Genomic DNA, 51396 nt, shown 5'->3' with positions numbered 1-51396 from the left:
GTAGCCACGGTAGTGCAGGTCGTTGCCGGTACGGCCGACGGTGCACAGCGCGGTATTGCCGGCGGTCACGCCCGACAGCGCGACGGATTTCTTGGGCTTGGGAGTGACGAGCGGTTGCGCTTCGGACATCTGGGTCTCCTTGGTGTGATGCCTGGTGTTGCCTGTCTGTGGTCGTGCAAGCGGCCGGGAGGGGATATCCCCGGCCCGGCCGCGCCTGAGTCTGGTCGTTTACTTGCCCTTGCCTTGCGCGAACAGGGCGTCGAGCTTCTGCTCGAAGGCATGGTAGCCGATGCTCTCGTAGAGCTCCGAGCGGGTCTGCATGGTATCGACCACGTTCTTCTGCGTGCCGTCGCGGCGGATCGCCGCGTAGACGTTTTCCGCGGCCTTGTTCATGGCGCGGAAGGCCGACAGCGGGTACAGCACCATCGACACGCCGGCGCCGCCCAGTTCCTCGGTGGTGAACAGCGGCGTGGCGCCGAATTCGGTGATGTTGGCCAGCACCGGCACCTTCACCGCGTCGACGAACTTGCGGTACATGCCAAGGTCGGTCATGGCTTCCGGGAAGATCGCGTCGGCGCCGGCTTCCACGCACGCCACCGCGCGCTCGATCGCCTTGTCCAGGCCTTCCACGGCGAGCGCGTCGGTGCGGGCCATGATGACGAAGTTGTCGTCGGTGCGGGCGTCGACCGCGGCCTTGATGCGGTCGACCATTTCACCCTGGGTGACGATTTCCTTGTTGGGACGGTGGCCGCAGCGCTTGGCGCCGACCTGGTCCTCGATATGCATGGCCGCGGCGCCGAACTTGATCAGCGACTTGGTGGTGCGGGCCACGTTGAAGGCCGAGGCGCCGAAACCCGTGTCCACGTCGACCAGCAACGGCGTGTCGCACACGTCAGTGATGCGGCGGATGTCGGTCAGGACGTCGTCCAGGTTGGAAATGCCGAGGTCGGGCAGGCCCAGCGAACCGGCCGCGACACCGCCGCCGGACAGGTAGATGGCCCGGTAACCGGCACGCTTGGCCAGCAAGGCGTGGTTGGCATTGATGGCGCCGACCACCTGCAGCGGATGTTCGTCGGCAAGCGCCTGGCGGAAACGGGCGCCGGCGGAGCGCGCGAGGTCGGAAGCGGAGTAGGTCATGGCGTATGCGTTGGTGAACAGGACAAGCCGGATAGTGCAAGGGATGTGCCAGGCCTTGCGGAAGCGGCAGGGAAACCCCGGCATCCCTTGTCAGTATTGGGCTGGCGGGCAGGGTGGCGGGTTTCGTCGCGGCCTCCATGGCGGGATCTCCGCACATTTGAAATCCAAACCCCGTGTCTTGGAATTCAAAGTTGAAATCCCGCGCCGCGTAGCGGACAATGTGACAGCACTGTACGCCTGTTCCTCTCGCCTTTCATCCCACTTTCCTTCCGCACCGCATCATGGCTTCGCCCGTTTCCACGCAAGGCCGCCCGCGCATCTGGGCGATCGGCATCAGCCGCCTCGCGCGCGCCTTTGCCGACCTGATTCCGGCCTATGCCGACCGCGCCGAATTCCGCATCGTCGGCAAGGGTTTCGAGGCCGCCGCCAGCGCGGTGTCGCGCGAGGTGCGCGAGGGCCGGCTCGACGTGGTGGTCGCCGGCGGCTCCAACGGCGCCTACCTGCGCCAGCATGTCGACGTGCCGGTGGTGCTGGTCAAGGTCACGGGCTTCGACGTGATGAGCGCGCTGGCCACGGCGCGGCGGATCTCGCCGCGGGTGGCGCTGGTCACGCACGCGGCGACCTATGCCGAGGTCGATGAATTCGTGCGCGCGTTCTCGCTGTCGGTGCCGGCCTACACCTACCTGACCGAGGACGACGCCGTGGCGCGCGTGAAGGCGCTCAAGCAGGAGGGCATCCAGGTGGTGGTGGGCCCCGGCCTGGTGACCGACCTGGCCGATCGCTATGGCCTGACCGGTGTGTTCCTGTATTCCGGCAACTCGGTGCGCATGGCGCTGGAAGACGCGATCGAGGCCGCGCGCCTGCGCCGCATCGAGGCCACCCGGCGCGACTACGTCAACACCATCCTGGCGCACCTGAACGAGGGCGTGGCGGCGGTCGACGCGCAGGGGCGGATCCAGTCGTTCAACCCGGCGATGGAGCGCTTCCTGGGCACCTCGGCCGCCGCCGCGGTGGGGCGCAAGCTGCAGACGCTGGCGCCCAGCCTGGCGCTGGAAGGCGTGATGCAGACCGGCGACAAGGAGCTCGAGGCGATCCACAAGCTGGGTGACAAGATGGTGGTGGTCAACCGCATTCCGATCCTGGGCGAGGCCGGCACCACCGGCGCGGTGCTGACCATCCAGGACGCCAGCGCGATCCAGCGCGTCGACCGCAACCTGCGCTCGCGCAGCCGCGCGCGGCCGGCGGCGGTGCGCTACAGCCTCGACGACCTGGCCGGCACCTCGGCGGCGATGACGGCGCTGCGCGAGCTGGCGCGGCGCTACGCCGCGGTGGACTCGACCGTGCTGATCGGCGGCGAGAGCGGCACCGGCAAGGAGGTGCTGGCGCAAGGCATGCACGATGCCAGCCCGCGCCGCGCGTTCCCGTTCGTCGCGGTCAACTGCGCCGCCTTCCCCGAGGCGCTGCTGGAAAGCGAGCTGTTCGGCTACGAAGAGGGCGCCTTCACCGGTGCGCGCCGCGGCGGCAAGGCCGGCCTGTTCGAGTCGGCCCACAACGGCACGCTGTTTCTCGACGAGGTCGGCGACATGCCGCCGGCGCTGCAGACGCGCCTGCTGCGCGTGCTGCAGGAAAAGCAGGTGCTGCCCATCGGCGGGCTCGACGCGGTGCCGGTGAACGTGCGCGTGATCGCCGCCACCCATCGCGACCTGGCCGCGATGGTGCGCGACGGCAGCTTCCGTCAGGACCTGTATTACCGCCTCAACATCCTGCGCATCGCCATGCCGCCGCTGCGCGAGCGCGCCGAAGACCTGCCGGAGCTGGCCGAACTGCTGTACCGCCGCGCGCAGGACCGGCTGGGACTGGAACGCCCGCAGCGCCTGCCCGCGGCGGCGCGCGCGCGGCTGGCGCGCTACCGCTGGCCCGGCAATATCCGCGAGCTGGAAAACGTAACCGAACGCATCGCGGTGCTGGTCGCCGGCCGGCGCCTGGACGGCGAGGCCTTGCAGCGCGAACTGCAATCCGCGGCGCCCGAGCTGTTCGGCGATGCCGCGCTTGCCACTGTGCCCGGGGCCGAAGCCGCAGCGGCGGCGCCGGCCGCACGGGCGCGCCGCTCGCTCGCGCGCGTCAAGCAATCCAGCGAAGTCGACCATATCCGGCGCGTGCTGGAGGAGTGCGGCGGCGACCGGACCGCCGCCTGCCATATCCTCGGCATCAGCCCCACCACGCTGTGGCGGCGGCTGAAGGCGGCCTAGCGCTGACGTTAGCGTGGACGTTACCCCGCGGGGCTGGCGCGGCGGAACGGAATCGGCTGCAGCCCCTTGCCCTGCAGCCACTGTTCATTGAACAGCCGCCCCATATACAGGTCGCCACGGTCGCACAGCAGCGTCACGATGGTGTGCCCCGGCCCCATCTCGCGCGCCAGCGCCACCGCGGCGCCGACGTTGATGCCGGATGACCCACCCACGAACAGTCCTTCCTCGCGCAGCAGCCGGTAGACCATGTCGACGCAGGTCTGGTCGTCGATGCGCACGGCGTCGTCGATCGGCGTGTCCTGCAGGTTGGCGGTGACGCGGCTGGAGCCGATGCCTTCGGTGATCGAGCTGCCTTCGGCCTTGACTTCGCGGTGCTTGACGAAGTGGTACAGGCCGCTGCCGTGCGGATCCGCCAGCACGATGCGCACGCCCGGCTTGTGTTCCTTGAGGCAGCGCGCGATGCCTGCCAGCGAGCCGCCGGTGCCGGTGGCGCAGGTGAAGGCGTCGATCTGGCCGGCGGTGGCCTGCCAGATCTCGGGGCCGGTGGTCTCGTAGTGGGCCTGGCGGTTGGCGAGGTTGTCGAACTGGTTGGCCCAGATCGCGTTGTCGGTCTCGTCGGCCAGCCGGCCGGCGATCTTCTGGTAATTGTCGGGATCGGCGTAGGGCTTGGCCGGCACCGCGCGCACCTCGGCGCCCAGCATGCGCAGCCGTTCCATCTTTTCCGGGGATTGGGTGTCGGGTATCACCACGATGCAGCGGTAGCCGCGTGCCGCGCACAGATGGGCCAGACCGATGCCGGTATTGCCCGCGGTGCCTTCGATCACCGTGCCGCCCGGCTTCAGCAGCCCGCGCCGCTCGGCGTCGCGGATGATGTAGAGCGCCGCGCGGTCCTTGACCGAGCCGCCGGGATTGAGAAATTCCGCCTTGCCGTAGATGTCGCAGCCGGTGTCTGCGCTCAGGCCGGCCAGCCGGATCAGCGGCGTGTGGCCGATGGTGCCGGCAAATCCATCCCTGACTTCCATGGTGCACTCCTGCCGCGACCGTCGCGGGCGTCACCTTGAGTGATAGATCGGTGCGGCGGCAATGACAAGCGGGCAGGGCGGGAAGTGACCGGGATGGCGCCTTGCGCCGGGGCTGGCGTCGAGCCGGCGGGCTCAGGCCGCGTTGAGCCAGCGGAAGCTGAAATCGCCCTCGACGAAGTCCGCGCGCGCGGCGTGGAAATCGCGCATGTACGGGCGGTTCAGGTGCGATTCGAGCGCGCGCTTGGAGTCCCAGACCATGTAGATGACGAACACCCGCGCGTCCTCGGCATCCTGCCCGACGTGGTAGTCCAGGCAGCCGGGCTCGGTCAGCCCGCGCGAGCGCAGCGCGGTGAGCTGGGAGACCAGCGCGTCGCGGCGGTGGGTCTTGGCACGGGCGATGCCGACTAGCGTGTACGTTCCGGACATGGTGAACGGGGGCGACTGGCTGGCGTCTGTGAGCACTGGGCCAGCCATTGTAGCGGCGGCCATGGCCGCCGCCGGCAATGCCCGACGGCGCCGTCCGGGCATTTTGGCGGCGCTTGACAAGGGTGCGCGGCGCCGTTCCTGCCGCCGTGACCGCTCAAGTTATGCCCGCCGCTGCCGATAGCCGGGGCGACAACAAGAAAACCATCATCCGAGGGGTTGGCGCATGCTGAGACGCATTGGGTCGGAGCAACTGCAGGTCGGGATGTTCGTCGCCAGGCTGGGCGGGCCCTGGATCAGTCACCCGTTCTGGCGCGCGCGCTTCCTGGTCGCCAGCGAGGAGCAGGTACGGCAGATCCGGTCGGCGGGCGTGCGCGAAGTCTGGATCGATATCCTGAAGGGCCGCAATCTGCCGACGCCGGAAGAGCAGGCCAGCGCAGCCCCGGCCATTGCCACGGCCCAGCCCGCGCCCGGCGCCGATGGCCCGGCTGACGCGGCGCCAGCCACCACGCTCGAGGCCGAGATCGTGCATGCGCGCGAACTGCTGCAGTCCGGCAAGGCCGTGATCGGCTCGATGTTTGCCGACGTGCGCATGGGGCGGGCGCTGGAGGTCAGCGGTGCGCTGCTGCTGGTCGACGCGGCTTCGCGCTCGCTGTCGCGCCATGGGCAGGCGCTGCTGGCGTTGGTGCGGCTCAAGGCGCGCGGCGACGACAACTACCTGCATGCCTTCGCGGTCTGCGCGCTGACGATCGCGGTCGGCCGCACCCTGCGCCTGCCCGACGACGAGGTGCGCGAGCTGGGCCTGGCCGGCCTGGTGCATGACATCGGCAAGCTGGCCGTGCCCGGCGCCGCCAGTCTCCGCGCCGGCGAGCGCACACCCGAGCAGGAGGAGGCCTACCGCCGCCATCCGTCGGCGGGCTATCGCATCCTCAACGACGCCCGGCTCTATTCCAATATCCCGCTCGATGTCTGCGTCCACCACCATGAGCGCGTCGACGGGCGCGGCTTTCCCTTCGGCCTGGTCGGGCGCGAACTGAGCGTGCACGCCCGGATCGGCGCGATCTGCGATACCTATGACGCGCTCACCGCCAGCCACCCCGGGCACCAGCCATGGTCGCCGGCCCGCGCCATGGAATACATGGCGGTGCGCGTCGACACGCTGTTCGACCGGCGCGTGTTCAAGGCCTTCTCGCGCACCGTCGGCATCTATCCGCTCGGTACCGTGCTGCGGCTGCGCTCCAACCGGCTGGCGGTGGTGTGCGCGCAGCATGACGCCGATCCGCTGCGGCCCAAGGTGATGGCGTTCTACTCGGTGTCGCAGTCGCGGCCGGTGCCGACCGAGCTGATCGACCTGCGCCATGGCGACGAGACCGTGGTGGCGTTCGAAAACGCGGCGGAGTGGGGCTTTACCGATGAGCAGTTGCTGGAGATGTATGCGCCGGCGGCATGAGCACGCCGCGACGTTGCGTCATCCCGCCAGCCATCTCCCTTCTCTGAGCCGCTCATGCAGGAAATCCCCCAGCGCCCGTACGCGCGCGCTGTGCCGCAGGTCGGGGTGGGTCAGCACCCACAGGTCGGTGTCCATGGCGGGATCGGGCGGCGCCAGCCGCACCAGCGCCGGATCGTCCCCCGCCAGCAGGCACAGCAGCATGCCCGCGCCCATGCCATGCCGGACCGCGTCCGCCATCGCCACCAGGCTGTCGGCGCTGACCGCGCGGCGCGGCTCCGGCACGTGCTCGCGTATCCAGCGCGCCTGCGCCAGGTGCGACAGCGCTTCGTCCGGCACCACCCAGTCATAGGCCGGCCAGTCCGCCAGCGCGGGGCTGTCCGCCGTGGCCAGCAGCCCGAGCTGCTGCAGGTAGCTGCGCGCCGCGTACGGCGCTGTCTGGAGCCGGCCGATGCGGCGGCCCACCAGGTACTCCGGCGGCGCATTGGCCGGGCGGATCGCCACGTCGGCCTCGCGCCGGCTCAGGCTGAGAAAGCTGTTGTTGACGACCAGCTGCAGCTGGATGCGCGGATGCAGCGCGCGAAATTCGGCAAACAGCGGCATCAGCAACGCGCCCAGCAGTGTGTCGGTGGTGGTCACGCGCAACGGCCCGCTCAGCTGGCGGTCGAGGCCGGACAGCTGGCGCTGCGCCGCATCGATCTGTTCGCCCACCCCGGCCAGCCGTTGCGCCAGCGCCTCGCCGGCCGGGGTCATGGCGTAGCCGGTGGCATGGCGCTCGAACAGCAGCGTGCCGAGGGTGTCTTCCAGCCGCGCCAGGCGGCGCAGCACCGTCGAGTGGTTGACGTGCAGGACGCGCGCGGCGCCGGCCAGCGAGCCGGATTGGCCGACGGCGAGGAAGTACTTCAGGTCGTCCCAGTCTGCGTCCTGCATGTTTGCATAATCCTTTTGCACGATTGGCCAGTTCCCGTGCGGATCCGCACAGCCTACAGTGGCTGGGCGTGGCCGGCAATGGTTGCCGGCGCGCGCCGGGCTCAGGGAGGAAAACATGGCGATGGCGTGGACGCTGCTGGTGCTGGCCGGGCTGATCGAGATCGTGATGGCGCTGGCGCTGAAACATACCGACGGCTGGACCCGCCTGGGCCCGACGGCGCTGGGCATCGGCGCCGCGCTGGCCAGCATCTACCTGCTCAGCGCGGCCCTGCGGCACCTGCCGGTGGGGACGGCCTACGCGATCTGGACCGGCATCGGCGCGATCGGCGTGACGCTGATCGGCATCCTGTTTCTGGGCGAGAGCGCGTCGCCGCTGCGGCTGGCGCTGATCGGGCTGATCTTCGTCGGCATCGGCGGGTTGAAGTTGCTGCCGGCCTAGCCCGCATCCGCATGGCATGCAGGGATGGCGGGCGCGTTCGGTACACTATCTGGCCTAGTCAAAGGCCGGAGTCGCCCCCGCCATGAATTTCGATGCCCTGCTGGAGCTGTTCCAGCAACGTATTCCCGCCCACCCGTGGGCGCAGATCGCGCTGTACCTGGTCGCGCTATGCCTGATCGCCGCGCTGGCGCAATGGCTGTTCGGCCATGTGATGTCGCGCATCGCCCACCGGCTGCTGAAGGTGTGGGGCAAGACCCCGTGGAGCACGGCGCTGACGCGCCATCGCGCCTACCGGCGTTTCGGCTACGCGGTGGGCTTTGCCGTGATCACCGTCGGCATTGGCGAAGTGCCGCACATGGGCCGCTATGCGCTGGCGATCGAGCGCCTCGCGCATGCCAGCCTGTGGGTGTGCTTCTTCCTGATGCTGGGCGGCGTGCTGGGCGCCTGGCAGGACGTGTACGCCAGCAGCCGCCGGGCACAGACGCGCTCGATCAAGGGCTATATCCAGGTGGGCCGGCTGGGGCTGGGGCTGGTGTGCGCCGTGCTGGTGCTGTCGATCCTGATCAACCGCTCGCCGCTGTGGATGCTGTCTGGCCTGGGGGCCTTGTCGGCGGTGCTGCTGCTGGTGTTCAAGGACACGCTGCTGTCGCTGGTCGCGAGCACGCAGCTGACTTCCAACGACATGCTGCGCATCGGCGACTGGATCGAAATGCCCCAGTGCAACGCCGACGGCTACGTCAAGGACATCGCGCTGCATACGGTCAAGGTGCAGAACTGGGACAACACCGTGACCACGGTGCCGACCTACAAGCTGTTCTCGGAAAGCTATCGCAACTACCGCCAGATGTTCGAGTCCGGCGCGCGCCGGATCAAGCGCACCTTGCGGCTCGATGCCGGCAGCGTGCGCTTCCTCGAAGACCGCGAGGTCCACGCGCTGATGCGCTTTCGCCTGCTGCACGACTACCTGGAAGAAAAGCAGCGCGAGGTCGACGAGGCCAACCGGCTGCTGATCGCCGCCGGCAACGACCCGGTCAACCGGCGCCGGCTGACCAATATCGGCACCTTCCGCGCCTATGGCATCGCCTACCTGAAGGCACACCCCGAGATCCACCACGACCTGCTGCTGAACGTGCGCATGATGGAGCCCGATTCGCAGGGCATCCCGGTCGAGATCTACTGCTTCACCGCGCTCACCGCGTGGATGGACTACGAGCGCATCCAGGGCGATGTGTTCGACCACCTGCTGGCGATCCTGCCGGAACTGGGGCTGCGGCTGTACCAGGCGCCGTCTGGCGCCGACCTGAACGGCGTGCGCATCGCGCCGGTGCTGGCCGCGGCGCAGGTGGCGGCCGCGCAGGCGGTCCAGCATGCCCCGGCCAACGGCGCCGCCGCGGGCAGCCATCCGATGTAGCGGGGGATGTAGCGGGGATGTAGCGGGATGCCGGGAGGCGCGGCTCAGCCGACCGCGCGCGGGCGCACGCGGCTGGCGGCTTCCTTGGCGCGCGTGCGCGCGGTGTCGACGTCGTCGGCATAGGCCAGCGCCACGCCCATGCGGCGGCGAGCGAAGCTCTCAGGCTTGCCGAACAGCCGCAGCTCGGTCTGCGGCACGCGCAAGGCCTGGTCGACGCCGTCGAAGACCACCCCCTGGGCTTCCACGCCGCCGTAGATCACGGCGCTGGCGCCGGGGCTGCGCAGCGTGGTGTCGACCGGCAGGCCGAGGATGGCGCGGGCATGCAGCTCGAACTCGTTCTGCCATTGCGTGGCCATGGTGACCATGCCGGTGTCGTGCGGGCGCGGGCTGACCTCGCTGAACCAGACCTGCTCGCCCTTGACGAACAGCTCGACGCCGAACAGGCCCATGCCGCCCAGGTCGGCGGTGACCGTCTGCGCGATGCGCTGCGCGCTTTCGAGCGCGGCCGGGTGCATCGGCTGCGGCTGCCAGCTCTCGACGTAGTCGCCGCTGACCTGCACGTGGCCGATCGGCGCGCAGAACTGCGTTTCCACCTGGCCGCTGGCGCCCACCGCGCGCACCGTCAGCAGCGTGATCTCGTAGTCGAAATCGATAAAGCCCTCGACGATCACGCGGCCGTGGCTGACGCGGCCGCCGGCCATGGCGTAGTCCCACGCCGCCTGCACGCCCTCGGGGCCGTCGATCTTGCTCTGGCCCTTGCCCGAGCTGCTCATCACCGGCTTGACCACGCACGGGTAGCCGATGCCGCCATCGATCGCGGCCTGCAGTTCCTCGAGCGAATCGCAGAACTTGTAGGGGCTGGTGGGCAGGCCGAGCGACTCGGCGGCGAGCCGGCGGATGCCTTCGCGGTCCATGGTCAGGCGCGCGGCGCGCGCGGTCGGAATCACGCGCACGGTGCCGGCGGCTTCCAGCGTTTCCAGCATCGGCGTGGCGATGGCCTCGATCTCGGGCACCACCAGGTGCGGCTTCTCGGCCTCGATCAGGGCCTTGAGCTGGTCCGGGTCGCTCATGGCGATGGTGCGCGCATGATGCGCGACCTGCTGGCCAGGCGCGTTGTCATAGCGGTCGACGGCGATGGTCTCCACGCCCAGGCGCTGCAGCGCGATCAGCACCTCCTTGCCGAGCTCGCCGGAGCCGAGCAGCATCACTTTGGTGGCGGAGGGGGAAAGGGGCGTTCCGAGGGTGGTCATGGCGGCAGGGCGGCGAGGCGATGGGAAAACCGCGATTGTACGTGCTGCCGCCCGCTGGCGCCGCCGGCCCTAGTCTTCGGCGTCGCGCGAGCCGGTGGGGCGACGCGCCGCCTGGTCCCTGCGGTCGGCGGCCTCGGCCTCGGCCGGGCTCGACGCGACGCCGTACATGCCGTGGCGCGGCGTGCCCGGGGGCAGGTTGCCGAGATCGGTGGGCTGGTAGGGGTGCGGGCCCGGCGGCGGCTGCGAGGTGTCGCTGGACGGATGTGCGCGGCCGGTCAGCTTCTCGTCGCGGGTCACGCTGTGGCCGCCGTAGTGGTGGTCGGTCAGCGAGCCTTCATGCGCGGGCGCCGACGGGGCCGGCGCGCCGGAGATATCGGTCACGCGTACCGGAATCGACGGATAGACCTGCTGGGCGGCGGCGATCGCCATCTCGGGCGAGTCGAACTCGCCGTCGAGCCGCTCCGGTGCGCCATTGCCGGTGCGCATTTCCAGATGCCAGCGGCCATCTTCCGGGCCGCACACCAGGATTTCCTGTTCGGTCGAGGTCATGGGGGCCTCCTTGGTCTGAACGTTGCGTCTCTGCGCAGACAGGCACGAACCGTTCCAGCCGCGCGCCCCCGCGGGCGCACGCCGCACGCGTCGCCGCGTGACGCCAGATTTACAATGCGCGCCCGTTCTTACCGCCGCCCCGCTCAGGACGTGGCCATCAACGGCGGCCGCGGCCGGGTCACCACCGCGAAAGCGATCTGCGCGAGCCCCGCCGCCAGCCCCAGCGCGACGCCGGCCTGCCACGCCACGGTATAGGAGCCGAGCGCGTCATAGACCAGCCCGCCGCCGAAGGCGCCGACAAAGCTGCCGATCTGGTGGCTGAAAAAGGCCACGCCGCCCAGCATCGCCTGCCAGCGCAGGCCGAAGGTCTCGGCGATCCAGCCCGACACCAGCGGCGCCACGCCCAGCCACAGGAAGCCCATCACCGCGGCGAACACCAGCGTGCTCTGCGGTGTCGGCGCCGACGAGAAATACCACGTCAGCGCCAGCGAACGCAGCGTATAGATGCCGCCCAGCAGCATCAGCTTGTTGTAGCGGCCGCCGGCCCAGCCGAAGAAGATGCTGCCCAGCACGTTGAAGCCGCCGATCACGCCCAGCGCCTCGGCGCTGAGCATCGGGTCCATGCCGCACACATCGAGATACGACGGCAGGTGCGTGGTCAGGAACACCAGCTGCATGCCGCAGACAAAGTAGGCCTGCGCCATCACCACGAACGGCGCGTGGCGCAGCGCGGTGCCCAGCGCCTGGCGCGCATTGTCCTGGCCGATGCCCGCCGGCGTCGCCAGCGGCAGCCGGTCGACGCGCCCGGCCGACCACGCCGCCGGCAGCATCACCAGCGCCAGCAGCACGAATGCGGCCAGCCCGGTGCGCCAGCCATAGGCCTGCGTCACCATCTGCCCGATCGGCGCCGCCAGCAGCGCCCCCAGCGAGCCGGCGCCCGACACCAGCCCCAGCACCGTGCTGCGCAGCGCCGCCGGCACCGGCCGCGCCGCCACCGCCATCGCCAGCGCGCTGCCGGTGCAGGCCATCGATGCGCCGATGGCCACGCCCGCGCCCAGCGTGACGCCGACCAGGCTGTGCGCGGTCGCCAGCAGCACCAGCCCGATCACGTACAGCAGCGACCCCGCCATCATCAGCGGCCGGAAGCCGATACGCGTGGCCCAGGCACCTGCGAGCGGCTGCAGCAGGCCCCACGCCAGGTTCTGCACGGCGATGGCGACGGTGAAATCCGACACCGAGATGCCGATATCGCGCGTCAGCGGCGGCATGAAGATGCCCAGGCTCTGGCGCAGGCCCATGGCCAGGCTCAGCATCACCGAAGCGCCGAGCAGGATCGGCAGCGCCGGGCGCAGGCCCTCGAAGCGGGACGGGGATGAAGACGGGGTAGGTGCGGGGGAGAGGGGCACGGTAGGTCTCGTCGCGGGGTTTCGTTATCGTTGTGAGCCCCCGGGCGCCTTCCATGTCTGCAATGTCTGGAATTTAAGCGGGCACTGAATATACCGCAGGGTAAGGCGAGGGTATGCCGCGGCGCCCGGCCGTGTCAATTTGGCTTTGGGCCGGGCCGCCTTCCGATTTGGCAAAGGCGGCCCGGCAAGGCCCGGCGATCAGTCCAGGCTGACCTTTGACGCGCGGATGGTCTCGCCCCAGCGCTGGATCTCGCCGCGGACCAGCGCGGCGAACTTCGGCTGCGGCTCGCCGCCCGGGGTGCCGCCCATGTCGCGGAAGCGGGCCGCCACCTCGGCATCGCGCATGGCCTTGCCCAGCGCCTCCTGCAGCGCCGCGGCAACCGCCGGCGGGGTTTTGGCCGGGGCGAAGAAGCCCAGCCATCCCATCACGACGAAGTCCTTGATGCCGGCTTGCGCCATGGTGGGCACCTCGGGCAGCGCGGGCAGGCGCTCGGCGCTGGTCACCGCCAGCGCGCGCAGCTTGCCGGCGCGAATCTGCGGCAGCGCCTGGGTCAGGTTGTCGAACATGAAGGTGGTTTCGCCCGCCAGCACCGAAGTGGTGGCCGGTGTCGATCCTTTGTACGGCACGTGGATGACCTCGGTGCCGGTGCGCAGCCGGAACAGTTCCGCGGTCAGGTGCGTGGTCTGGCCGATGCCGGCCGAGGCATAGGAATACTTGCCCGGCGACTGCTTGAGCTGCGCCACCAGCTCGGCCACGCTGCGCACCGGCGCCTGGGCGCCGACCACCAGCACATTGGCAAACGAGATCAGGTCGGTCAGCGGCAGGAAATCCTGCGGCTGGTAGGACAGCTGCTTGTAGGCGCTGTAGTTGATCGCATGCGAGCCGGTATTGCCGACCAGCAGCGTGTAGCCGTCCGGCGCCGCGCGCATGAAGGCCTGGGTGCCGATGATGCCGCCGCTGCCGGGCTTGTTGTCGACCACCACCGGCTGGCCCAGGATGGCCGACAGCTTCTGCGCCACCAGCCGCGTCGGGATATCGGTGGTGCCGCCGGGCGCGCCGGGCACGATGATGGTGATGGGACGCTCGGGCCAGGCCGCGGCATGGGCGGTGCAGGGCAGCGCCGCGGCAGCGGCCAGCAGCAGTGCTGCGCTGGCGTTGGACAGCGATGAGGGCAGCTTGGGTGCCATGGGTCTCCTCCATGTTGTGGTCTGTGTGCTGCTTGGCAAGGCAAGAACGGCCGGCTTGCGGCCGGCCGTTCTCAGGTCAGGGCGGAAGCTCTTACTTGCCCGTCCATACCGGTTTGCGCTTCTCGGCGAAGGCCGCCGCGCCTTCGCGTGCGTCGGCGGAAGTAAAGACCGGATCGATCAGCGGTTTCTGCCGCGCGAACATTTCCTCGCGGCTCCAGTCGCCCGACTGCGCCACCACCTGCTTGCTGGCGGCAATGGCCAGCGGCCCGTTGGCGCCGACCGCATCGGCCAGCTGCAGCGCGGCGTCGAGCGCGCCGCCGGCATCGGTCAGGCGGTTGACCAGGCCCAGCTCGTAGGCGCGCTCGGCCGGCAGCATGTCGCCGGTCAGCGCGTATTCCATCGCCACGTGGTAGGGCACGCGGCGCGGCAGGCGGATCAGGCCGCCGGCCGCGGCGGCCAGGCCGCGCTTGACCTCGGGCAGGCCGAACTTCGCCGCGCGCGAGGCCACCACCAGGTCGCACGCCAGCACCAGCTCGAAGCCGCCGGCGAGCGCATAGCCCTCGACCGCGGCAATCAGCACCTTGCGCGGCGGCTGCTCGGTCACGCCGCCGAAACCGCGGCCGGGAATGCTCGGGCGCTTGCCGGCCAGGAAGCCTTTCAGGTCCATGCCGGAGCAGAAGGTGCCGCCGGCACCGGTCAGCACCGCCAGGCTAAGATCGTCGCGCCCATCGAGTTCATCCAGCGCGGCGGCAATCGCCGTGGCGGTCTCGAAGTCCATCGCATTGCGGGCCTCGGGACGGTTGATGGTCAGCACCATCACGTTGCCGCGGATTTCCTTCAGCAGGGTATCGCTCATGCGTTCTCTCCTGTCTGGTCGGCCGGTTCAGCGCGGTGCCATGCGAATGGCGCCGTCCAGGCGGATGGTTTCGCCGTTGAGCATGGGGTTCTCGAGGATGTGCAGCGCGGTCGAGGCGTATTCGTCGGGCGCGCCCAGGCGCGCCGGGTGCGGCACCATGGCGCCGAGCGAGGCGCGCACGTTCTCGGGCAGCTTGGCCAGCAGCGGGGTGTCGAACAGCCCCGGGGCGATGGTGCAGACGCGGATTGCGCGCTGCGCCAGGTCGCGCGCGGCCACCAGCGTCATGCCGACGATGCCGGCCTTGGCCGAAGCATAGGGAATCTGGCCGATCTGGCCTTCGTAGGCGGCCACCGACGCGGTCAGCACGCAGGCGCCGCGTTCGCCGTCGACCAGCTCGTTCTTCGCCATGCGCGCGGCGCCCAGGCGCAGCGCGTTGAAGGTGCCGATCAGGTTGATGCGCACGATCGACTCGTACTTTTCCAGCGAACCCGGCGTGCCGTCCTTCTCGACCACGCGCACCGGGCCGCCCAGGCCGGCGCAATGGATCAGCGCGCGCAGCGGGGCGATGGCCTCGGCGGCGTCGTAGACCGCGTTCATCTGGTCGGTGTCGGTCACGTCGGCCTTGAGGAAGCGGACCTTGCCGCCGAACTCGTCGACCACGGCGTTGCCGCGCTCTTCGGACAGGTCGGCGATGACCACGTCGACGCCGCGTTCCACCAGGCGCCGCACGCAGGCCAGGCCCAGGCCGGAAGCGCCGCCGGTGACAACGGCGGACATATTGGTCAGTTTCATGGTGTGTCTCCTTGATGGGAAATCGGGATGGGGCAGGGCGTTGCTTACAGGCGCTCGATGATGGTGGCGTTGGCCATGCCGCCGGCTTCGCACATCGACTGCAGGCCATAGCGCTGGCCGCTGTCTTCCAGCGCATGCAGCATGGTGGTCATCAGCCGCACGCCTGAGGCGCCCAGCGGATGGCCCAGCGCGATCGCGCCGCCGCGCGGGTTCAGCCGCGCCGGGTCGGCGCCGAGCGCGCGCTGCCACGCCAGCGGCACGCAGGCAAAGGCTTCGTTGATTTCGTAATGGTCGATCTGCTCCAGCGTCAGGCCGCTCTTCCTGAGCGCGCGCTGGCTGGCGGGGATGGGGGCGGTCAGCATCGCGATCGGATCGTCGCCGCAGACGTCGAACGCGACAAAGCGCGCGCGCGGCTTCAAACCCAGGCGCTGCGCCATCGCCTCGCTCATCAGCAGCATCGCGGCGGCGCCGTCGCTGATCTGCGAGGCATTGCCGGCGGTCACGTTCCAGCCGATCTGCGGGAAGCGCGCGCTCAGCTCGTCGTTGCGGAACGACGCCTGCAGTGTGCCCAGCTTCTCCACCGAGGTGCCGGGACGGATGGTCTCGTCGTGCTCGACCACGCCGTTGGGGGTGCTGATGCCCACGATCTCGCGGCGGAACGCGCCGCTTTCGCGCGCGGCGGCGGCCAGTTCGTGCGAACGGGCCGAGTAGCTATCCATCTGCCCGCGCGACAGCTCGTACTTTGCCGCGACCAGTTCGGCCGCCACGCCCTGCGACACCAGGCCTGGCGCGTAGCGCGCTTCCATCGACGGGCCATACGGGTTCTGGCCGATGCGCGCCGAGCCCATCGGCACCCGGCTCATCGACTCGATGCCGCAGGCGATGACGATGTCATAGGCGCCGGCCATGATGCCCTGCGCGGCAAAGTGCACCGCCTGCTGGCTGGAGCCGCACTTGCGGTCGATGGTGGTGGCCGGCACGTGCTCGGGGAACCCCGCCGCCAGCCATGCCACCCGGCCGGGGCCGGCGGATTGCTCGCCCGCCTGCGTCACGCATCCGGTGATGACGTCGTCGACCAGGCCCGGGTCCAGCCGGTTGCGCTCGACCAGCGCCTTGAGCACCTGCGCCAGCAGTTCGGTGGCATGGAGTTCGGTAAAGGCCGAGCCCGGCTTGGAGCGGCCCATCGGGCTGCGGATGGCGTCGACGATGACGGCTTGTTGCATGCGGAGTCTCCTGAGAAAGCTGGCGTTGCGAGTCGTGCGTGGATATTGAGACGTCAGTATCGAAAAGTGCTCGTCCGATACGATGAATTGGGATTCTGGCGTCGGAAAATCGCCCTGTAAACGTTAAAAGGTGTGGTTTGACTTTCGAAAAGCCGAAGGGCAACATCCGGGTTTTGAGACGCGCGTATCAAAAAACTTTAGATCCAGGCCCGCCGATGACTAATGCTCCACATGCCTCCGTGGCCCCGCCATCCGCCGACGCCGACGGCGAGGCTCGCCTTGTCAGCGCGCTGGCGCGCGGCGTCTCGATCCTCAACTGCTTCTCACCGACGGTGCAGGAACTCAGCAGCCGCGAACTGATGGAGCGCACCGGGCTGGCCAAGCCGACCCTGTTCCGGCTGCTCGACACGCTGTGCGGGCTGGGCCTGCTGCATTACTCGGAACGGCTGTCGCGCTATGTGCCCGGCGTCGGCCTGATCAACCTGGCCGCGCCGGCGCTGGCGCGCATGACGATCCGCCAGCTGGCGCGCCCGGCGATGCAGGAACTGGCGGACCATATCGCCGGACAGGTCGAGCTGATCGTCGGCAGCGGCCATGCGCTGACCTATGTCGAGATCGCCCAGGGCGTCGGCAGCCATGTGTTCCGGCCCGAGGTCGGCACGCGCGTGTCGGCCTCGCGCACCGGCTCGGGCCGCGCCTACCTGCTGCGGCTGGAGGCGGCGCAGCGCGAGGCCTACCTGGCCCAGTTGCGCGCCACCGACCCGCAGCGCGCCGACTGGCTGCAGGCGCGCCTGGACGATGCCGCGCGCGACCTGCAGGAGCACGGCTTCTGCCGCGGCCATCGCGACCTGCACCGCGAAGTCGAGTCGGTGGCCGTGCCGCTGCGCACGCGCCGCGACGGCGAGGCGTGGATCTTCGCCGCGTCGGTGCCGGTTTTCAGCCAGCAGAGCAAACAGCTGGAGGAAGATATCGGTCCGCGCCTGGTCAGCCTGGTGCGCAATGTCGAAGGCGCGCTGGGCGTGGCGGGATAGGGGGGATAGGGCCACGCCAGCGAGATTTCGGCGGCCGCTTCAGTTGCCGGTAAAGACCGGCGTGCGCTTGTCCAGGAAGGCCTGCACCGCTTCGCGGTGATCGGCGGTCTGGTGCGACAGCGCCTGGAAGCCGGCCGACAGTTCCAGCAGCGTATCCAGCCGGGTATGCATGGCTTCGCGCATCAGGCGCTTGGCCAGCCGCACCGCGTGCGGCGGATTGGCGGCGATGCGGCCGGCCAGCTCATAGGCGGTGGGCAGCAGCGCGTCGGGCGCGACCACGCGCGACACCAGGTTCCATTCGAGCGCCAGCCTGGCGTCGATCGGCTGGCCGGTGAAGGTCATCTCGGCTGCGCGCGACAGGCCGATCACGCGCGGCAGCAGCCACGCGCCGCCGTCGCCCGGAATGATGCCCAGCTTGACGAAGGACTCGGCGAACTGCGCCCGTTCCGAGGCAATGCGGATATCGCACATGCAGGCCAGGTCCAGCCCCGCGCCCATGGCCGCGCCATTGACCGCGGCGATCACCGGCACTTCCAGGTTGAACAGCGCCAGCGGCAGGCGCTGGATGCCGCAGCGGTAGTCCTGGCGGATCTCCATGCCCGGCACCGTGCCCGAGGCCTGGCGCTCCATGTCCTTGATATTGCCGCCCGACGAGAACGCCGTGCCGGCGCCGGTGATCACCACCGCGCGCACGCTGCGGTCGGCATGGATGCGGTCGATCGCGGCCAGGAACTCCGCCACCGCGGTGTTGCCGGTAAGCGGGTTGCGCCGCTCGGGCTCGTTCATGGTCAGGGTGACGATGTGGTCCTGCTGTTCGTAGAGAAGGAACTGGCTCATGTTGGGGGGCTCCGGGTAGGGATGCGGGGTCTGTCCTGGCGCCAAGGCTAAGCCAGGGCGGGCGGCAGCGTCCAATATTCATTTCTTCCATGGCGATATCCGGTGGATATTGGTCGCCGGGCCGGCCGTGCCGCCGGATCCGGGTTATCCCTGTACCCATAACGCGAGGGCTCGCCGATGATCGGTGGGCCCCGGCCACCGCCCCGGCATCGCGCAGTACCGTAATCCTGCAGTCCCGAATTCCAACAACAATGCCCTTCAGGAGACGATATGAGCCATGCGTTGAAGCCGGCAACGGATCCCGTTGCCGTCGAATTTGCGTGCGCATCTGCCACCGAGGTTGCGACCGAAGTTGCCAGCGCCAGGCGCCGAACCAGGACCCGCGCCGCCGCCTGGCTGGCCACCCTGGCACTGGCGGCGCAACTCCTGCCCGCCAGTGCGGCGGCCCCGCGCAACGCGGCGGCCAGGGTCGACGGCGCCTTCATCAGCGCCAATGCCGGCACCACGCGAGACTGGCCCAGCCATGGCCTGGACTACGCCGAGACCCGCTTCAGCCGGCTGCGCCAGATCGATACCGCCAATGTGCGCAACCTGGGGCTGGTGTGGAGCTATAACCTGGAGTCGACCCGGGGCGTCGAAGCGACCCCTCTGGTGGTCGACGGCGTGATGTACGTGACCGCGTCGTGGAGCGTGGTGCATGCGGTCGATGCGCGCACCGGCAAGCGGCTCTGGACCTTCGATCCCAAGGTCGACCGTTCGCTCGGCTATCGCGGCTGCTGCGACGTGGTCAACCGCGGCGTGGCGCTGTACCAGGGCAAGGTGTTCGTCGCCGCCTACGACGGCCGGCTGATCGCGCTCGATGCCGCCAGCGGGCGCAAGCTGTGGGAGCAGGACACCATCATCGACCGCCGCTATTCGTACACCATCACCGGCGCGCCGCGCGTATTCAAGGGCAAGGTCATCATCGGCAACGGCGGCGCGGAGTTTGGCGTGCGCGGCTACATCACCGCCTACGACGCCGCCACCGGCGCGCAGCAGTGGCGCTGGTTCACCGTCCCCGGCGATCCGTCCAGGCCGTTCGAGGACGAATCGATGGCCGCCGCCGCCAAGACCTGGGACCCCAGCGGCAAGTACTGGGAGGCGGGCGGCGGCGGCACGGCCTGGGACACGCTGGCCTTCGATCCGGACCTGAACCTGATGTACGTCGGCACCGGCAACGGCGCGCCCTGGTCGCGCAGCAAGCGCAGCCCGGCGGGCGGCGACAACCTCTACCTGGCCTCGATCGTCGCGCTCAACCCGGACACCGGCAAATACGTCTGGCACTACCAGGAGACCCCCGGCGACAACTGGGACTACACCTCGACCCAGCCGATGATCCTGGCCGACCTGAAGCTGGAAGGGCAGCTGCGCAAGGTCATCCTGCACGCGCCCAAGAACGGTTTCTTCTTCGTCATCGACCGCACCAACGGCAAGTTCATCTCGGCGAAGAACTTCGTCGACGTCAACTGGGCCACCGGCTATGACGCCGGCGGCCGCCCGATCGAGCGGCCCGAGGCGCGCGCCGCCGACAAGGCCTATGACGCAATCCCCGGCCCGTACGGCGCGCACAACTGGCATCCGATGTCGTTCAACCCGCAGACCGGGCTGGTCTACCTGCCGGCGCAGCACGTGCCGCTCAACCTGATGGACGACAAGAGCTGGCAGTTCAATGAAGGCAAGCCCGGCACGCCGCATGGCAACGTGGGCTGGAACACGGCCAAGTTCCTCAATGCCGAGCCACCGAAAAGCAAGCCCTTCGGCCGGCTGATTGCGTGGGACCCGGTGCAGCAGAAGGCCGCGTGGACGCAGGAGCTGGTCTCGCCGTGGAACGGCGGCACGCTGACCACCGCCGGCAACCTGGTGTTCCAGGGCACCGCCGACGGGCGCTTCGTCGCCTATGACGCGCGCAATGGCGACAAGCTGTGGGAATCGCCCACCGGCACCGGCGTGGTGGCCGCGCCGGTCAGCTTCGAGCTCGACGGCAGGCAGTATGTCTCGGTGGCGGTGGGCTGGGGCGGGGTCTACGGGCAGGCGCAGCGCGCCACCAACCGGCAAGGCCCGGGCACGGTCTACACCTTCGCGCTCGGCGGCAAGGCGCCGCTGCCGGCCTTCGCCGAATACCGTGCCGGCAAGCTGCTGCAGGGCGTGAAGTACGACCCGGCGCTGGTCAAGGACGGCACCGCGCTGTACGTCAGCAACTGCGTGCTGTGCCACGGCGTGCCCGGCGTCGACCGCGGCGGCAACATCCCCAACCTGGGCTATATCGACGCCGCCTTCATCGAGAACCTGGACAAGGTCGTGTTCAGGGGGCCGGCGATGGCGCGCGGCATGCCGGACTTCACCGGCAAGCTGACGCCGCAGGACGTCGAGAAGATCAAGGCCTTTATCCAGGGCACCGCGGACGCGGTGCGGCCCAAGCCCTGAGCACGGGAAGGGGCCGGGGCGCGCGGCGCGCCGGCCCGGCGCTGCATCTGGCCGTACCGCCAGGACGGCGACCGGCATGCGCATGGCGACACCGCTTTCAGATTCTTGCGCGATACGATGATTTTTTTCGAGTATCGCCCCAATTGACTGGCACAGCCGGCGCAATGCCGGCAGAATCCGGACAGTAGCGGCCGGTATCGTCCGCACAGAGCCTCCAGACCATGACCACCGCCCCGACTGTCCAGCCCCGACCCTTCTTCCTGTTTGCGACCCGGCCCGCGATGCGCCGCCAGGCCGGCCGGCACCTGCCGGCCGCGAGCCCGCGCAACGGTTGATGGGGGTGGGCATGGCGCTGCCGCTGCTGATTGCGCTGCCGCTGCTGGCCGCTGCGCTGACGTGGTTGACCGGCACGCGTGTCCCGCGGCTGCTGGCGCCGGTCATCATCGGCTTGCCGCTGGCCGCGCTGATGCTGCTGCTGAGCCTGCGCGGCGAGGTCTTCGCACAGCCCGGGCATGCACTGGGCTGGCGCGTGGCGTGGCTCCCCGCGCTGGGGCTGGACCTGTCGCTGCGCCTCGACGGGCTGGCCTTCCTGTTCGCGCTGCTGGTGCTGGGCGTGGGCCTGCTGGTGATCCTGTACGCGCGCTACTACCTGGCGCGCAATGAATCGGCGGTGCGCTTCTTCTGCCTGCTGCTGCTGTTCATGGCGGCGATGCTGGGCGTGGTGCTGGCCGGCAACCTGCTGCTGCTGGTGGTGTTCTGGGAGCTGACCAGCATCCTGTCGTTCCTGCTGATCGGCTTCTGGTCGTGGCGCGCCGATGCGCGCCAGGGCGCGCGCATGGCGCTGGCGGTGACCGGCGGCGGCGGGCTGGCGTTGCTGGCGGGGGTGCTGCTGCTGGGCCATATCTGCGGCAGCTTCGAGCTGTCGGTGGTGCTGGCGCAGGCCGGCAAGGTGCAGCACCACCCGCTCTACCTGCCGATGCTGGTGCTGGTGCTGCTGGCGGTGTTCACCAAGTCGGCGCAGTTTCCGTTCAGCTTCTGGCTGCCGCACGCGATGGCCGCGCCCACGCCGGTCTCGGCCTACCTGCACTCGGCCACCATGGTCAAGGCCGGCGTGTTCCTGCTGGCGCGGCTCTATCCGGTGCTGGACGGCACCAACAGCTGGTTCTACCTGGTCAGCATGACGGGGCTGGCCACGCTTATCGTCGGCGCCGGGCTGGCGCTGCTGCAGCGCGACCTGAAGGGCCTGCTGGCGTATTCCACCATCAGCCACCTGGGGCTGATCACGCTGCTGTTCGGCCTCGATACCCAGCTCAGCACGGTGGCGGCGATCTTCCACATTATCAACCACGCGGTGTTCAAGGCGTCGCTGTTCATGGCCGCCGGCATCATCGACCATGAAACCGGCACGCGCGACCTGGACCGCCTGCGCGGCCTGGCCCGCTATATGCCGCATACCGCGGTGCTGGCGATCGTGGCGTCGCTGTCGATGGCGGGGGTGCCGCTGTTCAACGGCTTCCTCAGCAAGGAAATGTTCTTCGGCGAGACCCTGGCGCAGGGGCTGCTGGGCGAGTTCAACTGGGTGATCCCGGCCGCGGCGACCATGGCCGGCGCGCTGACCATGGCGTATTCGCTGCGCTTCATCTACGGCGTGTTCTTTGGCGGGGGCCGGCCCGACCTGCCCAACTACCCGCCGCACGAGCCGCCGCGCTTTATGAAGGTGCCGGTGGAATTCCTGGTGGTGATCTGCCTCGTGGTCGGGCTGGTGCCGGCCTACACCGTCGGCGACCTGCTCGCGGCAGCGTCGCTGGCGACGCTGCGCGCGCCGCTGCCCGAATACAGCCTGAACCTGTGGCACGGGGTCAACCTGCCGCTGGTGATGAGCCTGGTGTCGATGGCCGGCGGCGCGACCCTGTTCTTCCTGCGCCGCGACGCGCTGCGGCGCTGGCAGCAGGCGATCGAGCACCTGAGCGCGCGGCGCTCGTTCGAACACGGCATGCGCGCGCTGGAACGCTTTGCCGCGGCGGTCACGCGCTGGCTGGAAAACGGCTCGCTGCCGACCTATATCGCGTGGATGCTGCTCGCGATGCTGGCGGTGCCGGCCTATTTCCTGGCCGACCTGGCGGCGCTGGCCGGCAGCGTGCCTGCCGGCGCCATCGATCCGATCGGCGCCGCCACGCTGGCATTGCTGGCGCTGTGTGCGATCGCCGTGGTGGCGACGCACCGGCAGCGGCTGCTGGCGCTGGTGCTGCTGAGCGGCTGCGGGCTGATGGTGTCGCTGGCGTTCCTGCGCTTTTCGGCGCCGGACCTGGCGCTGACCCAGATCTCGGTCGAGGTGGTGACGATCCTGGTGCTGGTGCTGGCGCTGTTCTACCTGCCGCATGAAACGCACGAGCGCCCGCGCGCCAGCCGCCGCGTGCGCGACGCCGTGCTGGCGCTGGGCGGCGGCACGCTGCTGGCGGTGGCGGCCTACGCGGTGATGACGCGGCCGTATGACCCGGTGTCGACCTTCTACGTCGAGCAGGCGGTGCCGGGCGGCGGCGGGCACAACGTGGTCAACGTGCTGCTGGTGGACTTCCGCGGCTTCGACACGCTCGGCGAGATCTGCGTGCTGCTGGTCGCCGGGCTGGCGGTACAGGCCCTGCTCAAGGGCATGCGCCTGCCGACCCCGTCGGCGGCGCCGGACGGCCTGCCGTGGACCAGCCAGGCGCATCCGCTGCTGCTGGCGATGCTGGCGCGCCTGATGCTGCCGCTGACGCTGCTGGTGGCGGCCTTTATCCTGCTGCGCGGGCACAACCAGCCGGGCGGGGGCTTTATCGCGGCGCTGATCACCTCGGTGGCGCTGCTGCTGCAATACGTCGCCAACGGCGTGCGCTGGACCGAAGCCCGCATCGCGCCGGACTACCGCGCCATCGCCGGCGCCGGCATCCTGCTGGCGGGGCTGACCGGCCTCGGCAGCCTGGCCTTCGGCTATCCGTTCCTGACCACCGCCTTCGGCCACTTCCACCTGCCGGGCATCGGCGAGGTGGAGCTGGCCACGGCCATGATCTTCGACCTGGGAGTGTTCTGCACCGTGACCGGAACCACGCTGGTGATCGTGTCTCACCTGGGCGTCCGCAACCTGCCGCCGGCACAGGCCACGGAGGACGACTGATGGCAGCGCTCTACGCCATCGCCATCGGCATCCTGACCGCCGCCGGCATCTACCTGCTGCTGCGCGAGCGCGTGTTCACGGTGGTGCTGGGGCTGACCCTGCTGTCGTATGCGGTCAGCCTGTTCCTGCTCGGCATGGGGCGACTGTCGATCGGCCGGCCGCCGGTGATCGCGCCCGGAGCCAGCTATGCCGATCCGCTGCCGCAGGCACTGGTGCTGACCGCGATCGTCATTGCCTTCGGCATGACCGCGTTCGCGGTGGTGCTGGCGCTGCGCTCGCTCGGGCTGACCGGCAGCGACCATGTCGACGCCGCCGGCCAGCCGGAGGCGCGCGACGGCCACACCGCCGCGGGCGGCAACGCTGGCGACGAGGAGCCGCGGCCATGAACCATGCCGTGCTGCTGCCCATCCTGATCCCGATGTTCGCCGGCGCGCTGCTGACGGCGATGCCGGCCCAGCGACTGCACGCGCAGCGCGCAGCCAGCGCGGTGGGCGCGCTGCTGCTGGTGCCGGTAGCGGTGCTGCTGCTGCGCCAAGCGGCCGGCGGCGAGATCGCGGTCTATGCCATGGGCAACTGGAGCGCGCCCTTCGGCATCGTGCTGCAGCTGGACCGCACCAGCGCGATGATGCTGGCGCTGACCGCGCTGCTGGCGGTGGCCGCGCTGGCCGCGGCGGGCGAGGGCACGGCGCGCCAGGGGCGGCATTTCCACGCGCTGTTCCAGTTCCAGCTGATGGGCCTGAACGGCGCGTTCCTGGCGGGCGACCTGTTCAACCTGTTCGTCTTCTTCGAGATCCTGCTGATCGCTTCCTACGCGCTGCTGGTCCATGGGGCGGGGCGCGCCCGTGTCGGCGCTGGCCTGCACTACGTGATCCTGAACCTGGTGGCGTCATCGTTCTTCCTGGTCGCGATCGGCGTGCTGTACGGGCTCTCGGGCACGCTCAACATGGCGCACCTGGGCCTGCGCCTGGCCGGGCTGCCGGTCCAGGACCTGCCGCTGGCGGTGGCCGCGGGCGCGATGCTGATGCTGGTGTTCGCGCTCAAGGCGGCGCTGTTCCCGCTGTACTTCTGGCTGCCGCGCGCTTATGGCAGCGCAACCGGGCCGGTGGCGGCGCTGTTTGCCATCATGACCAAGGTCGGCATCTATGCCATGCTGCGTTGCGACGCGCTGATCTTCGGCGGCGCGCAGGGGCTGCTGGGGCCCTTCCTGCACGACTGGGTGTTCGCGCTGGCGCTGGCCACGCTGGCGGTCGGGGCACTGGGCGCGCTGGCCGCGACGGCGCTGCGCGCCATGACCAGCTACCTGGTGGTGGCGTCGGTCGGGCTGCTGGCGGCGTGCGTGTCGATGCAAAGCCAGGCCGGCTGGGCCGCGGCGCTGTACTACCTGCTCAGCACCACGCTGTGCACCGCCGCGCTGTTCCTGCTGGCCGATGCGCTCGAGCCCGAAGCCGCGCGCACCGACGGCGCGCCGGTCATTGCCTCGCGCCTGGCCGGGCTGCTGTACGTGGTGGGCGTGGTCGCGGCGGTGGGCCTGCCGCCGCTGTCGGGCTTCCTCGGCAAGGCCATGATCCTGCGCGCCACGCCGGCGCCATGGATGCCGCTGCTGTGGCCGGCGGTGCTGGGCTCGAGCCTGCTGCTGCTGATCGCCGTCTCGCGCACCGGCACGCGGCTGCTGTGGCGCCTGCCGCATGAGGCGCAGCGCGTCGCCGAAGGCGCCGAATACCTGGACGAAGACCATCCCGGCGCGGCGCGCCTGCGGGTGCGGCCGGACGCGCGCAAGCTGGCCTGCTGCATGCTGCTGCTGGCCGGCAACCTGGCACTGACGGTGGGCGCTCGTCCGGTCAGCGATTACGTGGCGGATGCCGCCGCGCAACTGTTGGACCGCGCCGCCTACCTGCGGGCGGTGCTGCCCGGCGAGCGGGGGTAGGCCATGTTGCGTCGTCTGCTGCCCCATCCCTGGCTGAGCCTGATCCTGATGCTGATGTGGCTGATGCTGGCGCAGAGCATCGCGCCGGGCCACTGGCTGCTGGGCGCGGCGCTGGGCTGGGCCATCGGCCGGCTGGCCGATCGCTGGCTGGTGCTGGGCGCCTTCCGCCTGTCGCGTCCGGACCTGATCCTGCGCCTGAGCTGCCATGTGCTGATCGATATCGTCAAGGCCAACGTGGAAGTGGCCGTGATGGTGCTGGGACGCACCGCACGGCTGCGCCCGGCGTTTATCGTGGTGCCGCTCGATGTCGAGCATGAACTCGCCACCACCGCGCTGATCAGCATCGTCTCGCTCAGTCCGGGCACGCTGTGCGCCGAACTGAGCGACGACCGCCGCGCCTTGCTGGTCCATGTGCTGGACCTGGAGGAAGAAGCCGCGCTGGTCGCGCTGATCAAGTCGCGCTATGAAACCCCGCTCAAGGAGATCTTCCAATGCTTGCCATCGTGATACCGGTCTGCCTGGCGATCCTTGGCCTGGCCTTCCTGCTGACGCTGGGCCGGCTGCTGCGCGGGCCCAGCCTGCCCGATCGCATCGTGGCGCTCGACACGCTCAACATCAATGCCATCGCGCTGATCGTGGTGCTGGGCATCAGTCTGGACTCGGCGGTGTTCTTCGAGGCCGCGCTGCTGATCGCGGTGATGGGCTTTGTCGCTACCGTGGCGCTGTCCAAGTACCTGCAGCGCGGCGATATCATCGAATACTAGGAGCCGGCCCATGCTGCATCCCGTTGCCGAATTCATTGTCTGCGCGCTGCTGCTGGTGGGCAGCGTGTTCATGCTGGTGGGGGCCATCGGCCTGTTCCGGCTGCCGGATTTCTTCATGCGCCTGCATGGGCCGACCAAATCGACCACGCTGGGCGTGGGCGGCGTGGTGCTGGCCTCGGTGGCGTATTTCAGCTTCCGCGGCGACGCCACCCTGCACGAGCTGCTGGTGACGGCCTTCCTGTTTTTGACCGCGCCGATCAGCGCCCATATGCTGGCCAAGGCCGCGCTGCAGCGGCAACTGCCGGTAGACCCGCGCACGCGAGGGAGCGGGTGGATGCCGCGGATTCGGGATTGAGTGGAAGACGGCGCCATCCACGGCATGCACTTGTTGAGCGCTTTTCTCCCCCTCGCCCGCGTGCGGGAGAGGGGCGGGGGTGAGGGCCCGCGCATCCGCGAAGTCAACCGCATCGATCCCAGCATCCCCTGGCATTCAGCGATAAGCGCTATTTCTCCTCGATGCGCGCACGCAGCCGTTGCGCATCGAACGGGGCCTTGACCTTCTTGTCGTTATCGAAATAGCAGTAGATATCCCGATGCGCGGCGGCCCGCGGCCGTTTCGGCGAGATCCGCTGCGCGTCGGCGGGCTCGCCGCCATTGGCCCACTTGACCAGCCGCGCGGCCCAGCGGTCCAGCGCCGCGTCGGAATAGGCGCCGCCATACAGCGTCTCGGTGCCATGCAGGCGCAGGTACAGGAAATTGCTGGTCACGTCCTCGGCATAGGGCCAGTCGGCGACGGCATCCGAGATGACCAGCGCCACCCGGTGCCGGCGCAGCAAAGCCGGGAACTCCGGCGTGCAGAAGCTGGCGTGGCGGATTTCCACCGCATGCCGGATCGGGCGCCGGCGCCGGGTCTCGCACCACGGCTCCCTGACATTGCGGTTGTGCTGCCGCGCCAGTTCGCGGGCGCTGTGCGTGTCGTGCGGAATCAGCGACAGGAAGCGTTCCATGCGTTCGGGATCGAAGCCGAAGTTGGGCGGAAACTGCCACAGCACCGGCCCCAGCTTTTCCTCCAGCGCCAGCACGCCGGAGGCAAAGAAGTTGGCCATCGCCGGCCGCGCCGAATCGTCGCGAAAGCGCAGCATGTGGGTCAGGTAGCGCGGGCCCTTGACGCTGAACACGAAGCCCGGCGGCGTGGCCTCATGCCAGGCGCGATAGCTTTTCGGCGTCTGCAGCGCGTAGTGCGAACCGTTGATCTCGATGGTCTCGACCGCGCGCGACGCGTATTCGAGCTCGCGCCGCTGCGCCAGCCCCTCGGGATAGAACACGCCGCGCCAGCCGGCGTAGCGCCAGCCTGAGATACCGATCCGGATCATCGTGATGTCCTGGTCTGTACTTTTTGCAATCGACGGCGCCACGTTTCATGCGGTTGACCCCTAGGTTCCGTCGCGGAAGCCTGTCGAGGCCATTCTCGCAAGATTCGCGCCTTGCGCGGACATGCGCATTTACCGCATTTCAATACGGTCACGGCGTCTCTTGACGCCGTTTTTATGTCGAAGTCCCTATCGTGGCGGGGCGTTCCGATGCGGACGCGCTCCTCAACCCGCTACCTTCGACCATGACCTTGCCTCGCATCTCCGCCGGCCGCCACGCCGCAACTGCCGCGCTGGCCGCCGCCGTGTGGCTGGCCAGCGCCACCCCCGTCCTGGCGCAAGCCCCCGCCGACGCGGCTGACGCCGCAGTCCACAGCTTCAGTGCCAACCTTGCGCTTGCCAGCGACTACCGCTACCGCGGCCTGAACCAAAGCAGCGGCCGCCCCGCGATCCAGGGCGGCTTCGACTACAGCCATGCCAGCGGCTTCTACCTCGGCAACTGGAACTCCAGCATCAGCTGGCTGGGCGACAGCCACCCGGACGTGTCCGCGCCGATCGAGATGGACTTCTACGGCGGCTACCGCCATGCATTTGGCGACAGCGGCTGGAACACCGACGTGGGCGTGCTGCAGTACTACTATCCCGGCAGCTATCCCGACCGCTACACCAGCCCCGACACCACCGAGCTGTACGCCGGCATCGGCTACGGCCCCGTGACGCTGAAATACTCCTACGCGCCGACCAACTTGTTCGGGCTGGCCGACAGCCGCCACAGCTGGTATGCCGACCTGTCGGCCAACGTTCCGCTCGGGTTCTGGGGCCTGACGTTGAATGCGCACGTGGGCTACCAGAAGGTGCAGGTGGCCGAGGCCTCGTACGCGGACTGGAAGCTTGGCCTGACCAAGGACCTGGGCCACGGCTTCGCGCTGGCGCTGGCGTATCTCGATACCAATGCCGACCGCGCCGTGTACACCAGCGCCAAGGGGCGCTACCTTGGCCGCGCCACCGTGTGGGGCTCGCTGAGCAAGACGTTCTAGCGGGCCCGGTTTACATTCGCCGCGATGTGTCCTACACCCAGTCAGGCGACCCCGGCGACTTCGCGGCCGGGCAGGCAAGGGGAGGACGGCGCCATGGGCATGCAGCAGCAGGACAAGGTCTTTGCCGGGGCGATTGCCGAGGTCTACGAGGCGCTGATGGTGCCGATGATCTTTGCGCCCTATGCCGCCGACCTGGGGCGGCGCATCGCCGCGCTGCGGCCGCGCCGGGTGCTGGAGTTGGCCGCCGGCACCGGGGCGCTGACGCGGGAGCTGGCCGGGCGCCTGCCGGCGGACACCCTGTTGGTCGCCACCGACCTCAATGCACCGATGCTGGCGCGCGCGCAAGCCGCGGGCACCGCGCGCCCGGTGCAGTGGCGCGAGGCCGACGCGATGCGGCTGCCGTTCGACGACGCCAGCTTCGACCTGGTCGCGTGCCAGTTCGGCGCGATGTTCTTCCCGGACAAGGGCAGGGCCTTCGCCGAGGCCCGCCGCGTGCTGGTGCCGGGCGGCACGCTGGTGTTCAACGTGTGGGACCGGATCGCGTTCAACGCCTTCGCCCGCGATATCACCGCGGCCCTTGCCACGCTGTTCCCCGAGGCGCCGCCCGATTTCATGGTCCGCATCCCGCACGGTTACCACAGCCAGGCCGCCATCGAGCAGGACCTGCGCACCGGCGGGTTCACGGCGGGCGCGGTGTTCGAGACCGTCACCGAGACCAGCCACGCAGCCGCCGCGCGCATCCCCGCCACGGCGTTCTGCCAGGGCACGCCGCTGCGCACCGAGCTGGAAGCGCGCGGCCCCGACGCCCTGGCGCGCGCGACCGGCCACTGCGAGCGGGCGCTGGTCCAGGCCTACGGCGACGGGCCGCTGGCCGGCCCGATGCAGGCGCACGTGGTCATGGTCACGGCGCCCTGAAGCCACATCAGGGCCTTTCACGGCCCGCCAGGGGGGTGCGCAAATCGCCGCCTGCACCGATACTGTCGTCACAGGCATCCGCCAGGCTTCACGGCGACCGCAATCCCGGGCATACGGCATGGACCCCTTGATCATTTCCGCATCGGTGGCATTGGGCATAGGACTGGCGATCGGGCTGGAGCGCGAGCGCAGCCAGGCGGCCGACGGCGGCAGCGAAGCGCCGGCCGGGCTGCGCACCTTCGCGCTGGCCAGCCTGGCGGGCGTGGCCAGCGCGATGCTGTCGTCGGCGCTGGTGCTGCCGGTGATGCTGCTGGGCGCGGCGCTGCTGGCGGCGGTGGGCTACCACCGCTCGGCCGGCCGCGACAGCGGCCTGACCACGGAATTCGCGCTGCTGCTGACCTTGCTGCTGGGCGCGCTGGCGGCGAGCCATCCGGCGCTGGCGGCGGCGCTGGCCACGGTGGTGGTGCTGTTGCTGCACGGCAAGTCCTTCCTGCACCACCTTGCCCGGCGCGAGGTCACGCGCGAGGAAATGAGCCAGGCGCTGATCCTGGCCACCGCCGCGCTGATCGTCTGGCCGCTGCTGCCGGACCGCTACATGGGCCCGCTCGACGCCTGGAACCCGCACGCGATCTGGCTGGTGGTGCTGCTGGTGCTGCTGGCCGGCGCGGTCGGGCACATCTGCGCGCGCGTGTTCGGCGACCGCCTGGGCCTGCCGATCTCGGGCCTGTTCGGCGGCTTCGTTTCCAGCACCGCCACCATTGCCGCGATGGCGGTGCTGTCGCGCCAGAGCGAGGCGCGCGTCCACGGTCCGGTGGCGGCGGCCTTGCTGTCGAGTGTCGCCACCTATGTGCAGATGCTGGTGCTGCTGGGCGCCACCAGCCTGTCCGCGCTGGCGGCGCTGGCGCTGCCGCTGGCCGCGGGGCTGGCGGTGATCGCGGCGTTTGGCGGCATCTGGCTGTGGCGCTCGTGGCATGAGGCCCGCGGCGGCACCGGGAGCGTGCCCGGCGGCGGGATCTTCGACTGGCGCGGCGCGGCGGTGTTCGCGCTGCTGTTTGCGGTGCTGCAACTGGTGGGCGCGGCCACGCAGGCATGGGCCGGCAACCAAGGGCTGCTGGCGCTTTCCGTAGGCGCCGGCTTTGCCGACGCGCATGCCGCGGCCACCTCGATCGGCGCCATGGTCGGCGCCGGCAAGCTGGCGCCGCCGGACGCGGTATGGCCGGTGCTGGGCGCGCTGACGGCCAATACCGTCAGCAAGATCGTCGCGTCGACGGCGGGCGGCGCGCGCTTTGCCGTGCCGGTCGCGCTCGGGCTGGTGCTGTCGACCGGCGCGACCTGGGCGGCGGCGTGGCTGCTGCGGCTGGCTTGAGGCCGGGGCGCATGGTCCGCTACCATCTGCGGGGGGCGCCGGGAGGTCCCGGCGCGCAGGCCCGGACGATCAGGACCATGCTGCTTGCACGCTTGCTTTCGCTGGGCCCGCTGGTGGGCCTGCTGCTGGGCCTGCTGTCGGGGTGCGACTTCCTGCGCGGCTATGCCGAAGGCGAATCCGCCGTGATGCGGGACTTCCGCGCCGGCAGCGCCCATGCCGATGCCGATGCCGCGATCGGCGCGATGCGCTTTGTCTTCGACGATTTCGGCGGCCTCAGCACCGACACGCTGGAAACCAATGCGCTGCCGTGGAAGCTGGCCACCGCGGCGCTGCTGGTCGCGGGCAATCCCGATGCACCGGTCACGCCGGAGCGCCTGCGCCGGGCGCTGCGCGAATTCGGCTTTATCTATCCCGACGCGGTCCTCAACTGGCCGGGCGCGCAGCAACCCCGCTTCGACAAGCCGCTGGGCGTGGTCAGCGGCATGATCGGCCGCGAGCTCCCCACGATCCGGCTGGAGGTGTCCAACCTGGGCTGCGCCGCCTGTCATGCCGGTGTCACCTACGGCGCCGACGGGCATCCCGCGCGCAACGTCTGGCTCGGGCTGCCGAATACCTCGCTCAACCTCGATGCCTTCGTCGCCGCGGTCTATCAGGCGGTCAAGCGCGTGCGCGCCGATCCACAGGCGCTGCTGGCGGCGATCACCCAGCTCTATCCCGACACCAGCGCGCAGGAGCTGCATACGCTGCGCAAGTTCGTCTGGCCGCGGCTGGTGAAGCGCGTGGCCGAACTGGAGGCGAATGGCGATGCGCCGCTGCCGTTCAGCAACGGGGCGCCCGGCAGCACCAACGGCGTCGCCGCGCTCAAGTTCCAGTTCCACCTGCTGGCCGCGGGGACGGCGGCCAGCGGCGCCACCTCGATTCCGGAGCTGGGCCAGCGCAACCTGCGCACCTCGCTGCTGTACGACGGCGTCTATGCCGGCAAGGGCATGGAGCGCTTCGGCCCGGCTCCGCCCGGGACGGCCGGCGATGCCGCGCGCCTCGCGCCGATCGTCGCCTTCTTTACCGTGCCGACCATGGGCATGCCGCCCGACCGGGCCGGCCGCGCGATCGCGCCGGTGGCGGACGTCATGCGCTTCCTGGCGGGCTACACGCCGCCGCCGTTCCCGGGCCCGGTCGACCTGGCCCGCGCCGCGCGCGGCCGCGCTGTCTATGCCGCAAGCTGCGCGCAATGCCACGGCCGCTACAGCGACGACGCGCACCGCCCGCGCCTGCTGAGCTTCCCCAACCGGCTGGTGGCGCAGGCCGACCTCGGCACCGACCCGACGCGCTGGCAAGCCATCGATGCGGATCTGTTGCGTGCGATCGCGCGCTCCGAGCTGGGCAAGCATATCGATGCCGCCAACACCGGCGGCTATGTCGCGCCTATCCTGTCCGGCCTGTGGGCCACGGCGCCCTACCTGCATAACGGCTCGGTGCCGACGCTGTGGCACCTGATGCATCCGCAGGCGCGGCCCGCGCGCTTCTGGGTCGGCGGGCATGCGCTCGACTACCGCATGCTGGGCATTGCCGGGCAGCCCGATGCGCAAGGTGACTGGGCCTACCCCGCGGGCTACCGGCCGTGGTCCGCGCCGATGTTCTACGACACCGCGACGCCCGGGCGCAGCAACCGCGGCCATGAGCGGGAGTTTTCGACGCTGGCGGAAGATGACAAGGACGCGCTGCTGGAATTCCTGAAACTGCTCTAGGCCAGGCCAGGCCAGGTCAGCCGTCGACGAGCAGTTCGTGCGCGGGCAGCCGCGCGCTCTGCGCCACGCCCGCCGGCGCCGGCCCGAAGCGCATCACGTTGACCAGCCGGTTGCCGCGCGGCAGCCGCTGGCTTTCCGCCAGCAGCGCCGCATGGCCGGGCGAATCGGCCAGTGCTGACATCGGCACGCCGGCCAGGCCGTGCGCGGTCATGGCCAGCCAGAACCGGTACCAGCGCCGGCCGATGTCGAAATTCGACACCTCCGGGCCGGCATGGATCAGCACGATCCCGGCGGCGCTGCGGATCTTCGCGCTCTCGGCGGCCAGCATGCCGGTCAGCGACAGCGCCGACAGCCACCGCACCACGCCGGGCCGCAGCACCATCGAGGCGCCCCAGGCTTCCCAGCGCGACAGCGCCATGCACGGCGCCGACAGGCCATCGCGCTGCCACTGCGGATGGTCCGGCGACAAGCGCAGCCAGCGGTACAGCTCGGCGGCAAAGCCCGGCACCTCGAATGCCGCCGCCGCGGCCTCGTCATACCATCGCGCGATCTCGGCGCTGCTGTGCTCGCCGGCGGGCATGACATGGGCCGAGTGCGCGGCAACGCATTGCGCCAGTGCCGTGCGCTGCGATGGGCTCGCGCCGCGGAATTTGCCCCGATACGCATGGCGCCGGTCGACCTGCACGGCCAGCGCATCGGCATGCGCGCCGGGCGCCATGGTGGCGGTGGCCGCGATCCGCAACGCCGGCGAGGTGCAGGGATACGGCAGGGGGCGCACCTCGGGCCGCGCCAGTCCCACACCGATGGCCGACAGCGCCATCGCCATGCCTTCCCACGCCATCCCCAGCGCAATCTGGTTGTCCCGTCCGGTGGGGTCTCCCACCGACAGCCAGCGGGCGGGATCCTCCAGCAGCGCCACCTGGTCGCCCGCAAAGCGCCAGCGCGCCGGCTGGATATTGTGCGCGCTGGGCGCGCGGCCGGCTTGTGCCACCAGGACAAGTTGCTGGGCGCGGGTAAGCATGTCGCTAGATCGCCTTCCTGAACAGGTTCAGCCGATGCAGCGGGCTGGCGCCGATCTTTTCCATCTGCCTGAGGCTGGCGCCGTTCGACTCCGAGATCCAGCTGACGCCCAGATGCGTGTAGCCGGCCCCGCGCAGCGCGGCCAGCAGGCGATGCAGCATCACGCCATTGACGCCAAGCCCGTGGAACTCCCGCCGTACCGAGAAAAAGACGATGGCCGCGCGCTTGCGGCCGGCACGGAAGCGGAGCAGGTGCCACAGCGTCGCCAGCTTCAGCCGGAAACCAGTGGCGCGCAGGAACGGATTGAGGTCCGGCACGCACAACAGCACGCCGACCGGCTCGCCGTTGCAGCTGGCGACATACGACAGCCGCTGGTCGATGATCCACATCATGCCGGCGCAGGGGTACAGGAATTCCTCTTCGGTCAGCGGCACGAACATCGGGTTGTCGGCAAAGCCGTCGTTCAGCACCGCGCAGGCCTGGCGCAGGCGTTGCTCGAAGCCGCGCCGGCGGATCGGCGTGAACTGCCAGGCGGGGTCGTCCAGCAGCGCGCGCTGCTTGTCCCCGATCAGTTGCTCCGGATCGCAGCCGCGCACGTCGAGTTCGAAGGTGCGCATCGGAAAGAACGGCTCGAAGCCGCATGCAACCAGCAGCCTGGCGATATGCGGGGGCGTGTATTCCTGGTAGGTGTAGGGCGCATGCGCGAAGCCATCGGTGACGATGCCGATCATCTGCGTGATGGTCAGGTTGAAGCTGCCGGCCAGTTCGTCGCAGCCCTGCCGCCTGGCCCAGTCCGCCGCCGCATCCAGCAGCGCCTGCGCCACCGCCACGTCGTCGATGCAGTCGAACAGGCCGAAATAGCCGCGCTGCTGCCCGAAGCGCTGGTTGGCGGCATCGTGGACATGCGCCAGGATCCGGCCCACGATGCGCCCCTCGCGATGCGCGGTGAACCAGGTGCGCCGTGCAAAATTCCGGAACAGCGGGTTCTTCGCCGCATCCAGCGCGCGCGCCAGGTCTCCTTTCATCGGCGAGACGAAATGCGTCGCGTGGCCATAGCAGGCAAACGGCGCTTCGAAGAACGCATCGAAATCGCCTTCGCGCAGGGTAAGCGTCATGCCGCCTCCCGCTGGCCGAGATGGCGCGCCAGCCGCAGGATCACCGCGGCGCGCAGCTCGCCGATGGCCGCGTTGGCGCCCTGCGGCAGGTTCAGCAGCACCACCTGCGCGGGCTGGCGCGTGACCAGCAGCGCATGCGTCATCTCGTGGCGCGCGAGCAGGTCTGCCAGCTGCTCCGCGGCCTCGACGCGATCGCCGGTCTCGTTTGCGGCCCATGCTCTTGCTTCGCCGATCGACACCGGCTCGCGCCGCCTGCCGGCGATCTCGAACAACACGTCCAGCGCATAGCCCGCCAGCTCGGCTTCGCCCAGCACCACGTGGTCGGCGGTCTGGGGCAGGCGCCTGAGCGAATGCAGGAAACCCTCCGGCGTATCGAGCCGGGCATGCAGCAGCCAGCGCAGGAAGGCACTGCCATCGCCCGCCAGCGACACCGCGCGCATGCGCACGAAGATCGCCGTCAGCAGCACCCAGGCCATGGCCACCGGCATGCCACGCAGGCCGGCCTCGGCAAAGCCCGGCCCGGTGCCGTGCGTGGCCAGCGCCATCACGCCGGCCAGCACCGTCGCGAACACCAGCGCGGCCGCCATATGCGCCAGCAGCCCGCGCACGACCCGCTGCGATTCCGACAGGTGCAGGAAGACATAGACGAACGCCAGCGCCCCCAGCGCGCCAAGGCGCACCGGCACCTGGCCCAGCTCTTCGCGGAAATCAGTAGCGGCAAGCGGCAGCGCCAGCACCACCACCACGACCACGGCGCGCGCCAGGCGCGCCTCGTTGGCCGACAGGTCGGCGTCGCGCAGCCACAGCAACAACCAGCCATTGCTGGCCGTGACCACGGCAAGGCCGCCCAGGAAGGCCAGCAGCAGCGGGGTATTGCCGGCCAGGTCCGTGAACAGGTTGAGGGTGAAGAACAGCGCCGACACGCCCAGCGCCAGCCCCTTCAGCCACAGCGGATGGTGCCGCCGCAACAGGCGTTCGGCGAACAGCGTCATCGCCAGCGGCAGCAGCGTGGCCGCGGCAAACACCAGTTGCGCCAGCCAGGTACTCCCGAACAGCCACGCAAAGCCTCGCACCGCCAGCAGCGCGGTCAGCACGCCGAACAGGAACAGACCCGTGCCGGCGCCGGCCTCGCGCCGGCTCCACAGGAAATGCAGGTAGAGCCCGCAGCCGGCCGCGCCGAGCCAGGTCACGGCCACATCGCTTGCCAGCGCATCAATCACCGTCAGCCCCCATCGCGCATCAGCCTTGCCATGAAGCGCCGCACCAGCGCGCGCACGGCCCATGCCGACAGCGGGTTGCGCGGTCGCTCGATGCGCATGCTCCAGGGATCGAAGAAATAGCCGCGGCAATCGGCCAGCCGCGGACGCCCCAGCACCAGCTTGATCGCTTCGAACGCCATCAGGTTGCCGGTGGCGATCACCATTGGCGCGAACGACATGCGCTTGCGCTTGCCGCTCAGCAGGTCCCTGGCGAGGTCCAGCTGGACATGGCGCACCGAGCTGGAATGGACCATCACGTATTCCAGCTCCTTGCCCAGGCACGCCTGCCGGAGTTCCGGCGTCAGCGCCTGCCAGTCCATGCCGGGTGTGGCATAGCCCAGCCGTTCCTCCGGCCGGGGATCGTGCGGGCGCACCACCGTGACCGAGGGCAGGGGAGAGGTATAGGCGTCGATCACGGTGGCGCCGTGCTCGCGCGCCTTGCGGTAGAGCGCAAGCCCCGCGGCGATGTCGTCCATGCCGTTGACCACGATCTTGTAGCGGCCCAGCAGGTCATCGAGATGGTCGGTCCACTCGGCGCCGAAGGTCTCGATGGCAAGCTCCGGGTTGATGCGGCGGATCTGCGCCACGGTGGCCTCGACCTTGTCCACCCCGACCGTGTCCAGGCTGGCGAAGACCTGCCGGTTCAGGTTCGACACGTCGAAGGCGTCGAAGTCCGCGAGCGCAAAACGGCCGATGCCGACGCGCGCCAGCGCCTGCAGGCAGGCCCCGCCCATGCCGCCGACACCGCAGACCAGCACCTGCGCCTGGCGCAGCTGCTTTTGCTCCGCCTCCGTGACGAAGCCGATATTGCGGGTGGTGAATTCCTCGTACGAGAACGGCGCCGTCATGGGCTCTTCCTTGCGCGCAGGTCGCCCATCGGCTCGCGCGGGTTCAGCCAGTGGAACAGCGGCAGGACGATGCGGCCCACCGCGAGAAACGCCACCTGGTACAGGATGGCGGGCAGGGAGTCGCGCGGCACTTCGCGCAGCAGGTATTTGCGCGCGCTGGCCAGGTCCAGGCAGGCAATCTGCAGGAAATCGTCGCCGCGCTGGTAGTCGAGTTCGCGCCGGCACAGTTCGTTGGCGCGCGCGTCGCGATGCTTTGGCGCGTCCTCGAAGGTCTTCTTCAGGTTGTCCGAGCCGCCGGTATAGGCATCGGTGATGACGAAGCGGGCCTCGTCGAAGCCCGCGGCCCGGTCGACGCCAAACACATGGCGGTGCGAGCGCATGATCTCGCGCGCCACGCTCAGGTGCTCGAAACTGCGGCGCGACGGCGCGAAGGGATTGGGGTAGGAGGAGACGAAGACCTCGGCCACCTTGCCGATGATCGCCGGCACCTGGGTCACGTTGCTGATCCAGATCGGGCGCAGGCCGCGGCGGAAAAACAGCAGGATGCAGGTCAGCCCGTACAGCACCCAGGACAGCCCCTGCGTGCGATACCCCGGATCCACCATCACCAGCCCGAGGTGGATCGCCTCCACCGGCCGGCCCCGCAGCTCGATCGGCATCACCGAGAGCGCATTGAAAGCGATGGCCCGGCCGCTGTCGCGGTCATACAGCAGGGTGATCACGGCCCGCCGCAGCCGATCCGGCTCCCCGGAGAGCACGCCGTAATCGAGGTCCTTGCCAATGCCACGCTGCACGATGCCGCGCAGCTCGGCCAGCATGGCGTCGAGCCGGGCGGGCTCCATCCACATGCCGGGCCGCTCGACCACCCGGATCCGCACCGTGCGGCTGGCGTTCAGGCTCAGGTCGAGGTAGCGCAGCCGCTGGCGCAGCCGTGGTTGGATACGCCCGAGGAGTTTAAGCATGCAGGTTTGGCGCGGTGCCTTGTTCTTGTATGGCCGGACGGCGGGGAGCGTGATGTGGAGGATATAACACCGCGTCGCCGGTGTCACGGCGGGGAGGCGAGCGAGGTGTGGGCCTGAAAATTCTGCAACGCCGACGCGGGACTTGCCTGATGCGACCGCAGTACCGGCCCCGATCGGCGCCGGCGTGCGGCCCTGCTTCGTGGAACGAAAGTTGCGTGGTTTTGGCTTCCCGCTGTCGGCGGCCCGCTTCGGCAATCTGGGCCGGCCCGCACGGGGGAACAAGTCCTCAGAACGACCGACGTGTCACGACAAGGAGTTGGCAATGAAACCAGGTTCGAGCGGTAAGACCGCAGGCAAGACCTCAGGCAAGACCGCTGGCAAGGCCGGCGCCGACAGGAAGAACCCGGGCGCGCGCATGGACCGCGAGGCCAGCGAGATCAAGAGCCGCAGCGCCGATCCGGGGCAAAGCAGCTATGGCGGCTTCCGCAACGAGGATCCGCGCCGGCAGCACCAGGCTGAATCCGGCAAGCCGAAGAAGCCCGCGCGCTAGTGTCGCGTGAAACCGGAGATGGCTTCGGCATAGCGGCGCACCACCGTCTGGCGCTGGTGATCGGCCAGGAACAGGCGCAGGCCTGGTTCGCTGCGGCGTGACTCGCCGGTGCAAACGGCCAGCATGGTTGCGCACAACGGGTCCACGCCGGGGTCCACCACCCAGCCGAAGCCGTCGACCGCCTCGGGCAGCCCGCCGCGACGCGTGACGATGACCTCGCAGCCGGCTGCCAGGCCTTCCAGGGCGACGATGCCGAAGGGCTCGTAGCCGATCGACGGCACCACCAGGCAGGCATGCTGCGCCAGCATGGTGGCCACCACCGCGGGCCGCTGCGCGCCGGCAAAGGTCACGGCCTCGGCGCACTCCAGTGTTGCCGCCAGCGCCACCAGCACTGCGTATTGCGGCCCGTCGCCGATCACCGTCAGGCGTACCTCGGGCCGCATCGCGCGCAGCTTGGCAAAGCTGCGCAGCAACAGGTCGCCCCCTTTCTCCGTGACCAACCGCCCGACAAAGGCGAAGGTGCCGGGCTGGCGCCGCGCGGCAGCCGGCTTGAACAGGTCGTCGCGATAGCCGTTGTGAATCACCAGCGGCTGGCCGGGCAGCCATCCGGCCAGGTACCGGCTGACGCAAATGTTGTGATAGAAGCGCGACATCCAGCGCTTGACGTTGCCCGCCGTGAACCGCCGCGTCTCGCCATAGTGGCTGTACGGGCCATGGTGCGTCAGCACGATGCGGCGCCGTAGCAGGGTGGCCAGCAACACGTCGTAGAAGGTCAGCCCGACGAACACGACCAGCGGGTGCCGCAGCATGGCGCGCGCCAGTTCGAGCACGCCCGCCACGCGCGTGACCGGATAGGGAAACGCCGGCGCGTCGTCCGCTGCCGCCGGCGTGCGCGTCGCCAGCTCGATCCGATAGCCCAGCTCGGTCAGTCCCAGCGCCAGGTCTTCGGCAAAGCGTTCCATGCCGCCCATCGAGGGATGGAACGGTGCGCTGAATATCAAAAGATCGGGCAGCGGCGGCGCGATGTCCGGGGGCTCGGGCTGGCTCATCCTCGTTGCGCTCCATGGCTTGCACAGCACAGGCCCCCGCTGGGGGACGGCGACGTTCAAGCATGCCGGCAGCCGGTGCCGCGTTCTGTTCGCTGCCGCACGGAGGACGGCCAGGGGGCTTGAGCGAGGCGCAGCCGAGCCGTCTGCGATGCGGGGCGCCGCCTGGGCGGTGGGACGAACGGTCAACTGCCTGTCCCCGATTGTCAAATTTCCTCGCTGGCAGGTTGGTAGAATCCTTGGCCCCATGCGGCCAGACGGCTCCTTGTCGCGACGCTGCGCCGCCGGGGCCGGCCCCCGTGATCCGCGCGGATAGTGTCCTCTGCGGATTCGCCCCGGCCGTATCGAGACATAACGCGCATGACCCCACGTACCTTTTCTGTCGTCATCGCCGACGATCACCCGGTCATCCAGCTCGCCGTCAAGAGCACCCTGAGTGCGGCCCCGGACCTGCACGTCTGCGCGACGTGCTCGTCGGGCAAGGAACTGTCCGCCGCGCTGGCCACGCATCGCCCCGACCTGATCGTCACCGACTTCACCATGGGGCGTTCCGAGGGCAATGACGACGGGCTGCGCCTGATGCAGCGGCTCAGGCAGTCCAGCCCCGCCACGCCGGTCGTTGTCTTTACGATGCTGACCAATGGCGGCCTGCTCACGCGCATCAGGGAGACGGGCGTCGCCGCGATCGTCGGTAAGAACGAGGATCCGGCCGTGCTGCGGCAGATCTGCCTCGACGCGCTGGCCGGCCACCGCCAGCGTCTGTCGCCGGCGATCGCCGGCCTGATGGCGCGCGCCGGCGCGCGCGCCGATGGCGTTGCGAGCCCGCTGTCGCCCAGGGAGATCGAGGTGGTGCGCATGTTCGCGGCGGGCAGCACCGTCACGGCGATCGCCGCCTACCTGCATCGGTCGCTGGCAACCGTCGCGACCCAGAAACGCTCGGCCATGCGCAAGCTGAACATCACCAGCAATGCCGACCTGGTCGCCTACGCGCGCGACCACGGCCTGGCATGACACCCAGCCCGTTCGAGCCGCCCGCGCCGGCGCCGCCGCCGGCAGACCTGCACGCCATTGAACGCAACCTGCAGCGCGAACGCCGGGTCTTTACGATGGTGGTGCTGCTACTGGCGCTGGTCGTGGTCGCCAGCGCCGCGGCAACCGTGCTGGTCCGGCTGAACGGCTCGTTGCGCGCCCAGGAGCAGGTGGCCCGGCTGTATGAGCAAGGCGTGGTCGATGCCTTGCTGGCACGCCGCAGCACGCTGGCAGCGAGCAACCTGATCCTGGAACTGCACGCCAGCGGCACATTTCCCGCCGTGCCGGGGCGCCCGGCCGGCCACCTGTGCAGGCGGGTCTCGCCGTCTTCGCCTGCGGACGCGGTGCTGCAGCGCAGTTGCGACCAGGCGGTCCGTACGCTGACGGCCGCCAGCCAGAAGCCGTCGATCGAGATGATCTCGCTGGCCAGCGGCGCCATGTACCGCTACGACGCGGCGGACCTGGCGCCAGCGGCCACACGGATGCCGCCCGCGGCGATCATCGCCGCGGTACTGCAGAGCTTCCGGGGCCGCGACCTCGACCTGCTGCAGGCGGCCAGGGAGAAGCGCGTGATCTGGAAGGGCATCCCGGCCGGCGCGGACGGGCATGAGCCGGAGATCATCGGCGCATCGCTGGTCGCGCGGGGCGACGCCCTCTACGCCATCGTGCTGACGCGCATGCCGCTGCGCGAGCTGCTGCGCCCGGCAGGGCCCAACCTGCCGATTCCCGAACCGATCGTCTTCGACAGTGGCGGCACGCCGCTGGTGGCAGCGGGTGCCCGTGCCGGCATGCAGCGCCTGGACCTGCGGCTGGCGCAGCAGCCGGACGGGCTGTTCCACTGGGTCCCGGACTATGGCTGGGCCTTGCGCCGCCCGCCGCTGGTGGCCGACTTCGGGCATCTGATCTTTGCGCTGCCGATCGGCCACCAGCTAGGGGAAATGGCGGGCGAGCTGAGCGTCGTCGGCCTCATCGCCGCCGCGCTGATCGGCTTGCTGCTTGCGATGTACCGCTACTGGAACTATCGCTTCCTCACCGGCACCTATGCCGAATCGGCGCGCGCGCAGCGGCTCCTGCACGAGGCGAAACTCGCCAGCGATGCGGCCGCCAGGGCCAGGGTGGCGTTCTTTGCGTCGATGAGCCATGAAATACGCACGCCGCTTGCGTCGCTGCTGGGCAACATGGAGCTGGTCGCGATGGGCGCGCTCGAACCGGCGCAGCGGGCGCGCGTCAGTGCCATGCAGATGTCGGCCGAGGGCCTGCTGCAGATCGTCAACGACGTGCTCGACTTCTCCCGCATCGATGTCGGCGCCTTCAGCCTTGCCGAGGAACCGGTATCGGTCACCGGGTTTTTCAGCCGGATCGCGCTCGCGCACGCGCCGCTGGCGGGGCAGCGCAAGCTGAGCTTCCTGGCGGTGTACGGCAGCGAGCTGCCCGCAAGCCTTGAACTCGACCCGTTGCGCGTGACCCAGATCGTCGGCAACCTGCTCGGCAATGCGTTCAAGTTCACGCCAGCGGGCAAGGTCGTGCTGCGCGCGCGGTGGGTGGACGAGCACCTGGAGATCGTCGTCTCCGACACCGGTATCGGCATACCCGAGGCATGCAAGGGGCGGCTGTTCCAGCCGTTCTCCCAGGTCGGCGACAACCGCGTCGGCCAGGCGCGCGGAACCGGGCTTGGCCTGTCGGTGTGCCTGCGGCTGGTGGAGCGGATGCAGGGCCATATCGCGCTGGACAGCATCCTGGGCGTGGGCACGCGGGTGACGGTGCGCCTGCCGCTGCGGGTGGCCGATGCGGCGCCGTCGCCGCGGCTGCGCCTGCCGCGCAACCGGACGCTGGTACTGGCGCGCGAGGCCGAATGCCTCGAAGGCCTGCTGAACCATTTCGACTGGGGCGCATGCCAGCCATCGGCGCGCGCGGACGTCGATGCGCCGGTGGAAGCCGACAGCCATGACTGCCTGCTGGTGGCCGATGGCTTCGATCCGATCGCAGTCATCGCCTGGTGGCCCAGGCCGGCCTCGATCGTCTGGCTGAAGCAGTCGGGGCCGCCCGTCGCCACCACCCGGCCAGACGGCGGCAGCGAGGTGTCCGCCTATAGCCTGACCGGCATCCACGCCGCCGTGGTGGCGGTGTTGACCAGGAAGCCGGCGTTGCCGCAAGCGGCAGACAGCCGGCCCGGCTTCGATGGAGCGGTGCGCGTGCCGGCGCCGCTGGCCGGACGCGTCGTGCTGGTCGCCGAAGACAACCTGCTCAACCGCAACCTGCTGCGCGACCAGCTTCTCGCCCTCGGCGCCAGCGTGATCGAGGCGGGCAACGGCAACGAGGCCATGGCCATGCTGCGACAACATGGCGATAGCGTGGACGCGGTCCTGACCGACATCGACATGCCGGTGATGAATGGCTTCGACCTGCTCAGCGAAATCAGGCGTGCCGGCATGCCGGTCCCGGTGTACGCCGTGAGCGCCAGCGCGCAACCCGACGATGTCGCGCGCGGGCAGGCGAGCGGGTTCAGCGGCTACCTGACCAAGCCGGTGTCTCTGGCCGCGCTCGCATCCGTCCTCGCCCGCGTCGGCGAGACGGCCACGGCGACGCAGCGGGAAGCCGGCGCACAGGCTGACACGCTGGCGGATGAGGCGCTGCCCGAACTGCCGGCGGTGCCCGGCGAATATGCCGAAGCCTTCCTTGCGCAGACCGGCGCTGACCTGGCGCAATGCGATGCGATCCGGGCCGCGCGCGACGTGCGTCGGCTGGCACGGCTGCTGCATCGCATCTCGGGCTCCCTGGCCGTGCTCGGCGGCTCGCAGCTGGCCGAGCTGTGCGCAGACCTGCACGACTATGCGGCGGAACAGGCAGACAAGGCAGACAAGGCGGACAAGGCGCATAAGGCGGAGTGGGACGACGAGATCGAACGCCAGTCCGCCTACATCGCGCAGCACCTGCGGCAGATGTGCGAGGCGCTGGTGGCCGGCCAGGCGGAGGCGCCGGTTTTCTAATTCCTGTGATGGTGATGGCTTTCCTGCACGGCGAACATTGAGGGGACAACTGACCGTCCCATCTTTGGAGGCACGCCTGGAGCACCAGGCAAGGCCTCGCTGGTCCGCCCCACCAGGGCGGCATCTTTTCGTTGAACAGGAGAGCTCATGAGGCATCGTCAAGACCTTGCCCCCGCCGCCAGAGCGGCATTCGATCGGATCGCCAGTGCGGCCTTGGTGCGGCTTGCCAGTGCGGCATTCGTTCTGACTGCGGGCGCCTTGCCTGGCACGGGCCAGGCGCAGGCCATGGTGCAGAAGCCCGTGGCCTATCCCGCCAGGGGGCAATCGGCCCCGGTGCAGGCCCGCGACGACAGCGCCTGCTATGGCTGGGCCAGGCAGCAGTCGGGCGTGGATCCGTACCGTGTCGCCAACGCGCCGGTGCCGGTCATCGTGCCCGGCGGCGAGCGGGTGAGAGGAGCCGCCGGTGGCGCTGCAGTCGGCGCGGTGGCAGGCGCGATCGGCGGTGATGCCGGCCAGGGGGCGGCCACGGGCGCGGCGATCGGTACCGTGGCCGGCGGCGTCGCGCATCGGCAGCACCGCCGCCAGGCGGCAGCGCTCAGTGCGCAGGCGCAGGCCGGCAACCACTGGATGTTGACGTCCTACTGGCAGGCGTGGGGCGCCTGCATGACCGGCCGCGGCTATTCGGTGCGATAGGCTGCGGCATGGCGGGCGGGCCGGTAGCGCCCGGCCCGCCACCGCGCGGCGGCGGCCACGCGATAGCGTGCTACAGGACGGCGCATGCCTCGGCGCTGCTGGCCAGCGTCATGCTGACCGGCGCGTCGCTGCGCAACAGTACGCACAGGTAGGCGCCGGCGAGATCCTCCGGACGCGGGTCTTCCTGCCACAGCGGTGGCGGTGGCACCGCGGCGGCGTGCCGCTTGCCCGCGGCGGCCGCGGCGCCGGGCGTGCCGGTGGCGGCATCGGTCCAGCTGACCTCGATCGCCTTGTCAGGCCGCTCGCCAGGAAAGCAGAACGACGGGGACGACTGCGAGTGGCGCGGCACCGGCCCGGTTTCGCAACGGCCGGCGCGCACGCCGGTCACGTCATGGCCGGTACGGTTGACAGCGACGAGCCGGGTCCAGGGCCACGGCTCCTGGAACGGGTGCAGGGTCTCGGCAGTGGGGATCGCGCATCCGGTCAGGGTGCTTGCGGCGGCGGCAATGACGCCGGCGCACATCAGGGAAACAGCATTCATGGTGGCAACGGGTTCACGCGGACCCGGACGGCACCCGGGTGTGTGCGAAGGCCGTCAGCGTATGCGCGGCCCGGGCGCGCGGCTATCACAGGACTTCGAATCCGCGCGGCAAGGCCAGGCCGCGGCGAACGTGTCGATCGCGCCCGTGCCGACTTTCTAATTCCTTTGATAGCCGGAGACGAAGCGCTGCCATAAGGTGTGCGCTCTGCCGGGACGCGGCTGGCGCTGCCGGTGCGCGTCGACGGCCACGCAAGGACTTCGGAGGAAACTGCAGAGATGATCGAGAACTGCCGATCGGCCGCCACGGCGACAGCCATTGCCCTGCTGGTCATGGCCGCGGGGCAAGCGCACGCCCAGCGCCCGGCCACGCCCGCGCAGCCCGCGGCCACGGATCCGCGGCCCGCGTGCACGGGAACCGGGCTTGCCGCGACGGCGGCGGCGTGCCGTGCCGCGGAAGATCCCGGCCGCAGCAAGTACAACCTGCTGTACGCCGACGATTCGCCGGAAGCCGAGGACACCGTGCCGCCGGCAGAACCCGCGCCCTCGGAGCAGCCGGCGCGACGCACGTCGCAGGACGCGCCCCGCGCCGGGTTGCACGGCGTCGTGGCCGGCTCCTAGGCCCATGCACGCGGCAGCGCCGCGCCCCCGTGTTCCATCCCATCGTTATGCCATGAAACTGCGACCACACCTGCTGGCGGGCATCGCCCTGCTGGCGTCGACTGAACCCGCCTTCGCCTCGCTGCTCAGCGGCAAGGCCCTCGAGACCGCCGCCAATGCCATCTCCTGGGTGGTGCTGGTATTCGTGCCGGCAGGCGCGATCTACCTGTTCTGGATGCTCCATATCTGGCCGGAGCGGATCGCGCAGCGCAAGCGCCATCCGCAGAAGGAGGCGATCCACGCGCTGTGCCTGCTCTCGCTGTTCTTCGGCGGGCTGCTGTGGCCGCTGGCCTGGCTCTGGGCGCATACCAAGCCGGTGTTCTACCGGGCCGCCTATGGCACCGACAAGGCACCGGAAGACAATGACGCCGCCGCGCAGGGTAACGGGGCATCGGCCTCCTGCAAGAGCCAGGACCGCACACGCGGCCCGGGCCGTGCCGCCGACACGCCGGCATCCGCGGCGCAGCCCGTCGCCAGCGCCATGCGCGCGCGCAAGGAGCCGATCTGAATGGACGCTCTGCTGCTTGCCGCCTACGCGCTGGTTGTATGGCTGATTTTCTTCAAGTTCAGGTGGCTGCCGTGGAACGCGACCGCGATGGTCATCGTGTTCACGATCCCGGTGGTCGCGCTGACGCTGATGGTCCTGACGCTCAACGTGGTCGCGCCGTCTTCCCATGATGTCCGCGTCGTCGGCAAGGTCCTGCAGGTGGTGCCACAGGTGCGCGGCCGCATCGTCGAGCTCCCGGCCGAAGGAAACCGGCGCTACAGGAAGGGCGATGTGCTGCTGCGCATCGACCCGACTCCGTATCAGGCCTCGGTCCGGCAGCTCGAGCGCCGGTTGATGGCGGACGACGCCGCGCTTGCCGAGGCGCAGGCGTCGGCGCGGCAGCTCGGCGAATCCGTGCGTGGCGCGGCCGGCAGGGTGAGCACGGTGACGGCCAGGCTGACACTGGCGCGCCAGCGGCTCAAGGAACAGGATGCGCTGCTCGCGGCCGGCGCCGGCGCGAAGTTCGAGCGCGACGAAGCGCTGTCGCGCCAGCGCGAACTGGAAGGCGAACTGGCCAGCGCGCAGGCCGCCGAGGACGAGGCCAGGCAGAAGCTGTCCGCCAAGAGCCAGGGCGAGTTCGCGGCCATCGCGACGGCGCGCGCCCGGCGCGCGGAAACCGAAGTCCTGCTGGAGCAGGCCAGGTGGGAGCTGGACCAGACCGTGTACCGCGCTCCCGCCGATGGCAAGGTCGTGAACCTGCAGGTGCGCGTGGGCACCATGCTGGTCCCGTTCCCGTTTTCGCCGGCCTTCAGCTTTGTCGAGGACCAGCAGGAGGTGCTCGCCTTCTACCGGCAGAACGAGCTCTACCAGGTCAAGGAAGGCGACCTCGCGGAGATTTTTCTGCCCACGCATCCGGGCCAGATCATCAAGGCGCGGGTCGACTCGATCGTCTGGGCGCAGTCGCAGGGGCAGGTGGCGCAGGGCGGCATGATCCCGAGCACGGGCACCGCCGACGCCGTGCCCAACCGGTTCGCGGTCAAGCTGGCGCTGCGCGACGAGTCGAGGCAACAGCTGCTCCCGGTGGGTGCCGTCGGCGCCGGCGCGATCTATACCGAACACCTGAAGATGTTCCATATCGTTCGGATGGTGTTCCTGCGCGTCAGCTCCAAGCTCAACTACCTGGTACTCAAACTTCACTAGAGGGATGCCTGTGTCGTCATACGCCAAGATGAGGGTTCCGGCCGCGCTGACGATGGCGGTCGCCATGCTCTGCGGCTGCGCCCTGCAGGCGCCGCCCGAAGGCGCCGACCTGCTGCGCCAGGCCGTGCCGGTGCTCGAAGGCCAGCCTGCCTGGGTCAACGATGCCGAGGCGGGCAACCCCGCCGACGGCTGGCTTGCCACCTTCGACGATGCCGAACTGCAGCGGCTGGTGCGCGAGGCCATCGCGCACAACGGCGACCTCCGGCTCGCCGAGGTACGGGTGCGGCAGGCGCAGGCGCTGGCCGCCATCGAGGGCAGCGGCCTGCTGCCCGATGCGGGCGTAAAGGGCAGGGCGGGCAATTCCGAGACCCAGCTCCTTTCCATCGGCGCAAGCTGGGAGATCGACCTGTGGGGACGCATCCGCGCGCAGGCGCGGGCCGGACAAGCCCGCTACGCCGCCGCCCGGGACGACCAGCTGTGGGCCCGGCGCGTCGTCGCCGCGGCCACGGCCCAGGCATGGTTCACGCTGATCCAGCACGCGCAACGCGAAGCGCGGCTGCGGCAAGGCGTTGCCATCCACGACCAGCTGTTGCGGATCGCCGGCCAGCGTGTTGCCATCGGCGCCGCGCCGGAGACCGAGCTGGCGCAGGCGCGCAATGCGCGCCGGTCGCAGGTCGATGCGCTGGAGTCGGCAAGGCTGGCCAGCAGCCAGGCCGCGCAGGCGCTGGAACTGCTGCTGGGGCGCTATCCGGCCGGCGAGATCGGCAGGATAGCGTCCGGGCGTGACCTGCCGCCCGTGCCCCCGGCGCCGCAAGCCGGGTTGCCGGCGGACCTGCTCGACCGCCGCCCGGACCTGAGCGCGGCCGCACACCAGGTTGCCGCGGCCTTCGACATGAGGCAGTCGGCGCAAGCGGCGCGCCTGCCGCGCATTGCCATCAGCGCGGCCATTACCGATATCCGCAGCGACGTATTCCTGCTCAACCAGGCCGGCAGCACGGTCAAGGGACTGAACGGCTCGTTCTTCGCGCCGCTCTTCAGCGGCGGCGAACTCAAGGCCCGGGCCGACTACTACAGCGCCGAACAAAAGGCCGCCCTGATCGCCTATGGCAACAAGGCCCTGGGGGCGCTGGGCGAGGTCGAAGCGGGACTGCGGGCCGAATCCAGCCATGCCGTGCGCACCCGGCAACTGCAGGACCGGGTTGCCGAAAGCCGGGAGCTGGTGCGGCGCGCGGAAGCCCGTGCCGGGATAGGCGCGTCCGACATGCGCGGCGTGCTGAAGCAGCGCCAGTCATTGCTGGCGGCCGAGATCGACTGCATCGATGCGCACGGCCGGCATCTGCAGCAGCGGATTGCGCTGCTGCTGGCGCTGGGCGGGGACTGGAGCGCGGCGGCGGGCTGACTTGCCGTTTTGCGGCCGGGCGCGGCCTGGCGCAGGCGTCCCATGCGCATGCCGCCTTTGTTCTATCCGGTCGCCAGGCGATCTGATGTACTGGCACGCAACGTCGCCGCTGCCGCAAGCCGATGCGCGCAACCGGCAAGCGTGGTGCGACGGACCAGGCCGATGGCCGCGCTCCCGATTGCCCAATTGCCCAATTACCCACCGGCCCCAACGCGATGACGAAAAGTCCCCCGCAGTGGCAGTCCACGCCGCTGTACGATCAGCACCTGCTGCTGCGCGCCCGCATGGGCGACGTCGATGGCTGGAAGCTCCCGCTTGCCTACGGATCCCAGATCGAAGAGCACCATGCCGTGCGCAAGGACGCAGGCATGTTCGACCTGTCGCATCTGTGCGTGGCGGACCTGCAGGGTCCGGATGCGCGAATGATGCTTGGCAGGCTCCTGTCCAATGATGTCGGCAAGCTGAAGACGCCGGGCAAGGCCCTGTATAGCTGCATGCTCGACACTTCGGGCGGCGTGATCGACGACCTCGTGGTCTACTACCTCGGGCCGCAGCATTACCGCGCCGTCCTGAACGCGTGCACGGCCGCTGGTGACATCGCATGGATCCGCGCCAGGATCCATGAGGCCAGGGCCGAGGTGACCGTGGTGCCGCGACGGCCGGATTGCGCCACGGCAGGGGTCGAGCCGCTGGCGGTCATCGCCGTGCAGGGCCCGAGGGCCCGCGAAAAAGTCATCCGGGCAATTCCGGCCACCCGCCACGCCGAAACGCTGAAGCCGTTCAACTCCACCTTCGTGCGCGACCCGGAAGCCGGCGAACTGATGGTGGCGAGGACCGGGAAGACCGGCGAGGATGGTTTCGAACTGATGGTGGCGGCAAGGCATGCCGGCCGCCTCTGGGACCGGTTGCATTCGGCAGGAATCGTTGCGGCAGGCCACGAGGCTTGGGATACGCTGCGGCTCGAGGCGGGCGTGCATCGGCACGGGCACGACCTTGACGTCCATACCTCGCCGCTCGATGCAGGCCTGGGCTGGAGCGTGGATCTCGATTCCGGCCGGGATTTCTGCGGCAGGTCTGCCGTGCGCGCGCGTGGCCAGACGCAGCAGTTCGTCGGACTCGCGCTGGAAGGCAGCGGCGCGGTCCCGCCAGCGCACAGCACGGTGAGCAGCGAGGAGGGCGCGGTGATCGGCAAGGTCACCAGCGCCACCTATAGTCCGACGCTGGGCTTCGCCATCGCGCTGGCGCGGGTAGCGCCCGGGGTCAGGATCGGCGATCGCGTCACGGTGGAGGTCTACCGCAACCGGATCGTGGCGCAAGTCGTGCGCACACCGTTCGTGCGGGGCGCAAGCTGATCGGGGGGGCTGAGGGCTGCAGCCTTGCATTGCGGTCGGGGTGCGGTTCGCGGATTCGATAGAATCGGCGTCCGACCAGCGCCGCAAGGCGCCTTTGCCGCCCCTCCCGCGTCGCTGCGCGCCATGAAGACCAAGACTACTGTAGACATCGTCATCTATCCCGGATTCAAGGCCGTCGAAGCGGTCGGCGCCATCAATGTCTTCGATTACGCCAACACCCGGCTGCGGCAGCTCGGCTGCGAGCCGAAATACGAGCTGCGCCTGGTCGCGCCGCGCGCCGGCGCGATCCGCTCCGACACGCTGGTATCGCTCGAGGCCACGCACGCGCTCGCTGGCCTGGCGCCCGCGGACGTGGTGGTGGTCGTCGGCGCACGCGACATCGTCAACGTGCTGGGCGCGTGCGGCGACATCGTCAGCTGGTGCCGGACCCAGGCCGGCCGGCTGCGGACCATCGTGGGCCTGTGCTCGGGCAGCTTCTTCCTTGCCGAGGCCGGCCTGCTCGCGGGCCGGCGCGCGGCCACGCACTGGAGCGTGGCGGAGTTGATGCGGCAGCGGTATCCCGGGGTCCGGGTGGATGCCGATGCCATCTTCGTGCGCGATGCGCATATCTGGACTTCGGCCGGCGTGACCGCGGTGTTCGACCTGGTGCTTGCCATGGTCGAGGAGGACCTCGGGCGCGACATCGCGCTGTCGGTGGCGCGGGATCTGGTGGTCTACCTGAAGCGGCCGGGCGGTCAATCACAGTTCAGTGAACACCTGCTCAGCCAGATGACGGGGCATCCGCGCGTGCGCGATATCCAGGACTATATCCACCGCATGCCCAAGGCGGATCTCTCGGTGCAGGTGCTGGCGCAGCGCTTTGCGATGAGCCAGCGCAATTTTTCCCGGGTATTCCTGAAGGAAACCGGGCATACGCCGTCGGCCTACGTGGAGCAGACCCGGCTCGATGCGGCGCGGCGGCTGCTGGAAGACAGTGCGCAGCCGCTGAAGTGGATCGCAGCCGAGAGCGGCTTTGGCTCGGAGGCCAAGCTCAGGCAAGCGTTCCAGCGGCGGCTCCAGGTCACGCCGGGCGCCTATCGGGAGCGCTTTGCCAGCACCGGCGTCGATGACGCCGCCGGGGCGGGCTGAGGCGGAGCGCCGCCGCCCCGCGTTGCCGTCAGGCCGGGCTCAGTACAACACCACCGAGCGGATCGACTCGCCGCGCTTCATCAGGTCGAAGCCCTCGTTGATGCGCTCCAGCGGCAGCGTGTGCGTGATCAGGTCGTCGATATTGAGCTTGCCTTCCATGTACCAGTCGACGATCTTGGGCACGTCGGTGCGGCCGCG

Annotated in this window: 46 protein-coding genes and 2 pseudogenes; 26 read left to right on the top strand and 22 right to left on the bottom strand. The window is 69.7% G+C overall.

Annotated features, from left to right (window positions below; translation table 11 throughout):
* A pseudogene (locus tag GA0116996_RS28160) lies at positions 1-129 on the bottom strand (2-methylcitrate synthase); the annotation flags it as partial.
* A 99-nt stretch (positions 130-228) separates the two neighbouring features.
* Positions 229-1137: a methylisocitrate lyase gene (gene prpB / locus GA0116996_RS27590; protein ID WP_092318240.1), complete on the bottom strand. Its 909-nt coding sequence runs from the start codon at positions 1135-1137 to the stop codon at positions 229-231.
* Positions 1138-1418: 281 nt separating this feature from the next.
* On the opposite strand from prpB, the gene prpR reads away from it, so the two are divergent.
* Positions 1419-3386, top strand: a complete 1968-nt coding sequence (gene prpR / locus GA0116996_RS27585) for a propionate catabolism operon regulatory protein PrpR (protein WP_092318225.1) — start codon at positions 1419-1421, stop codon at positions 3384-3386.
* A gap of 20 nt (positions 3387-3406) precedes the next feature.
* On the opposite strand, the gene GA0116996_RS27580 is transcribed toward prpR, so the two are convergent.
* A complete protein-coding gene (locus tag GA0116996_RS27580; RefSeq protein WP_092318222.1) occupies positions 3407-4408 on the bottom strand; it encodes a cysteine synthase A in 1002 nt (333 codons plus the stop codon).
* Positions 4409-4540: 132 nt separating this feature from the next.
* Positions 4541-4834, bottom strand: a complete 294-nt coding sequence (locus GA0116996_RS27575; protein WP_092318219.1) for a putative quinol monooxygenase — start codon at positions 4832-4834, stop codon at positions 4541-4543.
* A gap of 223 nt (positions 4835-5057) precedes the next feature.
* Here GA0116996_RS27575 and GA0116996_RS27570 point away from each other — a divergent pair, with 223 nt between their 5' ends.
* Positions 5058-6281, top strand: a complete 1224-nt coding sequence (locus GA0116996_RS27570; RefSeq protein ID WP_092318217.1) for an HD-GYP domain-containing protein — start codon at positions 5058-5060, stop codon at positions 6279-6281.
* An 18-nt stretch (positions 6282-6299) separates the two neighbouring features.
* Here the strand turns inward: GA0116996_RS27570 and GA0116996_RS27565 are convergent, their stop codons facing one another.
* Entirely contained in the window at positions 6300-7208 is a 909-nt protein-coding gene (locus GA0116996_RS27565; RefSeq protein WP_092318215.1) for a LysR family transcriptional regulator, read from the bottom strand.
* 121 nt (positions 7209-7329) lie between these two features.
* Between GA0116996_RS27565 and GA0116996_RS27560 the strand changes: the two genes are divergently transcribed.
* Positions 7330-7647, top strand: a complete 318-nt coding sequence (locus GA0116996_RS27560; RefSeq protein WP_092318237.1) for a DMT family transporter — start codon at positions 7330-7332, stop codon at positions 7645-7647.
* A gap of 82 nt (positions 7648-7729) precedes the next feature.
* Positions 7730-9058, top strand: a complete 1329-nt coding sequence (locus GA0116996_RS27555) for a mechanosensitive ion channel family protein (RefSeq protein ID WP_092318213.1) — start codon at positions 7730-7732, stop codon at positions 9056-9058.
* Between the two features lie 44 nt (positions 9059-9102).
* Here the strand turns inward: GA0116996_RS27555 and purT are convergent, their stop codons facing one another.
* The 7 genes from purT to GA0116996_RS27520 form a co-directional block, all read right to left on the bottom strand.
* Positions 9103-10308: a formate-dependent phosphoribosylglycinamide formyltransferase gene (gene purT, locus GA0116996_RS27550; RefSeq protein ID WP_092318210.1), complete on the bottom strand. Its 1206-nt coding sequence runs from the start codon at positions 10306-10308 to the stop codon at positions 9103-9105.
* Positions 10309-10377: 69 nt separating this feature from the next.
* Entirely contained in the window at positions 10378-10857 is a 480-nt protein-coding gene (locus tag GA0116996_RS27545) for a hypothetical protein (protein ID WP_092318207.1), read from the bottom strand.
* Positions 10858-11000: 143 nt separating this feature from the next.
* On the bottom strand, positions 11001-12170 hold the full coding sequence (locus tag GA0116996_RS27540; RefSeq protein ID WP_167355558.1) for an MFS transporter: 1170 nt from the start codon (positions 12168-12170) through the stop codon (positions 11001-11003).
* A 291-nt stretch (positions 12171-12461) separates the two neighbouring features.
* Complete coding sequence (locus GA0116996_RS27535; protein ID WP_092318201.1) at positions 12462-13451, bottom strand: Bug family tripartite tricarboxylate transporter substrate binding protein; 990 nt, start codon at positions 13449-13451, stop codon at positions 12462-12464.
* Positions 13452-13542: 91 nt separating this feature from the next.
* Complete coding sequence (locus tag GA0116996_RS27530; protein WP_092318198.1) at positions 13543-14307, bottom strand: crotonase/enoyl-CoA hydratase family protein; 765 nt, start codon at positions 14305-14307, stop codon at positions 13543-13545.
* 27 nt (positions 14308-14334) lie between these two features.
* On the bottom strand, positions 14335-15099 hold the full coding sequence (locus GA0116996_RS27525; protein WP_092318195.1) for an SDR family NAD(P)-dependent oxidoreductase: 765 nt from the start codon (positions 15097-15099) through the stop codon (positions 14335-14337).
* Between the two features lie 44 nt (positions 15100-15143).
* Positions 15144-16322, bottom strand: coding sequence for a thiolase family protein (locus GA0116996_RS27520; RefSeq protein ID WP_092318192.1), 1179 nt, complete (start codon positions 16320-16322; stop codon positions 15144-15146).
* A gap of 215 nt (positions 16323-16537) precedes the next feature.
* Here GA0116996_RS27520 and GA0116996_RS27515 point away from each other — a divergent pair, with 215 nt between their 5' ends.
* Entirely contained in the window at positions 16538-17353 is an 816-nt protein-coding gene (locus GA0116996_RS27515; protein WP_092318189.1) for an IclR family transcriptional regulator, read from the top strand.
* Positions 17354-17392: 39 nt separating this feature from the next.
* On the opposite strand, the gene GA0116996_RS27510 is transcribed toward GA0116996_RS27515, so the two are convergent.
* Entirely contained in the window at positions 17393-18190 is a 798-nt protein-coding gene (locus GA0116996_RS27510; RefSeq protein WP_092318186.1) for a crotonase/enoyl-CoA hydratase family protein, read from the bottom strand.
* 270 nt (positions 18191-18460) lie between these two features.
* On the opposite strand from GA0116996_RS27510, the gene GA0116996_RS27505 reads away from it, so the two are divergent.
* The 7 genes from GA0116996_RS27505 (at position 18461) to GA0116996_RS27475 (ending at position 26847) form a co-directional block, all read left to right on the top strand.
* Positions 18461-20653 carry a PQQ-dependent dehydrogenase, methanol/ethanol family gene (locus GA0116996_RS27505; protein ID WP_092318183.1) on the top strand — a complete coding sequence of 731 codons (2193 nt, stop codon included), beginning with the start codon at positions 18461-18463 and terminating at the stop codon, positions 20651-20653.
* A gap of 346 nt (positions 20654-20999) precedes the next feature.
* Positions 21000-23804 carry a monovalent cation/H+ antiporter subunit A gene (locus tag GA0116996_RS27500; RefSeq protein WP_092318234.1) on the top strand — a complete coding sequence of 935 codons (2805 nt, stop codon included), beginning with the start codon at positions 21000-21002 and terminating at the stop codon, positions 23802-23804.
* The gene (locus tag GA0116996_RS27495) at positions 23804-24190 is read left to right on the top strand and encodes a Na+/H+ antiporter subunit C (RefSeq protein WP_092318181.1); all 387 of its coding nucleotides are present in this window, start codon (positions 23804-23806) and stop codon (positions 24188-24190) included. Before GA0116996_RS27500 ends, GA0116996_RS27495 begins: the two co-directional genes overlap by 1 nt.
* Positions 24187-25728: a monovalent cation/H+ antiporter subunit D gene (locus GA0116996_RS27490; RefSeq protein ID WP_092318178.1), complete on the top strand. Its 1542-nt coding sequence runs from the start codon at positions 24187-24189 to the stop codon at positions 25726-25728. Before GA0116996_RS27495 ends, GA0116996_RS27490 begins: the two co-directional genes overlap by 4 nt.
* A 3-nt stretch (positions 25729-25731) precedes the next feature.
* Positions 25732-26235, top strand: coding sequence for a Na+/H+ antiporter subunit E (locus GA0116996_RS27485; RefSeq protein ID WP_092318175.1), 504 nt, complete (start codon positions 25732-25734; stop codon positions 26233-26235).
* Entirely contained in the window at positions 26220-26492 is a 273-nt protein-coding gene (locus GA0116996_RS27480; protein ID WP_025586311.1) for a K+/H+ antiporter subunit F, read from the top strand. Before GA0116996_RS27485 ends, GA0116996_RS27480 begins: the two co-directional genes overlap by 16 nt.
* A gap of 10 nt (positions 26493-26502) precedes the next feature.
* Positions 26503-26847 carry a Na+/H+ antiporter subunit G gene (locus GA0116996_RS27475; protein WP_062799472.1) on the top strand — a complete coding sequence of 115 codons (345 nt, stop codon included), beginning with the start codon at positions 26503-26505 and terminating at the stop codon, positions 26845-26847.
* A 148-nt stretch (positions 26848-26995) separates the two neighbouring features.
* Here the strand turns inward: GA0116996_RS27475 and GA0116996_RS27470 are convergent, their stop codons facing one another.
* On the bottom strand, positions 26996-27865 hold the full coding sequence (locus GA0116996_RS27470; protein WP_092318172.1) for a DUF72 domain-containing protein: 870 nt from the start codon (positions 27863-27865) through the stop codon (positions 26996-26998).
* Between the two features lie 242 nt (positions 27866-28107).
* Here GA0116996_RS27470 and GA0116996_RS27465 point away from each other — a divergent pair, with 242 nt between their 5' ends.
* From GA0116996_RS27465 to GA0116996_RS27450, 4 genes are all read left to right on the top strand, one after another.
* Positions 28108-28899 carry a TorF family putative porin gene (locus GA0116996_RS27465; protein ID WP_092318169.1) on the top strand — a complete coding sequence of 264 codons (792 nt, stop codon included), beginning with the start codon at positions 28108-28110 and terminating at the stop codon, positions 28897-28899.
* A gap of 93 nt (positions 28900-28992) precedes the next feature.
* Complete coding sequence (locus GA0116996_RS27460) at positions 28993-29814, top strand: class I SAM-dependent methyltransferase (RefSeq protein ID WP_092318166.1); 822 nt, start codon at positions 28993-28995, stop codon at positions 29812-29814.
* A 118-nt stretch (positions 29815-29932) separates the two neighbouring features.
* Positions 29933-31180, top strand: a complete 1248-nt coding sequence (locus GA0116996_RS27455) for an MgtC/SapB family protein (protein WP_092318163.1) — start codon at positions 29933-29935, stop codon at positions 31178-31180.
* A 77-nt stretch (positions 31181-31257) separates the two neighbouring features.
* The gene (locus GA0116996_RS27450) at positions 31258-32925 is read left to right on the top strand and encodes a c-type cytochrome (protein ID WP_092318160.1); all 1668 of its coding nucleotides are present in this window, start codon (positions 31258-31260) and stop codon (positions 32923-32925) included.
* Between the two features lie 16 nt (positions 32926-32941).
* On the opposite strand, the gene GA0116996_RS27445 is transcribed toward GA0116996_RS27450, so the two are convergent.
* From GA0116996_RS27445 to GA0116996_RS27425, 5 genes are read right to left on the bottom strand one after another with little or no spacing between them, the layout of a single operon-like run.
* Positions 32942-33946, bottom strand: coding sequence for a nitroreductase family protein (locus GA0116996_RS27445; RefSeq protein ID WP_092318157.1), 1005 nt, complete (start codon positions 33944-33946; stop codon positions 32942-32944).
* A gap of 4 nt (positions 33947-33950) precedes the next feature.
* The gene (locus GA0116996_RS27440; RefSeq protein WP_092318154.1) at positions 33951-35060 is read right to left on the bottom strand and encodes a GNAT family N-acetyltransferase; all 1110 of its coding nucleotides are present in this window, start codon (positions 35058-35060) and stop codon (positions 33951-33953) included.
* Positions 35057-36280 carry a hypothetical protein gene (locus tag GA0116996_RS27435; protein WP_092318151.1) on the bottom strand — a complete coding sequence of 408 codons (1224 nt, stop codon included), beginning with the start codon at positions 36278-36280 and terminating at the stop codon, positions 35057-35059. Before GA0116996_RS27435 ends, GA0116996_RS27440 begins: the two co-directional genes overlap by 4 nt.
* A 2-nt stretch (positions 36281-36282) precedes the next feature.
* Positions 36283-37167: a HesA/MoeB/ThiF family protein gene (locus GA0116996_RS27430; RefSeq protein ID WP_092318148.1), complete on the bottom strand. Its 885-nt coding sequence runs from the start codon at positions 37165-37167 to the stop codon at positions 36283-36285.
* Entirely contained in the window at positions 37164-38129 is a 966-nt protein-coding gene (locus tag GA0116996_RS27425; RefSeq protein WP_092318145.1) for a hypothetical protein, read from the bottom strand. Before GA0116996_RS27425 ends, GA0116996_RS27430 begins: the two co-directional genes overlap by 4 nt.
* 322 nt (positions 38130-38451) lie before the next feature.
* Between GA0116996_RS27425 and GA0116996_RS27420 the strand changes: the two genes are divergently transcribed.
* Positions 38452-38679 carry a hypothetical protein gene (locus GA0116996_RS27420; RefSeq protein WP_092318142.1) on the top strand — a complete coding sequence of 76 codons (228 nt, stop codon included), beginning with the start codon at positions 38452-38454 and terminating at the stop codon, positions 38677-38679.
* Here GA0116996_RS27420 and GA0116996_RS27415 read toward each other — a convergent pair.
* Positions 38676-39728 carry a glycosyltransferase family 4 protein gene (locus tag GA0116996_RS27415; protein WP_092318139.1) on the bottom strand — a complete coding sequence of 351 codons (1053 nt, stop codon included), beginning with the start codon at positions 39726-39728 and terminating at the stop codon, positions 38676-38678. The genes GA0116996_RS27420 and GA0116996_RS27415 overlap by 4 nt on opposite strands.
* A gap of 357 nt (positions 39729-40085) precedes the next feature.
* On the opposite strand from GA0116996_RS27415, the gene GA0116996_RS27410 reads away from it, so the two are divergent.
* From GA0116996_RS27410 to GA0116996_RS27400, 3 genes are all read left to right on the top strand, one after another.
* Positions 40086-40736 carry a response regulator gene (locus tag GA0116996_RS27410; protein WP_092318136.1) on the top strand — a complete coding sequence of 217 codons (651 nt, stop codon included), beginning with the start codon at positions 40086-40088 and terminating at the stop codon, positions 40734-40736.
* Positions 40733-43741, top strand: coding sequence for a hybrid sensor histidine kinase/response regulator (locus tag GA0116996_RS27405; RefSeq protein WP_092318133.1), 3009 nt, complete (start codon positions 40733-40735; stop codon positions 43739-43741). Before GA0116996_RS27410 ends, GA0116996_RS27405 begins: the two co-directional genes overlap by 4 nt.
* 285 nt (positions 43742-44026) lie before the next feature.
* Complete coding sequence (locus GA0116996_RS27400; RefSeq protein ID WP_165835236.1) at positions 44027-44434, top strand: YMGG-like glycine zipper-containing protein; 408 nt, start codon at positions 44027-44029, stop codon at positions 44432-44434.
* A gap of 70 nt (positions 44435-44504) precedes the next feature.
* Here the strand turns inward: GA0116996_RS27400 and GA0116996_RS27395 are convergent, their stop codons facing one another.
* Positions 44505-44975 carry a hypothetical protein gene (locus GA0116996_RS27395; protein WP_092318130.1) on the bottom strand — a complete coding sequence of 157 codons (471 nt, stop codon included), beginning with the start codon at positions 44973-44975 and terminating at the stop codon, positions 44505-44507.
* A 276-nt stretch (positions 44976-45251) separates the two neighbouring features.
* Between GA0116996_RS27395 and GA0116996_RS27390 the strand changes: the two genes are divergently transcribed.
* From GA0116996_RS27390 to GA0116996_RS27365, 6 genes are all read left to right on the top strand, one after another.
* Positions 45252-45593 (top strand): hypothetical protein, encoded by a 342-nt coding sequence (locus GA0116996_RS27390; RefSeq protein ID WP_092318127.1) that lies wholly within the window; start codon positions 45252-45254, stop codon positions 45591-45593.
* Between the two features lie 52 nt (positions 45594-45645).
* Complete coding sequence (locus GA0116996_RS27385; protein ID WP_092318124.1) at positions 45646-46140, top strand: DUF3302 domain-containing protein; 495 nt, start codon at positions 45646-45648, stop codon at positions 46138-46140.
* Complete coding sequence (locus tag GA0116996_RS27380) at positions 46141-47319, top strand: HlyD family secretion protein (protein WP_092318122.1); 1179 nt, start codon at positions 46141-46143, stop codon at positions 47317-47319.
* Between the two features lie 28 nt (positions 47320-47347).
* On the top strand, positions 47348-48718 hold the full coding sequence (locus tag GA0116996_RS27375; protein ID WP_244160007.1) for an efflux transporter outer membrane subunit: 1371 nt from the start codon (positions 47348-47350) through the stop codon (positions 48716-48718).
* A gap of 215 nt (positions 48719-48933) precedes the next feature.
* The gene (gene gcvT, locus GA0116996_RS27370) at positions 48934-50070 is read left to right on the top strand and encodes a glycine cleavage system aminomethyltransferase GcvT (RefSeq protein ID WP_092318119.1); all 1137 of its coding nucleotides are present in this window, start codon (positions 48934-48936) and stop codon (positions 50068-50070) included.
* Between the two features lie 123 nt (positions 50071-50193).
* On the top strand, positions 50194-51198 hold the full coding sequence (locus tag GA0116996_RS27365) for a GlxA family transcriptional regulator (protein ID WP_092318116.1): 1005 nt from the start codon (positions 50194-50196) through the stop codon (positions 51196-51198).
* A gap of 39 nt (positions 51199-51237) precedes the next feature.
* On the opposite strand, the pseudogene GA0116996_RS28155 reads toward GA0116996_RS27365, so the two are convergent.
* Positions 51238-51396, bottom strand: a pseudogene (locus GA0116996_RS28155) (S-(hydroxymethyl)glutathione dehydrogenase); the annotation flags it as partial.

It is taken from the genome of Cupriavidus alkaliphilus, from assembly GCF_900094595.1.
In the GTDB taxonomy this organism is placed as follows: Bacteria; Pseudomonadota; Gammaproteobacteria; order Burkholderiales; family Burkholderiaceae; genus Cupriavidus; species Cupriavidus alkaliphilus.
The sequence above is the reverse complement of the archived record's forward strand: the minus strand, read 5'-3'. Positions and strand labels throughout refer to the sequence as shown.

Coding starts and splice junctions, on each gene's coding strand:
- prpB (WP_092318240.1), bottom strand. CDS start 1,137: ATGACCTACTCCGCTTCCGACCTCGCGCGCTCCGCCGGCGCCCGTTTC.
- prpR (WP_092318225.1), top strand. CDS start 1,419: ATGGCTTCGCCCGTTTCCACGCAAGGCCGCCCGCGCATCTGGGCGATC.
- GA0116996_RS27580 (WP_092318222.1), bottom strand. CDS start 4,408: ATGGAAGTCAGGGATGGATTTGCCGGCACCATCGGCCACACGCCGCTG.
- GA0116996_RS27575 (WP_092318219.1), bottom strand. CDS start 4,834: ATGTCCGGAACGTACACGCTAGTCGGCATCGCCCGTGCCAAGACCCAC.
- GA0116996_RS27570 (WP_092318217.1), top strand. CDS start 5,058: ATGCTGAGACGCATTGGGTCGGAGCAACTGCAGGTCGGGATGTTCGTC.
- GA0116996_RS27565 (WP_092318215.1), bottom strand. CDS start 7,208: ATGCAGGACGCAGACTGGGACGACCTGAAGTACTTCCTCGCCGTCGGC.
- GA0116996_RS27560 (WP_092318237.1), top strand. CDS start 7,330: ATGGCGTGGACGCTGCTGGTGCTGGCCGGGCTGATCGAGATCGTGATG.
- GA0116996_RS27555 (WP_092318213.1), top strand. CDS start 7,730: ATGAATTTCGATGCCCTGCTGGAGCTGTTCCAGCAACGTATTCCCGCC.
- purT (WP_092318210.1), bottom strand. CDS start 10,308: ATGACCACCCTCGGAACGCCCCTTTCCCCCTCCGCCACCAAAGTGATG.
- GA0116996_RS27545 (WP_092318207.1), bottom strand. CDS start 10,857: ATGACCTCGACCGAACAGGAAATCCTGGTGTGCGGCCCGGAAGATGGC.
- GA0116996_RS27540 (WP_167355558.1), bottom strand. CDS start 12,170: ATGCTGAGCCTGGCCATGGGCCTGCGCCAGAGCCTGGGCATCTTCATG.
- GA0116996_RS27535 (WP_092318201.1), bottom strand. CDS start 13,451: ATGGCACCCAAGCTGCCCTCATCGCTGTCCAACGCCAGCGCAGCACTG.
- GA0116996_RS27530 (WP_092318198.1), bottom strand. CDS start 14,307: ATGAGCGATACCCTGCTGAAGGAAATCCGCGGCAACGTGATGGTGCTG.
- GA0116996_RS27525 (WP_092318195.1), bottom strand. CDS start 15,099: ATGAAACTGACCAATATGTCCGCCGTTGTCACCGGCGGCGCTTCCGGC.
- GA0116996_RS27520 (WP_092318192.1), bottom strand. CDS start 16,322: ATGCAACAAGCCGTCATCGTCGACGCCATCCGCAGCCCGATGGGCCGC.
- GA0116996_RS27515 (WP_092318189.1), top strand. CDS start 16,538: ATGACTAATGCTCCACATGCCTCCGTGGCCCCGCCATCCGCCGACGCC.
- GA0116996_RS27510 (WP_092318186.1), bottom strand. CDS start 18,190: ATGAGCCAGTTCCTTCTCTACGAACAGCAGGACCACATCGTCACCCTG.
- GA0116996_RS27505 (WP_092318183.1), top strand. CDS start 18,461: ATGAGCCATGCGTTGAAGCCGGCAACGGATCCCGTTGCCGTCGAATTT.
- GA0116996_RS27500 (WP_092318234.1), top strand. CDS start 21,000: ATGGCGCTGCCGCTGCTGATTGCGCTGCCGCTGCTGGCCGCTGCGCTG.
- GA0116996_RS27495 (WP_092318181.1), top strand. CDS start 23,804: ATGGCAGCGCTCTACGCCATCGCCATCGGCATCCTGACCGCCGCCGGC.
- GA0116996_RS27490 (WP_092318178.1), top strand. CDS start 24,187: ATGAACCATGCCGTGCTGCTGCCCATCCTGATCCCGATGTTCGCCGGC.
- GA0116996_RS27485 (WP_092318175.1), top strand. CDS start 25,732: ATGTTGCGTCGTCTGCTGCCCCATCCCTGGCTGAGCCTGATCCTGATG.
- GA0116996_RS27480 (WP_025586311.1), top strand. CDS start 26,220: ATGCTTGCCATCGTGATACCGGTCTGCCTGGCGATCCTTGGCCTGGCC.
- GA0116996_RS27475 (WP_062799472.1), top strand. CDS start 26,503: ATGCTGCATCCCGTTGCCGAATTCATTGTCTGCGCGCTGCTGCTGGTG.
- GA0116996_RS27470 (WP_092318172.1), bottom strand. CDS start 27,865: ATGATCCGGATCGGTATCTCAGGCTGGCGCTACGCCGGCTGGCGCGGC.
- GA0116996_RS27465 (WP_092318169.1), top strand. CDS start 28,108: ATGACCTTGCCTCGCATCTCCGCCGGCCGCCACGCCGCAACTGCCGCG.
- GA0116996_RS27460 (WP_092318166.1), top strand. CDS start 28,993: ATGGGCATGCAGCAGCAGGACAAGGTCTTTGCCGGGGCGATTGCCGAG.
- GA0116996_RS27455 (WP_092318163.1), top strand. CDS start 29,933: ATGGACCCCTTGATCATTTCCGCATCGGTGGCATTGGGCATAGGACTG.
- GA0116996_RS27450 (WP_092318160.1), top strand. CDS start 31,258: ATGCTGCTTGCACGCTTGCTTTCGCTGGGCCCGCTGGTGGGCCTGCTG.
- GA0116996_RS27445 (WP_092318157.1), bottom strand. CDS start 33,946: ATGCTTACCCGCGCCCAGCAACTTGTCCTGGTGGCACAAGCCGGCCGC.
- GA0116996_RS27440 (WP_092318154.1), bottom strand. CDS start 35,060: ATGACGCTTACCCTGCGCGAAGGCGATTTCGATGCGTTCTTCGAAGCG.
- GA0116996_RS27430 (WP_092318148.1), bottom strand. CDS start 37,167: ATGACGGCGCCGTTCTCGTACGAGGAATTCACCACCCGCAATATCGGC.
- GA0116996_RS27425 (WP_092318145.1), bottom strand. CDS start 38,129: ATGCTTAAACTCCTCGGGCGTATCCAACCACGGCTGCGCCAGCGGCTG.
- GA0116996_RS27420 (WP_092318142.1), top strand. CDS start 38,452: ATGAAACCAGGTTCGAGCGGTAAGACCGCAGGCAAGACCTCAGGCAAG.
- GA0116996_RS27415 (WP_092318139.1), bottom strand. CDS start 39,728: ATGAGCCAGCCCGAGCCCCCGGACATCGCGCCGCCGCTGCCCGATCTT.
- GA0116996_RS27410 (WP_092318136.1), top strand. CDS start 40,086: ATGACCCCACGTACCTTTTCTGTCGTCATCGCCGACGATCACCCGGTC.
- GA0116996_RS27405 (WP_092318133.1), top strand. CDS start 40,733: ATGACACCCAGCCCGTTCGAGCCGCCCGCGCCGGCGCCGCCGCCGGCA.
- GA0116996_RS27400 (WP_165835236.1), top strand. CDS start 44,027: ATGGTGCAGAAGCCCGTGGCCTATCCCGCCAGGGGGCAATCGGCCCCG.
- GA0116996_RS27395 (WP_092318130.1), bottom strand. CDS start 44,975: ATGAATGCTGTTTCCCTGATGTGCGCCGGCGTCATTGCCGCCGCCGCA.
- GA0116996_RS27390 (WP_092318127.1), top strand. CDS start 45,252: ATGATCGAGAACTGCCGATCGGCCGCCACGGCGACAGCCATTGCCCTG.
- GA0116996_RS27385 (WP_092318124.1), top strand. CDS start 45,646: ATGAAACTGCGACCACACCTGCTGGCGGGCATCGCCCTGCTGGCGTCG.
- GA0116996_RS27380 (WP_092318122.1), top strand. CDS start 46,141: ATGGACGCTCTGCTGCTTGCCGCCTACGCGCTGGTTGTATGGCTGATT.
- GA0116996_RS27375 (WP_244160007.1), top strand. CDS start 47,348: ATGAGGGTTCCGGCCGCGCTGACGATGGCGGTCGCCATGCTCTGCGGC.
- gcvT (WP_092318119.1), top strand. CDS start 48,934: ATGACGAAAAGTCCCCCGCAGTGGCAGTCCACGCCGCTGTACGATCAG.
- GA0116996_RS27365 (WP_092318116.1), top strand. CDS start 50,194: ATGAAGACCAAGACTACTGTAGACATCGTCATCTATCCCGGATTCAAG.